This is a genomic window from Streptomyces sp. NPDC058246, from assembly GCF_042881985.1.
Taxonomy (GTDB): Bacteria; Actinomycetota; Actinomycetes; order Streptomycetales; family Streptomycetaceae; genus Streptomyces.
This window is the reverse complement of sequence record NZ_JBHVWZ010000009.1, coordinates 41,262-94,155: the sequence shown is the minus strand read 5'-3', so window position 1 is coordinate 94,155 and position 52,894 is coordinate 41,262. Positions and strand designations below refer to the sequence as shown.

General features: G+C 68.1%; 43 protein-coding genes and 2 tRNA genes. 26 read left to right on the top strand and 19 right to left on the bottom strand.

What is annotated here, in order from left to right; genetic code table 11:
• Positions 1-127: 127 nt before the first annotated feature.
• The 4 genes from rplI to rpsF all read right to left on the bottom strand — a co-directional run bounded on the left by rplI (position 128) and on the right by rpsF (position 1,845).
• The gene (gene rplI / locus ACFVXA_RS15930) at positions 128-574 is read right to left on the bottom strand and encodes a 50S ribosomal protein L9 (protein ID WP_383737890.1); all 447 of its coding nucleotides are present in this window, start codon (positions 572-574) and stop codon (positions 128-130) included.
• An 18-nt stretch (positions 575-592) separates the two neighbouring features.
• A complete protein-coding gene (rpsR, locus tag ACFVXA_RS15925) occupies positions 593-829 on the bottom strand; it encodes a 30S ribosomal protein S18 (protein ID WP_003949403.1) in 237 nt (78 codons plus the stop codon).
• A 57-nt stretch (positions 830-886) separates the two neighbouring features.
• A complete protein-coding gene (locus ACFVXA_RS15920; RefSeq protein ID WP_362023511.1) occupies positions 887-1,483 on the bottom strand; it encodes a single-stranded DNA-binding protein in 597 nt (198 codons plus the stop codon).
• Between the two features lie 71 nt (positions 1,484-1,554).
• Complete coding sequence (gene rpsF, locus ACFVXA_RS15915) at positions 1,555-1,845, bottom strand: 30S ribosomal protein S6 (RefSeq protein WP_028804085.1); 291 nt, start codon at positions 1,843-1,845, stop codon at positions 1,555-1,557.
• 310 nt (positions 1,846-2,155) lie between these two features.
• Here rpsF and ACFVXA_RS15910 point away from each other — a divergent pair, with 310 nt between their 5' ends.
• The 3 genes from ACFVXA_RS15910 to ACFVXA_RS15900 all read left to right on the top strand — a co-directional run bounded on the left by ACFVXA_RS15910 (position 2,156) and on the right by ACFVXA_RS15900 (position 4,912).
• The gene (locus ACFVXA_RS15910; RefSeq protein WP_389936179.1) at positions 2,156-2,467 is read left to right on the top strand and encodes a hypothetical protein; all 312 of its coding nucleotides are present in this window, start codon (positions 2,156-2,158) and stop codon (positions 2,465-2,467) included.
• Positions 2,468-2,630: 163 nt separating this feature from the next.
• Positions 2,631-3,752, top strand: a complete 1,122-nt coding sequence (femX, locus tag ACFVXA_RS15905) for a peptidoglycan bridge formation glycyltransferase FemX (protein WP_362023517.1) — start codon at positions 2,631-2,633, stop codon at positions 3,750-3,752.
• 128 nt (positions 3,753-3,880) lie between these two features.
• Positions 3,881-4,912, top strand: coding sequence for an alanine racemase (locus ACFVXA_RS15900; RefSeq protein WP_362023520.1), 1,032 nt, complete (start codon positions 3,881-3,883; stop codon positions 4,910-4,912).
• A gap of 89 nt (positions 4,913-5,001) precedes the next feature.
• Here ACFVXA_RS15900 and ACFVXA_RS15895 read toward each other — a convergent pair whose 3' ends face one another.
• Entirely contained in the window at positions 5,002-6,507 is a 1,506-nt protein-coding gene (locus ACFVXA_RS15895; RefSeq protein WP_362023523.1) for a glycosyltransferase 87 family protein, read from the bottom strand.
• 118 nt (positions 6,508-6,625) lie between these two features.
• Complete coding sequence (locus tag ACFVXA_RS15890) at positions 6,626-9,334, bottom strand: transglycosylase domain-containing protein (protein ID WP_362023526.1); 2,709 nt, start codon at positions 9,332-9,334, stop codon at positions 6,626-6,628.
• A gap of 374 nt (positions 9,335-9,708) precedes the next feature.
• Here ACFVXA_RS15890 and ACFVXA_RS15885 point away from each other — a divergent pair, with 374 nt between their 5' ends.
• The 4 genes from ACFVXA_RS15885 to ACFVXA_RS15870 all read left to right on the top strand — a co-directional run bounded on the left by ACFVXA_RS15885 (position 9,709) and on the right by ACFVXA_RS15870 (position 13,498).
• Positions 9,709-10,392, top strand: a complete 684-nt coding sequence (locus ACFVXA_RS15885; RefSeq protein ID WP_362023528.1) for a helix-turn-helix transcriptional regulator — start codon at positions 9,709-9,711, stop codon at positions 10,390-10,392.
• Between the two features lie 43 nt (positions 10,393-10,435).
• Positions 10,436-11,518 carry an inositol-3-phosphate synthase gene (locus tag ACFVXA_RS15880; RefSeq protein WP_362023530.1) on the top strand — a complete coding sequence of 361 codons (1,083 nt, stop codon included), beginning with the start codon at positions 10,436-10,438 and terminating at the stop codon, positions 11,516-11,518.
• An 86-nt stretch (positions 11,519-11,604) separates the two neighbouring features.
• Positions 11,605-12,867 (top strand): MFS transporter, encoded by a 1,263-nt coding sequence (locus ACFVXA_RS15875; protein WP_389465913.1) that lies wholly within the window; start codon positions 11,605-11,607, stop codon positions 12,865-12,867.
• 112 nt (positions 12,868-12,979) lie between these two features.
• Positions 12,980-13,498 (top strand): hypothetical protein, encoded by a 519-nt coding sequence (locus ACFVXA_RS15870; RefSeq protein WP_383737875.1) that lies wholly within the window; start codon positions 12,980-12,982, stop codon positions 13,496-13,498.
• A gap of 107 nt (positions 13,499-13,605) precedes the next feature.
• Here the strand turns inward: ACFVXA_RS15870 and ACFVXA_RS15865 are convergent, their stop codons facing one another.
• The gene (locus ACFVXA_RS15865; RefSeq protein WP_389465911.1) at positions 13,606-15,072 is read right to left on the bottom strand and encodes a CCA tRNA nucleotidyltransferase; all 1,467 of its coding nucleotides are present in this window, start codon (positions 15,070-15,072) and stop codon (positions 13,606-13,608) included.
• 222 nt (positions 15,073-15,294) lie between these two features.
• Here ACFVXA_RS15865 and ACFVXA_RS15860 point away from each other — a divergent pair, with 222 nt between their 5' ends.
• From ACFVXA_RS15860 to trxA, 7 genes are all read left to right on the top strand, one after another.
• The gene (locus tag ACFVXA_RS15860; protein WP_390025284.1) at positions 15,295-17,817 is read left to right on the top strand and encodes a DUF6049 family protein; all 2,523 of its coding nucleotides are present in this window, start codon (positions 15,295-15,297) and stop codon (positions 17,815-17,817) included.
• A gap of 46 nt (positions 17,818-17,863) precedes the next feature.
• The gene (murJ, locus tag ACFVXA_RS15855) at positions 17,864-20,164 is read left to right on the top strand and encodes a murein biosynthesis integral membrane protein MurJ (protein ID WP_383737867.1); all 2,301 of its coding nucleotides are present in this window, start codon (positions 17,864-17,866) and stop codon (positions 20,162-20,164) included.
• A 118-nt stretch (positions 20,165-20,282) separates the two neighbouring features.
• Positions 20,283-22,001, top strand: coding sequence for a protein kinase family protein (locus tag ACFVXA_RS15850; RefSeq protein WP_362023546.1), 1,719 nt, complete (start codon positions 20,283-20,285; stop codon positions 21,999-22,001).
• Positions 22,002-22,030: 29 nt separating this feature from the next.
• On the top strand, positions 22,031-22,762 hold the full coding sequence (sigM, locus tag ACFVXA_RS15845) for an RNA polymerase sigma factor SigM (protein WP_362023549.1): 732 nt from the start codon (positions 22,031-22,033) through the stop codon (positions 22,760-22,762).
• A complete protein-coding gene (locus ACFVXA_RS15840; RefSeq protein WP_389936161.1) occupies positions 22,759-23,778 on the top strand; it encodes a hypothetical protein in 1,020 nt (339 codons plus the stop codon). Before sigM ends, ACFVXA_RS15840 begins: the two co-directional genes overlap by 4 nt.
• Positions 23,779-23,959: 181 nt before the next feature.
• Positions 23,960-24,925, top strand: coding sequence for a thioredoxin-disulfide reductase (gene trxB, locus ACFVXA_RS15835; protein WP_384023305.1), 966 nt, complete (start codon positions 23,960-23,962; stop codon positions 24,923-24,925).
• Between the two features lie 42 nt (positions 24,926-24,967).
• On the top strand, positions 24,968-25,300 hold the full coding sequence (trxA, locus tag ACFVXA_RS15830; RefSeq protein ID WP_327430080.1) for a thioredoxin: 333 nt from the start codon (positions 24,968-24,970) through the stop codon (positions 25,298-25,300).
• A 155-nt stretch (positions 25,301-25,455) separates the two neighbouring features.
• Here trxA and ACFVXA_RS15825 read toward each other — a convergent pair whose 3' ends face one another.
• The 9 genes from ACFVXA_RS15825 to rpmH all read right to left on the bottom strand — a co-directional run bounded on the left by ACFVXA_RS15825 (position 25,456) and on the right by rpmH (position 32,514).
• A complete protein-coding gene (locus ACFVXA_RS15825) occupies positions 25,456-26,073 on the bottom strand; it encodes a GNAT family N-acetyltransferase (protein WP_383737857.1) in 618 nt (205 codons plus the stop codon).
• A 325-nt stretch (positions 26,074-26,398) separates the two neighbouring features.
• A complete protein-coding gene (locus tag ACFVXA_RS15820) occupies positions 26,399-27,493 on the bottom strand; it encodes a ParB/RepB/Spo0J family partition protein (RefSeq protein WP_362023561.1) in 1,095 nt (364 codons plus the stop codon).
• Positions 27,490-28,563 carry a ParA family protein gene (locus tag ACFVXA_RS15815; protein WP_389512401.1) on the bottom strand — a complete coding sequence of 358 codons (1,074 nt, stop codon included), beginning with the start codon at positions 28,561-28,563 and terminating at the stop codon, positions 27,490-27,492. The genes ACFVXA_RS15820 and ACFVXA_RS15815 overlap by 4 nt, the downstream gene beginning before the upstream one ends.
• Before the next feature lie 344 nt (positions 28,564-28,907).
• Positions 28,908-29,624, bottom strand: a complete 717-nt coding sequence (gene rsmG, locus ACFVXA_RS15810) for a 16S rRNA (guanine(527)-N(7))-methyltransferase RsmG (RefSeq protein WP_362023564.1) — start codon at positions 29,622-29,624, stop codon at positions 28,908-28,910.
• Positions 29,625-29,806: 182 nt separating this feature from the next.
• On the bottom strand, positions 29,807-30,316 hold the full coding sequence (locus tag ACFVXA_RS15805) for a R3H domain-containing nucleic acid-binding protein (RefSeq protein ID WP_362023567.1): 510 nt from the start codon (positions 30,314-30,316) through the stop codon (positions 29,807-29,809).
• A 15-nt stretch (positions 30,317-30,331) separates the two neighbouring features.
• Complete coding sequence (gene yidC / locus ACFVXA_RS15800) at positions 30,332-31,618, bottom strand: membrane protein insertase YidC (RefSeq protein ID WP_362023570.1); 1,287 nt, start codon at positions 31,616-31,618, stop codon at positions 30,332-30,334.
• Positions 31,619-31,621: 3 nt separating this feature from the next.
• Entirely contained in the window at positions 31,622-31,987 is a 366-nt protein-coding gene (yidD, locus tag ACFVXA_RS15795) for a membrane protein insertion efficiency factor YidD (protein WP_383902963.1), read from the bottom strand.
• The gene (rnpA, locus tag ACFVXA_RS15790; protein ID WP_362023575.1) at positions 31,984-32,355 is read right to left on the bottom strand and encodes a ribonuclease P protein component; all 372 of its coding nucleotides are present in this window, start codon (positions 32,353-32,355) and stop codon (positions 31,984-31,986) included. Before rnpA ends, yidD begins: the two co-directional genes overlap by 4 nt.
• A gap of 21 nt (positions 32,356-32,376) precedes the next feature.
• Positions 32,377-32,514, bottom strand: a complete 138-nt coding sequence (gene rpmH, locus ACFVXA_RS15785) for a 50S ribosomal protein L34 (RefSeq protein ID WP_006381191.1) — start codon at positions 32,512-32,514, stop codon at positions 32,377-32,379.
• Positions 32,515-32,911: 397 nt separating this feature from the next.
• Here rpmH and dnaA point away from each other — a divergent pair, with 397 nt between their 5' ends.
• The 9 genes from dnaA to ACFVXA_RS15740 all read left to right on the top strand — a co-directional run bounded on the left by dnaA (position 32,912) and on the right by ACFVXA_RS15740 (position 46,285).
• Positions 32,912-34,939 (top strand): chromosomal replication initiator protein DnaA, encoded by a 2,028-nt coding sequence (gene dnaA / locus ACFVXA_RS15780; RefSeq protein WP_383737848.1) that lies wholly within the window; start codon positions 32,912-32,914, stop codon positions 34,937-34,939.
• A 1,158-nt stretch (positions 34,940-36,097) separates the two neighbouring features.
• Positions 36,098-37,228, top strand: a complete 1,131-nt coding sequence (dnaN, locus tag ACFVXA_RS15775; protein WP_362023583.1) for a DNA polymerase III subunit beta — start codon at positions 36,098-36,100, stop codon at positions 37,226-37,228.
• Positions 37,229-37,389: 161 nt separating this feature from the next.
• Positions 37,390-38,265, top strand: a complete 876-nt coding sequence (gene gnd / locus ACFVXA_RS15770) for a phosphogluconate dehydrogenase (NAD(+)-dependent, decarboxylating) (protein ID WP_362023586.1) — start codon at positions 37,390-37,392, stop codon at positions 38,263-38,265.
• Between the two features lie 129 nt (positions 38,266-38,394).
• On the top strand, positions 38,395-39,516 hold the full coding sequence (recF, locus tag ACFVXA_RS15765; RefSeq protein WP_362023589.1) for a DNA replication/repair protein RecF: 1,122 nt from the start codon (positions 38,395-38,397) through the stop codon (positions 39,514-39,516).
• On the top strand, positions 39,513-40,094 hold the full coding sequence (locus ACFVXA_RS15760) for a DciA family protein (protein ID WP_362023592.1): 582 nt from the start codon (positions 39,513-39,515) through the stop codon (positions 40,092-40,094). Before recF ends, ACFVXA_RS15760 begins: the two co-directional genes overlap by 4 nt.
• 564 nt (positions 40,095-40,658) lie before the next feature.
• Entirely contained in the window at positions 40,659-42,722 is a 2,064-nt protein-coding gene (gene gyrB, locus ACFVXA_RS15755) for a DNA topoisomerase (ATP-hydrolyzing) subunit B (RefSeq protein ID WP_362023595.1), read from the top strand.
• Between the two features lie 42 nt (positions 42,723-42,764).
• Positions 42,765-45,359 carry a DNA gyrase subunit A gene (gene gyrA, locus ACFVXA_RS15750; protein ID WP_362023599.1) on the top strand — a complete coding sequence of 865 codons (2,595 nt, stop codon included), beginning with the start codon at positions 42,765-42,767 and terminating at the stop codon, positions 45,357-45,359.
• Positions 45,360-45,377: 18 nt separating this feature from the next.
• Complete coding sequence (locus ACFVXA_RS15745; protein ID WP_362023602.1) at positions 45,378-46,097, top strand: DUF3566 domain-containing protein; 720 nt, start codon at positions 45,378-45,380, stop codon at positions 46,095-46,097.
• Between the two features lie 111 nt (positions 46,098-46,208).
• A tRNA-Ile gene (locus ACFVXA_RS15740) sits at positions 46,209-46,285 on the top strand.
• Between the two features lie 522 nt (positions 46,286-46,807).
• On the opposite strand, the gene ACFVXA_RS15735 is transcribed toward ACFVXA_RS15740, so the two are convergent.
• Complete coding sequence (locus ACFVXA_RS15735) at positions 46,808-47,215, bottom strand: DUF6344 domain-containing protein (RefSeq protein WP_362023605.1); 408 nt, start codon at positions 47,213-47,215, stop codon at positions 46,808-46,810.
• 326 nt (positions 47,216-47,541) lie between these two features.
• Between ACFVXA_RS15735 and ACFVXA_RS15730 the strand changes: the two genes are divergently transcribed.
• Together ACFVXA_RS15730 and ACFVXA_RS15725 are read left to right on the top strand one after the other, a co-directional pair.
• The gene (locus ACFVXA_RS15730; RefSeq protein WP_003999697.1) at positions 47,542-47,670 is read left to right on the top strand and encodes a DLW-39 family protein; all 129 of its coding nucleotides are present in this window, start codon (positions 47,542-47,544) and stop codon (positions 47,668-47,670) included.
• Between the two features lie 306 nt (positions 47,671-47,976).
• Positions 47,977-49,323, top strand: a complete 1,347-nt coding sequence (locus ACFVXA_RS15725; RefSeq protein WP_390025281.1) for a hypothetical protein — start codon at positions 47,977-47,979, stop codon at positions 49,321-49,323.
• Positions 49,324-49,334: 11 nt separating this feature from the next.
• Here ACFVXA_RS15725 and ACFVXA_RS15720 read toward each other — a convergent pair whose 3' ends face one another.
• On the bottom strand, positions 49,335-51,497 hold the full coding sequence (locus tag ACFVXA_RS15720) for a protein kinase (protein ID WP_390025278.1): 2,163 nt from the start codon (positions 51,495-51,497) through the stop codon (positions 49,335-49,337).
• A 155-nt stretch (positions 51,498-51,652) separates the two neighbouring features.
• A complete protein-coding gene (locus tag ACFVXA_RS15715) occupies positions 51,653-52,201 on the bottom strand; it encodes a DNA-binding protein (RefSeq protein WP_362023614.1) in 549 nt (182 codons plus the stop codon).
• A 182-nt stretch (positions 52,202-52,383) separates the two neighbouring features.
• On the opposite strand from ACFVXA_RS15715, the gene ACFVXA_RS15710 reads away from it, so the two are divergent.
• Positions 52,384-52,456: transfer RNA gene (locus tag ACFVXA_RS15710), tRNA-Ala, on the top strand.
• Positions 52,457-52,894: the final 438 nt, after the last annotated feature.

The following is a 52,894-nucleotide window of genomic DNA, read 5'->3' as shown; positions in this document are numbered from 1 at the left end:
CGTGCTTTGGAGGTTTAACCCCCGCCCCTCTCGGACCTTTGCCGGTGTACCCCATTTTTCTCTTTAAACGCTGCGGGGCGCCACCTGGGGGTTGGGGCCCTTCTCTCAGCTATGCCGAGCGCTGCACTCAGGCAGCGACAACCTCGATGTTGACCTTGGCGGCAACCTCGGGGTGCAGACGCACGGACGTCTCGTGGGCGCCCAGGGTCTTGATCGGCGCGCCCAGCTCGATGCGGCGCTTGTCGACCTCGGGGCCACCGGAAGCCTTGATCGCCGAGGCGATGTCGGCCGGAGTGACGGAACCGAAGAGACGACCGGCGTCGCCGGAGCGAACGGCCAGACGGACCCTGACGCCCTCGAGGCGGGCCTTGATCTCGTTGGCCTGCTCGATGGTCGCGATCTCGTGGATCTTGCGAGCACGACGGATCTGCTCGACGTCCTTCTCGCCACCCTTGGTCCAGCGGATCGCAAAGTTCCGCGGGATCAGGTAGTTGCGAGCGTAACCGTCCTTGACGTCGACGACGTCGCCCGCGGCACCGAGGCCAGAGACCTCGTGGGTGAGGATGATCTTCATGTTTCGGTCACCCTTCCCTTATCGCGCGGTGGAGGTGTAGGGCAGCAGCGCCATCTCACGGCTGTTCTTCACAGCCGTGGCGACGTCACGCTGGTGCTGCGTGCAGTTGCCGGTCACGCGGCGGGCACGGATCTTGCCGCGGTCGGAAATGAACTTCCGCAGCATGTTCGTGTCCTTGTAGTCCACGTACGTGACCTTGTCCTTGCAGAAAGCGCAGACCTTCTTCTTCGGCTTGCGCACAGGCGGCTTCGCCATGGTGTATCTCCTGTGTGATCAAGAAGTGGGGGTACGACCCACCCTCGGCCCGGGGGCCTAGAAGGGGGGTTCGTCCGAGTAGCCGCCGCCGGAGCCGCCGGAGCCGCCGGAGCTTCCGCCCCAGCCGCCGCCACCGCCGCCCTGGTTGCCACCGGCAGGAGCGCTGGTCGCCCAGGGGTCTTCGGCGGGAGCGCCGCCACCCTGCTGCTGACCGCCGCCGGAGCCTCCGCCCCAGCCGCCGCCCTGCTGGCCGCCGCCACCGCCGCTGTAACCGCCCTGGCCGCCTCGACCCGTGGTCTTGGTGACCTTGGCCGTGGCGTTCTTCAGGCTGGCGCCGACTTCCTCGACGTCCAGCTCGTAGACCGTGCGCTTGACGCCCTCACGGTCCTCGTAGGACCGCTGCTTCAGCCGGCCCTGCACGATGACGCGCATGCCTCGCTGGAGCGATTCGGCAACGTTCTCCGCCGCCTGACGCCAGACCGAGCAGGTGAGGAACAGGCTCTCGCCGTCCTTCCACTCATTGGTCTGACGGTCGAAGGTGCGGGGGGTGGACGCGACACGGAACTTCGCGACCGCCGCACCGGAAGGGGTGAAGCGCAGCTCGGGGTCGTCGACAAGATTGCCGACGACCGTGATGACGGTCTCGCCTGCCATGGGGGAACCTCTCGGCGGGTTTGCTGCTGGCTGCTTGTGCTACTCGATGCCCGAGATCAGCTGAGCGGAGCTCAGTGGGTCTCGGGACGGAGGACCTTGGTCCGGAGGACCGACTCGTTCAGGTTCATCTGGCGGTCGAGCTCCTTGACGACCGCAGGCTCGGCCTGCAGGTCGATGACCGAGTAGATGCCCTCGGGCTTCTTCTTGATCTCGTACGCGAGACGACGACGGCCCCAGGTGTCGACCTTCTCGACCTTTCCGTTGGCCTCACGGACCACGGAAAGGAAGTTCTCGATCAGCGGGGAGACAGCGCGCTCCTCGAGATCGGGGTCGAGGATGACCATCACTTCGTAGTGACGCATGTGGAACCCACCTCCTTTGGACTCAACGGCCACGGTCGTTCCGTGGCAGGAGGGTTGTGATGCGTTCGCAACGGTATCGGCCGCCACTGACAATCGGGCTCCCCGTTCGGTGGACCGAGCGGGAATCCTGTCGTGATCAGGGCCGTGACCTGGGTCGTGACCCGGCCGCAGCCTGGGCAGACACCGGTGCAGAGGGTACAGAGTACCTGCACACCGGCTTCCGGTTGAAATCCGACCGGGTTGACCGTCAATCTGTACACATCGGGTGTGTATGGCGCTACGATGCGCCGCCTTCCGCAGGAGGTGCCCTATGGCACAGGTATTGCGACCCAACACCACCGGCTCTCTCTTCGCCACGGATGGCAAGGCCCATCCGCTCCAGGACACCTTGCTCGCGGTGACCCTGGTGCTCGGAATCACGGCCTTCGTCACGGCGATGTTCCACAACCTCCATCTGCTCAGCTCATGGGCCGGCCTGGTGGGAATCCTCACCGGTGCGTACGGGCAGTTCATCTCTGTGACGACCCGCGAGCGCTTCGGGCTGATTCTGGGGCTCGGCGCCTCGGCCGTCGGCTTCTTCCTGGGCATGGCCCACGGAGGCCTTTTCGGCGGCCTCTTCTGACCCGAACGCCCGTTTTCCCCTGACCCCGGGACGGTTCTCGATCCGTCGCCGGGGCACAGGTTCCATACAGCCATTCGAGGCGCTCCCAGGGCGCAGTAGGCTTCGGCGCGAGAGCCGGAGCCCCTGTACCCATGGGGACACACCAGCCCGAGGAGCGCCCCGAATGAGTCTGACCCTGAGGACCATCAGCCGAGAGCAGCATCTGGCATACATCCAGAGCCTGCCCGCGGCGAGCCACATGCAGGTCCCGGCCTGGGCAGACGTCAAGGCGGAGTGGCGCTCCGAGAGCCTCGGCTGGTTCGACGACAGGACCGGCGAGATGGTCGGCGCGGGACTGGTGCTGTACCGCCAGCTGCCCAAGATCAAGCGCTATCTCGCCTATCTGCCCGAGGGCCCGGTCATCAACTGGTTCGCGCCGAACCTCGACGACTGGCTGCAGCCGATGCTCGCGCACCTCAAGCAGCAGGGCGCCTTCTCCGTGAAGATGGGCCCGCCGGTGATCATCCGGCGCTGGGAGGCGGCGTCCATCAAGGGCGGCATCCAGAACCCGGACGTCAAGCGTCTGCGCGACATCGAGGCGGACTTCATCGAACCGCGCGCCTTCGAGGTCGCCGACAAGCTCCGCCGCATGGGCTGGCAGCAGGGCGAGGACGGCGGCGCCGGCTTCGGCGACGTACAGCCCCGCTACGTCTTCCAGGTGCCGCTGGCCAACCGCTCCCTGGAAGAGGTCCACAAGAACTTCAACCAGCTGTGGCGCCGCAACATCAAGAAGGCCGAGAAGGCGGGCGTCGAGGTCGTCCAGGGTGGCTACCAGGACCTGGAGGAGTGGCAGCGGCTGTACGAGATCACGGCCGTCCGCGACCACTTCCGGCCCCGCCCGCTGTCGTACTTCCAGCGCATGTGGACGGCCCTCAACACCGAGGACCCCAACCGCATGCGGTTGTACTTCGCACGCCACAACGGCGTGAACCTGTCGGCCGCGACGATGCTGGTCGTCGGCGGCCACGTCTGGTACTCCTACGGCGCCTCGGACAACATCGGCCGCGAGGTCCGGCCCTCGAACGCGATGCAGTGGCGGATGCTGCGCGACTCGTACGCCCTCGGGGCGACCGTCTATGACCTGCGTGGCATCTCCGACTCGCTGGACGAGACCGATCACCTCTTCGGTCTGATCCAGTTCAAGGTGGGCACGGGCGGGCAGGCCGCCGAGTACCTCGGCGAGTGGGACTTCCCGCTCAACAAGCTGCTCCACAAGGCCCTCGACATCTACATGTCGCGCCGCTGAGCCGACCCGAACCGCATGCCGAGCCGCTGAACCGGCCCGGCGTCGCCCCGTCGGTCCGGCGAATCCGCCACAATTTCCTTTCATACCTCTGATACACCGCAGCCACGAGAAAGGTTCCGGGACCGGCCATGGCGCTCACGCTCTACGTCGACTCCGCGCGCTGGCGGGCACACCACAAGCAGGTGTCCGAGCAGTTTCCGGGGCTGGTCCCCGTCTGCAAGGGCAACGGCTACGGCTTCGGCCACGAGCGGCTCGCGGACGAGGCCACCCGTCTGGGCTCCGACGTCCTCGCCGTCGGCACCACGTACGAGGCCGCCCGGATCAAGGACTGGTTCGGCGGCGACCTGCTGGTCCTGACGCCGTTCAGGCGGGGCGAGGAGCCCGTGCCGCTGCCCGACCGCGTCATCCGCTCCGTGTCGTCCATCGACGGGGTCTACGGCCTCGTGGGGGCCCGTGTCGTCATCGAGGTCATGTCCTCGATGAAGCGGCACGGCGTGAGCGAGCAGGACCTGCCGCATCTGCACTCCGCCATAGAGAACGTCCGCCTCGAAGGCTTCGCGATCCACCTCCCGCTGGACCGCACCGACGGCTCGGACGCCGTCGAGGAGGTCATCGGCTGGATGGACCGTCTGCGCGCGGCGCGGCTGCCGCTGCACACGATGTTCGTCAGCCACCTCAAGGCCGAGGAACTCGCGCGGCTGCAGCAGCAGTTCCCGCAGACCCGCTTCCGCGCCCGCATCGGCACGCGTCTGTGGCTGGGGGACCACGAGGCGACCGAGTACCGCGGGGCGGTCCTGGACGTCACCCGCGTCGCCAAGGGCGACCGCTTCGGCTACCGGCAGCAGAAGGCGGCCTCCGACGGCTGGCTTGTCGTCGTGGCAGGCGGTACGTCGCACGGGGTGGGCCTGGAGGCCCCGAAGGCGCTGCACGGCGTCATGCCGCGCGCCAAGGGCGTCGCCCGAGCCGGCCTCGCGACGGTCAACCGGAACCTTTCGCCGTTCGTGTGGGCCGGCAAGCAGCGCTGGTTCGCGGAGCCCCCGCACATGCAGGTCTCGATCCTCTTCGTGCCCTCGGACGCCACAGAGCCGAAGGTCGGCGACGAACTGGTGGCCCATCTGCGGCACACCACGACGCAGTTCGACCGCATCGTCGAGCGCTGACCCCTGATTCGACCCGCTCGGACACGCCGAAAGGCCGTACACGGACACCGTGTACGGCCTTTTGCGTGGCTCTCCTATGCCGTGTTCGCTCAGGGCGAACTGTCTCCCGCGGTCGCGCTCCGACTGCCCCACTCGACCTGTGGCCCGTCGAAGTGTGCGGCGTGCCGTGGCGGATGGGCCGCCGCTCCGAGTACGAAGACGTCCTCCGCGTCATCCAGCACCCCGCCCGACGGGTCGTCGTCACCGGCTCGGCGCACCATGTCGCGCTCCGGCATGAAGATGTCGCGGACGACCACGGCGCACAGGTACAGCGTCCCCACCAGGTGCACTGCGATGGCCATTTGGTAGCCGTCGGTCGGCAGACCCTTGTGGGCGTCCCCACTGGTCGTGTACGCGAGGTACAGCCAGATCCCGAGGAAGTACGCGACCTCGCACGCCTGCCAGATGAGGAAGTCCCGCCAGCGCGGCCGGGCCAGCGCGGCAAGGGGGACCAGCCACAGCACGTACTGGGGCGAGTAGACCTTGTTGGTGAGGATGAAGGCCGCGACGATCAGGAAGGCGAGCTGGGCGAAGCGCGGCCGCCGCGGGGCGGTGAGCGTGATCGCGGTCAGGCCCGCGCAGACGAGCAGCATCATGATCAGTGCCCACGTGTTCGCCGAGTCGGCGGTGATCGTGATCTTCAGCCACTGCGAGATGAACAGGAAGACGGACCCGAAGTCGACCCCTCGGTCATGGCTGAAGCTGTAGAACTTCGCCCACCCCTCCGGTGCCAAGTACATCACCGGAAGGTTCACGACGAGCCAGGCCCCGACGGCTCCCAGCAGCGCCGTCCCGAACTCACGCCACTTGCCGGCCCGCCAGCACAGCAGGAAGAGCGGTCCGATCACCAGGAACGGATAGAACTTGGCGGCCGTGGCGAGCCCGATCAGCACGCCGAAGGCGAGGGCCCGGCCCCGCGACCACATCAGCATCGCGGCGGCCAGGAGGGCCACAGCGAGGAGATCCCAGTTGATGGTGGCGGTGAGGGCGAAGGCGGGCGCCAGAGCGACCAGGAGGCCGTCCCAGGGGCGTCGACGGTGGGTGCGCGCGGTGCAGACGGCGATGACCGCCGCGCACACCATCAGCATCCCCGCGTTGACCATCCAGTAGATCTGCTCCTGGTCCTGGATGCTCCCGCTCCCCGGGGTGAGCCAGGCAGCTACCTCCATGAACACGCCGGTCAGCACCGGGTACTCGAGGTAGTCCATGTCGCCGGGGATCTTGTCGAAGTACGGCACAAGACCGTCGGCGAAGCCGCGCCCCTGGTAGAGGTGCGGAATGTCCGAGTAGCACGCGTGCGTGTACTGGGAGCTGGCACCGAAGAACCAGGCGCCGTCGTAGCAGGGCAGCTTCTGCACCATGCCGAGGGCGAACATGCCGATGGCGACGAGTGCGACGACCCGCACGGGCGTCCACCAGGACGTCCCGAGCAGGGCACGCCGCCCGATGGGGCCGCCAATCAGCTCACTGCCGCTCGCGGCGACCTCGTCCTCCTTGGTCGGCCGTACCAGCTCCGGCTCGTGCACGCTCGCTCGCGTCGTCTCTGCACTGGGCATGCCGCACATCCTGCCGTACGCGGCTAGGAATACGCCGAGGGCCGCCGCACCTGGTTGGTGCGACGGCCCTTGTTTCACGTGAAACGGCGTGTTTCACGTGAAACACACACGGAGTCGGCTATCCGGTCTGCCCTCCGAAGATCCCTCCGTTGCCGTTACCTCTGGAGGTTCCGGTGCTGGTGGTCTCCGTCGGTGTGGCGGTCACTCCGCCGTCCGTACCGCCGTTACCGGTACCGCCTGTGCTTGTTCCCCCACCGTTGCTGCAGTTCCAGTCGAAGTTGCCGCAGGTCTCGCTCGTCGAGGGCGAGGGAGACGTGAGGCTCTCGCTGGGCGAGGGAGTCGGCGTCGGGCTTTCCGTCACGCTCTGGGTGGGCGAGGGAGTCACGCTCGGGCTCGGGGTGTCATTGAGGACCTGGCCGATCGGCTCGGGGGTCGGGAAGGGCACCGCCTTCTCACCCTTGAGCGCCTGCTCCATGTAGTCACGCCAGATCTGGGACGGGAACGACGCACCGTGGATCGTCTTCTCGCCGCCCGTGCCGTACATCTGGAGGAACTCGCGGTTCTTGTTGGTCTCGTTGTCATCCATGCGATACATGCCGATCGCGGTCGACAACTGCGGGGTGTACCCGACGAACCAGGCGGACTTGTTGCCGTCGGTGGTACCGGTCTTACCGGCCACTTCACGACCGGTCAGCTGGGCGTTGGTACCGGTTCCCTTCTCGACCACGGTCTTCAGGACGTCAGTGACGTTGTCGGCGACCTGCTCGGTGAAGGCCTGCCGGGTCTTCGCGATGTCGCTGTGCCGGAAGACCGTGCCGTCCTTGTTGGTGATCTGGTCGACCGAGTACGGATCGCGCTGCTTGCCGCTGGCCGCGAAGGTCGCGTACGAACCGGCCATGCGGATCGCACTCGGGGAGGACGTCCCCAGAGAGAAGGACGGATAGTTGGCGTCGGCAAGGCTCGACTTCAGAATGCCCGCGTCCAGGACGGACGCCTTGACCTTGTCGAGGCCGACATCCATACCCAGCTGGACATATGCGGAGTTGACGGACTCACGCATCGCCTCGCGCAGGTCGATCTTGTAGCTGGGCGGGTTGTACGACTGCCCGCCGTCGTTCTTCTGCAGCCACTCCCTGCCTTTGTCATCCTTCCAGTCGCTGCCGTTGTAGTCCTTGATCTTCTGCTTGTTCTTGCCGCTGTACAGGCTCTTCGGAGAGACCTTCGTGCGCTCGTCCTGCGCCTGATCGGGGGCTCCGTTGGGATCCCGGGCACCCCACGACATGGCGGCCGCCAGGACGAAGGGCTTGAACGTCGAACCCACCTGGGCACCGGTCTGGTCGGCATTGTTGGTGAAGTGCTTGGTCGCGTCCTCACCGCCGTATATGGCCTCGATCGCACCGGTGTCCGGGTTGACTGAAGCCCCGCCGAACTGGACATAGGTGTCCGTCTTCGGGCGCTCCTTGGGCTTGATGTTGGCCTTGCGGACCTTGTCCACGGCGTTCTTGAGCTCATCGACCTTCTTCTTGTCGAAGGTCGTGTGGATCGAGTAGCCGCCCTGCTGAAGCTGGTTCGCGGTGATCTTGGTGTTGTTGATGATGTAGCCCTTGGCGAGGTCGACGAGATAGCCGATCTGGCCGCTGAGCCGGGTGTTCGACCGCGGGTTCTGCCAGTGGGGGAGATCTTTGTACTTGTTCCGCACCGCGGCGCTCAGGTGGCCGTACTGGACCTCCTTGTCCAAGGTGTCCGCCCACTGGGCCTTGGCCCGCTTCCTGTTAGCGTCGGCTGTGGCGGCCGGGTCGAACGCCGTCGCACCCGCCGGGTCGTAGTACGTGGCGCCCTTGAGCATCGCCGCCAGGAAGGCGCACTCACTGGGGTCCAGCTTGACGGCGTCCTTGTTGAAGTAAGCGCGCGCGGCCGCCTGGATCCCGTAGGCCCCGCGACCGTAGTACGCGGAGTTCAGGTAGCCGGCCATGATGTCTTCCTTCTTGACCGTGGCGCCGACCTTTATCGCTACGAAGATCTCCTTGAACTTCCTGGAGATCGTCTGCGACTGATCGTCCAGCATCGCGTTCTTCACGTACTGCTGGGTGATGGTCGAGCCACCCTGTGTCTGGCCGCCTTTGGCCATGTTGAGGAAGGCGCGGGCGATGCCCTTCGGGTCGATGCCGCTGTCGGTCTCGAAGGTCTTGTTCTCCTGCGAGATGACGGCGTACCGCATCGCCTCTGGAATCTGCGCGTAGTTGACGATCTGGCGGTTGGTCTCACCGCCGGTGGCGACCATCTCACTGCCGTCGGCCCAGTAGTAGACGTTGTTCTGCGCCGTGGCGGTGTCGGCGACCTTCGGGACGGACACCATCGCGTACGCGATACCCGCCACCGCGACGATGCTGCCGAAGAAACCGATGAACAACCCCGTCACGAGCTTCCAGGACGGGACCCAGCGCGCGGCTCCGTACTTGCCGGCGCGCGGGTAGTCGATGAAACGCCTCTTGGCAGGCTCGGAAGCGCGGCCTCTGCCCCGCCCCGGTCCGTTCGGTCCGGCGGGGCCACCGCGTCGGCCGCCACCGCCTCCGGGGCCACCTCGTCCGGCGCCGTCGGCCGCTCTGCGTCGACCTCCGCCACTACTTCTCTGTGCCGCCCGCCGAGCCTCGGCACGGCCACCGTACGGGCGCTCCTCCTCACCCCCCGACCCGTAGGAGTCGGAAGGAGACCCGGTGGCGCCTCGCGGTGCCGCGCGGCGACCGGAGGACGACCCGGACTGGCCGCGTCGGGCCGCGGCACGTCCGCCTTCCTGCGGCTGCGGCAGTTTGCGACGGTGCTCGCTCATCGAACGATTACTCCTCGGGCAGGCGCACCCGTGCGCGCCTGGAAACGGCGGCTGGTTTCCGGTCCCCCCGAAGTACGGATGCGGTCGTTTGCGCATTCACCCGTACTGCACCAAAGACGATGACGCCCTCAGGCGTCACTTGGTTCCCGGTGGTGTGCATGGCGCACAGACTACGCACCGTCAAAACCCACCTAGGGCCGAAGTTCACCCCAAATCAGGCAACTCGCTTCGTATGAATCGGTGATGTGACGCCGTTCACCGTGGCCCCTCTTGTCGCATCCGGATGACCGTTCTATCGTGCTGATGTATCGAGTCGATACATCAGCGCGGCATAAAGACCGTGGCGACGAGGCAGCGACAGGGAGGAGGCGACGATGAGCCGGCGTTCCGGGATCCTCGAGTTCGCCGTACTCGGCCTGCTCCGCGAGTCCCCGATGCACGGCTATGAGCTGCGCAAACGACTCAACACGTCACTGGGTGTGTTCCGTGCCTTCAGCTACGGGACGCTCTATCCCTGCCTCAAGACGCTGGTCGCCAACGGCTGGTTGATCGAGGAACCGGGGTCGACACCCGAGGACGCCCTCGCAGCTCCACTCGCAGGGCGTCGCGCCAAGATCGTCTACAGGTTGACGGCAGAAGGTAAGGAACACTTCGAGGAGCTGCTCTCGCAGACGGGTCCCGACGCGTACGAGGACGAGCACTTCGCCGCCCGCTTCGCGTTCTTCGGGCAGACGTCACGCGACGTACGCATGCGCGTACTGGAGGGCCGCCGCAGCCGTCTGGAGGAGCGCCTCGAGAAGATGCGCGCCTCACTGGCGCGCACCCGAGAGCGCCTCGACGACTACACGCTTGAGCTCCAGCGCCACGGAATGGAGTCCGTGGAGCGCGAAGTGCGCTGGCTGAACGAGCTCATCGAGAGCGAGCGGGCGGGGCGGGACGTCAAGGGTCCCGTCTCCGAAGGCTCCGCTCAGCAGGACAACACATCTGGAGAGACGGGCGGCCTGCCCCGGCACCGGGACAGCACCCGGCCGGATCCGTCCGACGACACCGCCACGTGAGGCCCATTCGGGGTTTCACCGATACACACAGGGAGCAACCGGAATGGGTTCGGTTCGCGTAGCCATCGTCGGCGTGGGCAACTGCGCCGCCTCGCTGGTACAGGGCGTCGAGTACTACAAGGACGCCGACCCGGCGTCCAAGGTGCCGGGCCTCATGCACGTCCAGTTCGGCGAGTACCACGTGCGTGACGTCGAGTTCGTCGCCGCCTTCGACGTCGACGCCAAGAAGGTCGGCCTCGACCTCTCCGACGCCATCGGCGCCAGCGAGAACAACACCATCAAGATCTGCGACGTCCCGAACAAGGGCGTCACGGTCCAGCGCGGTCACACCCTGGACGGTCTCGGCAAGTACTACCGCCAGACCATCGAGGAGTCCGCCGAGGCCCCGGTCGACATCGTCCAGATCCTCAAGGACAAGCAGGTCGACGTCCTCGTCTGCTACCTGCCGGTCGGTTCCGAGGACGCGGCGAAGTTCTACGCCCAGTGCGCCATCGACGCCAAGGTCGCCTTCGTCAACGCTCTCCCGGTCTTCATCGCCGGTACCAAGGAGTGGGCGGACAAGTTCACCGAGGCCGGCGTGCCGATCGTCGGCGACGACATCAAGTCGCAGGTCGGTGCCACCATCACGCACCGTGTGATGGCGAAGCTGTTCGAGGACCGCGGTGTCCGTCTTGAGCGCACCATGCAGCTCAACGTCGGCGGCAACATGGACTTCAAGAACATGCTGGAGCGCGACCGCCTCGAGTCCAAGAAGATCTCGAAGACGCAGGCCGTCACCTCGCAGATCCCCGACCGCGACCTGGGCGAGAAGAACGTCCACATCGGTCCCTCGGACTACGTGGCCTGGCTCGACGACCGCAAGTGGGCCTACGTCCGCCTCGAAGGCCGTGCCTTCGGTGACGTTCCGCTGAACCTGGAGTACAAGCTCGAGGTCTGGGACTCCCCGAACTCCGCGGGTGTCATCATCGACGCCCTGCGCGCCGCGAAGATCGCCAAGGACCGCGGCATCGGCGGCCCGATCCTCTCCGCGTCGAGCTACTTCATGAAGTCCCCGCCGGTCCAGTACTTCGACGACGAGGCCTACGCCAACGTCGAGAAGTTCATCAAGGGCGAGGTCGAGCGCTAGCAGCCACAAGGGTTTACGCCCCTGTCTGTTGAGGGTCCCCGGGCATTTCGGCCCGGGGACCCTCCTCGTATGTGAGGCTGTGACGCATGTCTGTCGCGCGTGACCTGCGCATACTGCTGCGCTTCCAGGGCTTCAGACGCCTGCTCGGCGTACGGCTGCTGTCCCAGGGCGCCGACGGGGTCTACCAGGTCGCGCTCGCCACGTACGTCGTCTTTTCCCCGGAGAAGCAGACATCGGCTGCCTCGATCGCCTCCGCGATGGCGGTCCTGCTGCTCCCGTACTCCCTCATCGGCCCCTTCGCCGGCGTCCTGCTGGACCGCTGGCGACGCCGCCAGGTTTTCCTGTACGGCAACCTGCTGCGGACGGCACTGGCCTGCGTGACGGCCGTCCTCATGCTGAGCCATGTCCCCGACTGGCTTTTCTACGCTTCCGCGCTGTGTGTCACCGCGGTCAATCGCTTCGTCCTGGCCGGCCTCTCGGCCGCGCTGCCCCGGGTCGTCGACTCGGACCGTCTGGTGATGGCCAACTCGCTTTCTCCGACAGCCGGGACGCTCGCCGCGACCCTGGGCGGAGGACTCGCGTTCGCCGTACGGCTGCTCGCCTCGGACTCCGACGCGGCGGTCGTCCTCGTAGGGGCGACCCTGTATCTGTGCGCGGCGCTCGCCTCCCTGCGCATCGCGCCGGAACTGCTCGGTCCCGACCAGGAGTTGGTCCAGCCGTGCCTGGGCGCCGCCCTCACCGGCACCGCGCGCGGCCTCGCGGCGGGCGTACGCCATCTGGCAGCGCCCGCACGGCGGGAGGCGGCCTGGGCGCTCCTGGCGATGACGCTGATGCGCTTCTGCTACGGCGCACTGACCGTCATGCTGCTGATGCTCTGCCGGTACGCCTGGGCACCCGGTTCAGACGACGGTCTCGCCCTGCTGGGGCTGGCCGTGGGCATCTCCGGGGCGGGCTTCTTCGTGGCGGCCGTGGTGACGCCCTGGGCAGTGGGGAAGCTGGGTCCCGGCGGCTGGATCGTCGTGTGTGCGGGCGCCGCCGCGGTCCTGGAACCCGCGCTCTGCCTCCCGTTCGCCCCCGCGCCCATGCTGGTCGCCGCCTTCTTCCTGGGCGTGACCACACAGGGCGCGAAGATCGCCACGGACACGATCGTGCAGTCCTCGGTCGCCGACGGCTTCCGCGGCCGGATCTTCTCCGTCTACGACGTCCTGTTCAACGTCGCTTTCGTCGGCGCTGCCGCAGTAGCCGCTCTGATACTGCCTTCTGACGGACGCTCGGCTTCCCTCGTGGTGACTGTGGCAGCGCTCTACGCAGCAATTGCTGCCACTATGGCCCGCTTTGAATTGCAGTAAGTGTCACATCAGTGCCACAGAGCCCCTCCGGGCTACTGAGTTGTCACAGGGTCCCGATAGCTTACGTGCGTCTTATTCGCTTCACGCGCCTACGTTCTAGGGGGACCCCCAAGTGACCACTCCGCCGCCCCAGGGCCAGAACCCGTTCGCCCAGGGCCAGCAGCCCTACGGCCAGCCGCCCCAGGGTCAGGCCCCCTATGGCCAGCAGCCCCCGCAGGGTTACCCGCAGCAGCCCGGCCAGCCCGGCCAGCCCGGCTTCCCGCAGCAGGGGGCTCCGTACGCCCCTGTTCCGCCGCAGCGGCCGAAGCGCGGCATCAAGCAGTACCTGCGCATAATCGTGCCCATCGCGGGCCTCAGCATCATCGTGGGCGGCTGGCTGCTCAACGACAACGGCGGGGACGCCAAGAAGCTGGCTGTGGGCGACTGCCTGTACAACAAGGGCAGCGAGAGCAAGCCGGACGTCGTCCAGGTCGACTGCACCGATTCCAAGGCCACGCACAAGGTCCTCAAGAAGGCGGACGGCGCCTCACTTCCTTCGCTGACCTGCGGGAGCGTGACGGGCACGACGGCGACGCTGACGTGGGAAGAGACCGGCGAGTCCTTCACCCTCTGCCTGGGCGACAACAAGTAGCCCGCGACGCTGGATGTGCCAAAGGGGCGGTGTTTCACGTGAAACACCGCCCCTTCGTGTTGCCCCGGGGTCATGTTTCACGTGAAACATGACGCGCTGTGCGGGCTTCAGCTCTGCTCGGCCCACCACTCCTTGAGCGCCGCCACCGCCGCGTCATGCTCCATCGGACCGTTCTCCAGACGCAGCTCCAGCAGGAACTTGTACGCCTGACCGATGGCCGGGCCGGGGCCGATGCCCAGGATCTCCATGATCTGGTTGCCGTCGAGATCCGGGCGGATCGCGTCGAGCTCCTCCTGCTCCTTGAGCTGCGCGATGCGCTCCTCCAGGCCGTCGTACGCACGGGAGAGCGCGGTCGCCTTCCGCTTGTTCCGCGTGGTGCAGTCGGAGCGGGTCAGCTTGTGGAGGCGCTCGAGGAGCGGGCCCCCGTCTCGTACGTAGCGACGGACCGCGGAGTCCGTCCACTCGCCGGTTCCGTATCCGTGGAAGCGCAGGTGCAGCTCGACCAGACGCGAGACGTCCTTCACGAGATCGTTGGAGTACTTGAGCGCCGTCATCCGCTTCTTGGTCATCTTGGCGCCCACCACCTCGTGGTGATGGAAGGAGACCCGGCCGTCCTTCTCGAAGCGGCGTGTCCGCGGCTTGCCGATGTCGTGCAGCAGCGCGGCCAGCCGGAGGGTCAGGTCGGGACCGTTCTCCTCCAGCGCCATCGCCTGCTCCAGGACGATCAGCGTGTGCTCGTAGACATCCTTGTGCCGGTGGTGCTCGTCACGCTCCAGCCGCAGGGCGGGAAGCTCCGGCAGCATGTGATCGGCGAGACCCGTGTCGACGAGCAGCGTCAGGCCCTTACGGGGGTGCGCGGACAGGATCAGCTTGTTCAGCTCGTCCCGCACCCGCTCCGCCGAGACGATCTCGATGCGGCCGGCCATGTCCCTCATCGCGGTGACGACCTCGGGCGCCACCTCGAAGTCCAGCTGTGCGGCGAACCGCGCGGCCCGCATCATCCGCAGCGGATCGTCGGAGAAGGACTGCTCCGGGGTGCCCGGGGTGCGCAGAACGCGAGCGGCGAGGTCGTTCCGGCCACCGTACGGGTCGATGAACTCCTTCTCCGGCAGAGCCACCGCCATGGCGTTCACCGTGAAGTCACGGCGCACCAGGTCTTCCTCGATGGAGTCACCGTAGGACACCTCGGGTTTGCGCGAGGTCCGGTCGTACGCCTCGGAGCGGTACGTCGTGATCTCGATCTGGAACGACTGCTGTACGTCGCCCACGCGGGCGTCCTTCTGCGCGCCCACCGTACCGAAGGCGATCCCGACCTCCCACACGGCGTCCGCCCAGGGCCGCACGATCTTCAGTACGTCCTCGGGGCGGGCGTCGGTCGTGAAGTCCAGGTCATTGCCGAGCCGGCCAAGGAGCGCGTCCCGGACCGAGCCGCCGACCAGGGCGAGGGAGAACCCGGCCTCCTGGAAGCGGCGGGCGAGGTCGTCGGCGACAGGGGACACCCGCAGCAGTTCACTCACCGCGCGGCGCTGCACCTGACTCAGGGCACTGGGGTTGTCTTCGTTGGCGTTCGGCACAACAGAAAAGGGTACGTGGCCGGGGCACCGGCGGGCGCCTCCATAAAACGTGCACAGGCACCCCGTCATTTCACAGGCATCAATACGCGCACATACAGGACAGCCGGCCCGGTTCCCCGATCTTGTGGCGCACTCCGCGGCACTTACCCTCAGCGCGCATCGTTACCATGCGTGGACGCACATTCCAACGACCACTGACGACGACGAGGGACGGGCGAGCGCGTGGCCGAGGCGGCAGACTTCCTGGGGATGAGTCCCTCACCTGCCCGCCGGTGGCTCCGGCGCAGCGGAACACTGCTGGCCGGGCTGCCTTTGCTGGCCGGGCTGCTCCAGCTGCCCATGAGTACATCCGCATCCGCCGCCGAGAAGACCACCGTGGCCGAGGCCACTGGGTCCAGCACGGTCGACGTCTCCCTCGACTCGCTCAGCCCCAGTGCCCCCACGGACGGCGACACGCTCACCGTGTCCGGCTCGGTCACCAACAACGGCAAGCAGACGATCACAGGCGCCCACGTGGGCCTGCGGGTGGGCCCTTCGCTGAGCAGCCGCTCCGCGATCGACAGCGCCGCACAGCGCACCGGTTTCCAGCTGGGCCCCGACCCCTTGGAGGTCGGCGGCAAGTACGTCGCGAAATTCTCCAAGATCCCCTCGGGCGTCTCGCAGCACTTCAGCATCTCGGTGCCCGTCAAGGATCTGGACCTCGGTTCCGACGGGGTCTACCAGCTCGGTGTCTCGCTTACGGGCCGCACCGCCGCCCAGCCATGGGACCAGGTGCTCGGCATCGAGCGGACGTTCCTGCCCTGGCAGCCCAACGCGGCCGACACGAAGACGAAGACGACGTACCTCTGGCCTCTGATCTCCCCGGTCCACCTCACGGCGGAGACCGGCTCGGACGAGCAGCAGACCCGCGTCTTCAAGAATGACGACCTGGCCAAGGAGATCTCCCCCGGCGGCCGTCTGGACGAGCTCCTGTCCTTGGGCAGCGATCTCGACGTCACCTGGGTGCTCGACCCGGATCTGCTGGCCTCCGTCGACGCGATGAGGGCCGGCTACCGGATCCAGGGCGAGAACGGCACCACCACGGCAGGGAAGAACCAGGCGGTCGCCAAGGCCTGGCTCGACAAGCTGGAGAAGACGGTCCAGGACAAGAAGGTCGTCGCTCTCCCCTTCGCCGACCCCGATCTGGCGTCGCTGGCCCACAACGGCAAGGACGTCACCGGTTCCCTGAGCCACCTCAAGGACGCCACCGATGTGGCCGCCAAGACGGTGGACACAATCGTTCACGTGAAGCCGAGCACCGACTTCGCCTGGCCCGCCGACGGTGCCATCGACCCGTCGATCGTCAAGGTCGCCACCTCGGCCGGCGCCGACAAGGTGATCGCCCGCAGCGACAGCCTGCGCGAGACGGGTGTACTGCCGTACACGCCGAGTGCGCCCCGCCCCATCGGCGGCGGGACGACCGCGGTGGTCGCGGACGCCAGGCTGTCGACCGCGTTCCAGGGCGACATGACGAAGGCCGACAGCTCCACGCTCGCCGTGCAGGAGTTCCTCGCCCAGAGCCTGATGATCAACCTGCAGGAGTCGAACGACCAGCGCAGCATCGTGGTCGCCCCGCAGCGCATGCCCTCCGCGAGCCAGGCCCAGACGATGGCGCAGGCGCTGAAGGCTCTGCAGGACGGGAACTGGTCGGAGTCCCAGGGCCTGTCCGCGGCCGCCAAGGCCAAGCCGGACCCGGGCGCCAACACGAGGGTGCCCTCCGCGTCCTCCTACCCGTCCTCGCTGCGCAAGCAGGAGATGCCCCGGTCGGCCTTCGAGGAGATCCAGGCCACGCAGAGCAAGCTCGACAACTTCCAGGTGATTCTCACCGACAAGACCCGCGTGGTCACCCCGTTCGGCCGGGCCATAAACCGGGGGATGTCGACGTCCTGGCGGGGCCGTGCCACCGAGGCGGAGACCTTCCGCGAGGGCGTGCAGTCGTACCTCAGCGGCCTCACCGGACTGGTCCGGCTGATCGACAAGTCTGACGCGAAGCTCTCCGGACGCAGCGCCACGATCCCCGTGACCGTGCAGAACAACCTCGTGCAGGGCGTCAACCACTTGGTGTTGCGCCTCACGTCTCAGCAGCCCACTCGCCTCAAGATCGGCAACGGTCCCTACGCCGAACAGCAGATCCAGGTGGCGGGCGAGCACAGTCAGTCGGTGAAGTTCACCACCTCGACCCAGGCCAACGGTCCGGTGAAGGTGGTCGCCCAGCTGTACACCGAGGACGGTCAGGCGTACGGCCGCGCGGTCACCTTCGATGTAAAGGTCACCGAGATCACTTCCACGGTGATGCTCGTCATCGGTGGCGGCGTCCTGCTGCTGGTACTCGCCGGCTTCCGGATGTACACCCAGCGCAAGCGGGCAGCCGCCCAGCCGGTCGAGGAGAGCCCGGAAACCAGTCCCGCGGCCGAGGGAACGAACGCCGAGAACGAGAACGGCGTGAACAAGGACACGGACGGCACCGTAGACACTAAGGACACGGACGGCACCGTAGACACTAAGGACACGGACGGCACCGTAGACACTAAGGACACGGACGGCACCGTGGACACTGGGGGCACCGAAGACTCCGCGAACGGTCCCGACGGGGAGTCCGGCGCGGAGCCCGGGGCAGACGACCCGGAGCACCCGAGTGACCCGACACCGGACACCGCACCGGAAAGCACCGACCCGTCCGGGACGGGTGAGAGAGTGGACCGTTGAGCGATGTCGTGGCCGGTGGGCCCGGGGACGATGAGGTGGGGTAACCATGAACGCGCCGTATGACGGTGACCGCGGCCAGGGCGCGGGCGGCTCGGGGTACCCCGAGGGCTACCCGGACCAGAGCGCGGGAGACCCCGGCTACGCCGAGGGCTACCCGGACCAGGGCACGGGCCACTCCGGCTACCCCGAGGGCCCGCCGCCCGAGCACGGCCAGATGCCGCCGGGGCCCGCCGCGGACATGTACCTCCAGGACGCCTACGACCAGGATCCTTACCGGGCGCAGGACCTCTCCGCCCAGGACCCGGTGGCCGAGGCGCTCTACGACCGTGCCTCCCACCCCCCGCCGCCTCCCGGCGCGTATTACCCGCAGCAGCCGCTCTACGCCCAGCCGCCCACGCCCCAGTACGCTCCCGACCCGCGTGTGTGGGCCCAGACGCCCCCTCCGGAACCGGGCGGCCCGACGCGTCACCTGCCGTACGGCGAGGACGCACGCACCACCCAGTTCGTGGGCGTCGACGACCTGGTCACCCAGGCCGGCGACGAGCACCACGAGCCCGACGCCTTCGCCCACCTCTTCCGCGACCAGCAGCAGGGCAGCAGCCGTCCGCCTTACACCCCGCCCGGCGTTCCCTCACCGGCTCCTGAACCGGCTCCGGCCGTCCTGCAGTCCCCGGCGCCCGCATCCGCGCCCGCGCCCGCTGCGAAGAAGTCCGGGGGGCGCGCCGCTGGTCTGCTGAAGTCGAGCGCCGTGATGGCGGCGGGCACGCTGGTTTCCCGGCTCACCGGCTTCATCCGGTCCGCGCTGATCGTCTCGGCGCTGGGCATCGGCTTCCTGGGCGACTCCTTCCAGGTCGCTTACCAGCTGCCGACCATGATCTACATCCTGACCGTCGGCGGAGGCCTCAACTCCGTCTTCGTGCCGCAGCTCGTGCGCTCCATGAAGGAGGACGAGGACGGCGGCGAGGCGTACGCCAACCGGCTGCTGACCGTCGTCATGGTGGCGCTCGGCATCCTGACCGCGCTGGCGGTCTTCGCCGCCCCGCTCCTGGTCCGCCTGCTGTCGGTGAAGATCGCAGACGATCCGGCGGCCAACGAAGTGGCCGTCACCTTCACGCGTTACTTCCTGCCCTCGATCTTCTTCATGGGCGTCCACGTGGTGATGGGGCAGATCCTCAACGCCCGCGGGAAGTTCGGCGCGATGATGTGGACTCCGGTCCTCAACAACATCGTCATCATCGTGACGCTCGGGATGTTCCTCTGGGTGTACGGCACCTCGGCGGACTCCCACATGACCGTCACGAACATCCCTCCGGACGGCCAGCGGCTCCTTGGCGTCGGCATCCTTCTCGGCCTGGTCGTACAGGCCCTCGCGATGATCCCGTATCTGCGCGAGACCGGATTCCGGCTGCGCCTGCGCTTCGACTGGAAGGGCCACGGCCTCGGCAAGTCCGCGATGCTCGCCAAGTGGACCGTGCTCTTCGTCCTGGCCAACCAGGCGGGTGCCCTCGTCGTCACCCAGCTGGCGACCGCCGCCGCGGGCAACGACGCCAAGGTCCAGGGCACCGGCTTCGCCGCCTACGCAAACGCCCAGCTCGTCTGGGGCCTCCCGCAGGCCATCATCACGGTCTCCCTGATGGCGGCGCTGCTTCCGCGGCTCTCCCGCTCGGCCCACGAGGGCGACGGCGGAGCGGTCCGCGACGACATCTCCCAGGGCCTGCGGACCACGGCCGTGGCGATCGTGCCGATCGCTTTCGGATTCGTCGCGCTCGGCATCCCGATGTGCACGCTGATCTTCGGCTCCTCGGGCACCAGCGAAGCCACGAACATGGGCTACATGCTCATGGCGTTCGGCCTCGGTCTGATCCCGTATTCCGTCCAGTACGTCGTGCTGCGCGCCTTCTATGCGTACGAGGACACCCGGACGCCCTTCTACAACACGGTCATCGTCGCCACCGTCAACGCGGCGGCCTCGGCCCTCTGCTACTTCGTACTGCCGGCCCGCTGGGCCGTGGTCGGTATGGCCGCCTCGTACGGCCTCGCCTACGCGATCGGCGTCGGCGTCGCCTGGAGCCGACTGCGCAAGCGGCTCGGCGGCGACCTGGATGGAGCCCGCGTGCTGCGGACGTACGCCCGCCTCGGCATCGCCGCGGTGCCCGCGGCCCTGCTGAGCGGCGCGGCCTGCTACGGCATCGGCCACACCCTCGGCCAGGGCGCCGCAGGCTCCCTGGCGGCCCTCTTCGCCGGCGGCCTGGCCCTGCTCGGCGTCTTCTACATCGCCGCACGGAAAATGCGCATCGAAGAACTCAATTCAATGGTCGGGATGGTCCGCGGGCGCCTGGGGCGCTGAGGCGGGGGTACGCGCACAACCATCGTCCGTCGCCGCGTGTCGTGCATAGCGCCGGACTGTGGGCACAATTGGTTTCTGCGTCGGACAGCGCGCAATGGATGGGGAGGCGGGAACGACGGTGGCGGAACGGAGCACGGCTGCCGTCGACGTGGCAGACAACAGCGGTGACGAGCCGCTGACCGCCAAGGCGGACCAGTCCACGTCCGACGGGGTGGCCCAGAACCGGGAGCGGGAGACGGACAGCGAAGAGGCACAGGGGAGCGGCGGGACCGAGAGTCCCGGAAAGGCCTCACCGCCCGAACTGCACAGCGGTCACAAGCTCGCCAGACGCTATCGCCTCGAGGAGTGCGTCACCCGTCTGGACGGTTTCAGCAGTTGGCGTGCGGTCGACGAGAAGTTGCGCCGCGCAGTGGGTGTGCACCTGCTGCCGGCCGACCATCCGCGGGCCCGCTCGGTACTGGCGGCGGCCCGTTCCTCCGCCCTGCTGGGCGATCCACGATTCGTCCAGGTCCTGGACGCGGTCGAGGAGAACGACCTCGTCTATGTGGTGCACGAGTGGCTGCCCGACGCCACAGAGCTGACGGCGCTCCTAGCCTCGGGCCCGCTGGAGGTGCACGACGCGTACCAGATGGTCAGCCAGGTCGCCCAGGCCATGGCCGCCGCCCACCGTGAGGGCCTCGCGCATCTGCGGCTGACCCCGGGTGCGGTGCTGCGCACCTCGTCCGGTCAGTGGCGCATCCGCGGGCTCGCCGTGAACGCCGCGCTGCGCGGCATCAGCTCCGACACCCCGCTGCGCACGGACACGGAGGCGATCGGCGCGCTCCTGTACGCCGCGCTGACCCAGCGCTGGCCGTACGAGAACGATGCGTACGGTCTGTCCGGGCTGCCCAAGGGGGTCGGTCTCATCGCCCCCGACCAGGTGCGGGCCGGCGTCCACCGCGGCCTGTCGGAGCTCGCCATGCGCGCGCTCGCCAACGACGGCGCGACCGCCTCCCGTCACGAATCCCCGTGCACCACGCCGGAGGAGCTGGTGAAGGCGATCAGCGAGATGCCCCGCATCCGCCCGCCGGAGCCGGCGTTCACCGCCCCGCCCGAGTACCAGCGCACGACGTACCAGCAGGGCACGTACGGCCGCCCGGCGCCGCGCCCCGGTGTCACCCAGCCCGTGCAGACTCCGCCGCCCCCGCTGCAGAGCCGTACCGGCAAGGCCCTCAAGTGGGCCGTGTCGGCTCTCCTCATCGCCGCGCTGGGCCTCGGCAGCTGGCAGCTCGCGGACGCCCTCATGGACCAGGGCAACCAGTCCGACAACACGAACCAGACGCACACGACGGACGGCAACGACAACAACGGCGACCAGACCAGGCCGGTCAATCAGATCAAGATCCAGAACGCACAGGAGTACGTGGCGAGCGGCGAGGCCCAGGCACCCGGGGACGTCGGCAAGACGTATGACGGCGACAGCACCACGTACTGGCGCACCAAGAAGTACAACGACGGTCCGAAGCTGGCGCCGTACAAGCCTGGCGTGGGGATCGTCTACGACCTCGGGTCGGCCCAGGAGATCTCGGCCGCCTCGATAGGGCTTCGTTACGCCGGGGACCACACGACGATCCACCTCTACGCGACGGACTCGTTGTCCCCCTCGACGTCCGTCGACGGCATGAAGGAAATCGGTTCGGTCACCTCGAGCGGTACGACGGCGAAGGTGAAGGCCCCGAAGTCCGTGAAGACGCGGTACGTGCTGTTGTGGATCACCGATGTGCCACAGGCGCCCGCCGACGGCTACAGCAGCGCCGGCTACAAGCAAGCCATCACGGACGTGAAGTTCGCCGGCTGACGCTCGTCGAACGAAGGGGAGGGGGTCCGATGGCCGATGAAGCCGCATACGGCGATGCAAGCGATCAGGACCTCCTCTCCCGCCATGTAGAAGGCGATCCGGACGCCTTCGGTGAGCTTGTGCGGCGTCATCGCGATCGACTGTGGGCGGTGGCCCTACGGACGCTGGGAGACCGTGAGGAGGCCGCTGACGCCGTCCAGGACGCACTCGTCTCCGCCTACCGGGCCGCCCACACCTTCCGCGGCCAGTCGGCCGTCACGACCTGGCTGCACCGCATCACGGTGAACGCCTGCCTGGACCGCGCCCGCAAGGCCGCCTCCAGGAAGACCTCTCCTGTCGACGACACCGAACGCCTGGAACAACTCCTCGAGCCGCACGAGTCCGCCTCAGCCCCGGCCGAGCGCAACGATCTGCACCGCGAGCTCCTGGAAGCACTGGGCACGCTTCCGGCCGACCAGCGCGCCGCTCTCGTCCTGGTGGACATGCAGGGCTACCCCGTGGCGGAGGCGGCCCGCATCCTCGATGTGCCGACCGGCACGGTGAAGAGCCGCTGCGCACGCGGCAGAGCCAGACTGCTCCCGCTGCTCACCCATCTCCGGACGGAGAACGGAAGCAGCGAGGACGGCAAGAAGTCGGGTGGCGGAAGGAACCGGACGCAGGGGGCATCCGTCCCACCGGCAGCGGGACCGCACGATGCAGGTCCACACGGTGCAGGGCCAAGCGATTCAGCTGCTGTGAAGGGCGGAGGTGGGCGAGCGTGACATCCACGACGGATACGGCCGGGCACCCGGATGTCGCGGAGATCTCCGACCTCACCGAAGGTCTGCTCCCGCCCTCCCGTACTGCGGACGTCCGGCGGCATCTGGACGGCTGCGTGCACTGCTCCGACGTGTACGACTCACTAGAGGAGATCCGGGGTCTGCTCGGCACGCTGCCCGGCCCGACACGCATGCCCGACGATGTGGCCGGACGCATCGACGCCGCCTTGGCCGCGGAAGCTCTGCTGAGCGCTACGACTCCTGACCACGCAATCGGCGCCGAGGACGAACTCGCGAGTGTTTCACGTGAAACATCGACCACAGACATCTCCGTACCTGACGACATCTCCGTACCCGACGGCTTCTCGGCCCCTGACGACATCTCTGTGAGCGCCGACATCGCCGCCGCATCGGCCGACGCGGGCTCCGCCTCGCCCGTAGGCCGTCCCTCGGGACATGCGCGCGCGGCTACCGGCCCTGGACGCGCCCACCGGGTACGCCGCGGGCGACGCAGGGCGGTCGTGCTGGGCACGGTCTTCTCGGCTGCCGCGCTGGGACTGGGCGCGATCCTCGTGCAGACAGTGGGCGGCGACAGCAAGACCCCGCACAGGGCGACACAGCAGGAATCGGGTTCGAAGGCCACGTTCTCCGAGGGGCAGCTGGAGCGGCAGGTCGCGGATCTCCTCGAGAAGAACAAGAACACGAGCACCCGCTCAGGCAGTGCGAAGCCCTGGGGCGTCGAGTCCCACGGTGCAAAGACCGACTCCGGTGGGGTCGGCACCTTCACCACGCCTACCGTGCCCGTCCCTGACTGCGTCCAACAGGGGACCGGAAACAACGGAGCGGTGCTCGCCGCCGAGGAGGGCACCTACGAGGGCACGCATGTCTATCTCGTCGTGCTGCCCGAAGCCAGCGACCCTACGAGGGTCACGGCCTACATCGTCGACGCAGCCTGCGAGAAGCAGGACTCCGCCTCCCCCGGCAAGCTGCTGCTGAAGCAGTCGTACGCCCGGTCCTGAGCACGTCGACACCCAACGGTCTAGTCCCCGGATACCGCTTGGCATCTCTGTGCGGCAGCTCGTCTCCGTGTGCCCGGACACAACGGGAATTGAAGCCCCTTAGGATCCGTTGGGTGGGGTGAGAGTACTGAGAGAGGCTCCCACCGGTCCGAAGCAGTCTCCAGAGACGAGGAATCAAGCCGTGAGCGACGTCCGTAACGTGATCATCATCGGCTCCGGGCCCGCCGGCTACACGGCGGCGCTCTACACCGCGCGCGCGTCGCTGAAGCCGCTGGTGTTCGAGGGCGCCGTGACCGCGGGTGGTGCGCTGATGAACACCACCGAGGTGGAGAACTTCCCCGGCTTCCAGGACGGCATCATGGGCCCCGAGCTCATGGACAACATGCGCGCCCAGGCGGAGCGCTTCGGTGCCGAGCTGCTCCCGGACGACGTCGTCGCCGTCGACCTGTCGGGCGAGATCAAGACCGTCACGGACACCGCGGGCACCGTGCACCGTGCCAAGGCGGTCATCGTCACGACGGGTTCGCAGCACCGCAAGCTCGGCCTGCCCAACGAGGATGCCCTCTCCGGACGCGGTGTCTCGTGGTGCGCGACCTGTGACGGCTTCTTCTTCAAGGACCAGGACATCGCCGTGATCGGTGGCGGCGACACCGCGATGGAGGAGGCCACCTTCCTCTCGCGCTTCGCCAAGTCCGTGACGATCGTCCACCGCCGGGACAGCCTGCGCGCCTCGAAGGCGATGCAGGAGCGTGCGTTCGCCGACCCGAAGATCAAGTTCGTCTGGGACAGCGAGGTCGCCGAGATCAAGGGCAGCCCCAAGCTGGAGGGCCTGACGCTGCGCAACCTGAAGACCGGCGAGCTCTCCGAGCTTCCGGTGACCGGTCTGTTCATCGCGATCGGTCACGACCCGCGCACCGAGCTCTTCAAGGGCCAGCTCGACCTGGACGACGAGGGCTACCTGCAGGTCGAGGCACCTTCGACCCGGACGAACCTCACCGGTGTCTTCGGCGCGGGCGACGTGGTCGACCACACGTACCGCCAGGCGATCACCGCGGCCGGCACCGGTTGCTCCGCCGCCCTCGACGCCGAGCGCTACCTCGCCGCTCTCGCGGACAGCGAGGCCGCTGCTCCGGCTGCCACCGTCTGACCCCCATCCGTCCCACCGCATCAACGAGTTAAGGAGCCCGCAGTGGCCGGCACCCTGAAGAACGTGACTGACGACTCTTTCGAGACTGACGTCCTCAAGAGCGACAAGCCTGTCCTGGTGGACTTCTGGGCCGCCTGGTGCGGACCGTGCCGCCAGATCGCGCCGTCCCTCGAGGCGATCGCCGCCGAGTACGGCGACAAGATCGAGGTCGTCAAGCTCAACATCGACGAGAACCCGGGTACGGCCGCCAAGTACGGCGTCATGTCGATCCCGACCCTGAACGTCTACCAGGGTGGCGAGGTCGCCAAGACCATCGTCGGTGCGAAGCCGAAGGCCGCGATCGTGCGCGACCTCGAGGACTTCATCGCCGAGTAGTCGGTGACGGCCGCATCAGCGGCGTGTGTTTCACGTGAAACACGAATGGGCCAGCCCTTCCGGGTTGGCCCATTCGCTTTATGGAGCGGAGACCGGCTCATAGAGCGGAGACCGGCTATGGACGAGCAGAGCCCTCCCCCAGGAGGGTGCCCGTCCTAAAGGGGGCGGAGTGCCGGTTCCTTCTGTACCGCTCCGAGGAGACGGTCCAGGGCCAGCTCGACGTCTTCCTTCCAGGAGAGCGTCGTCCGCAGCTCCAGCCTCAGCCGCGGAGAGGTGGGGTGGGGGCGGACCGTCTTGAAGCCGACGGCGAGCAGATGGTCGGCGGGCAGCACACAGGCCGGTTCCTTCCACCGCGCGTCGCCGAACGCTTCGATCGCTTTGAAGCCCCGGCGCAGTAGATCCTTGGCCACCGTCTGGACCATGACCCGGCCGAGTCCCTGTCCCTGATAGCCCGGCATGATGAACGCGGTCATCAGCTGTACCGCGTCCGGTGACACAGGACTCGTGGGGAACGCGGTGGAGCGAGGCACATAGGCGGGAGGCGCGTAGAGCACGAAGCCCACCGGCACGTCGTCCACATAGACGACGCGGCCGCAGGAACCCCAGTCCAGCAGGACCGCGGAGATCCAGGCTTCCTTCTCCAGCGGGGATGTACCCGCCTTTACCGCGGCTTCTCCGCTGACGGGGTCCAGCTCCCAGAAGACGCACGCGCGACAGCGCTGGGGAAGGTCCTGAAGGTTGTCCAGCGTGAGCGGTACGAGCCGGCGCCCCATGAAGGATGTTCCTCGCTTCCTTCGCCCGCAGCGTCGCGGGCGGCTGTCAGAGCGCTTCGCTCCCTGAGCAGGCTGCCGACGAAGCCGCCGACTGCCCCCAGTCCCAGGCCCGCGGTCACCAGTCCGGTACGGCTCACGGTTTGCATGGCCCCCGCCTCCCCAATGAAGGTGCCGCCAGGTGGATGCGCCATACCCCATCGCATCGTATCCACGATGCGATTCCACCGATACCGTCAGAAAGCAAAGAGCGGGCCGTGTTCCGGTACACAATGGACACGGCCCGCTCTGCTGGTCGGACGCTGGGAGACCGTCCGACATCGTGCGACTAGGCCTCCATGTCCTCTGAATCGTCGTCCAAGAGGCTCTTCTGAAGAACCGGACCCTCGCCGGGGGCGAGCGTGCTGAGGATGCGCTCAAGGTCGTCCATCGAGGCGAACTCGACGGTGATCTTGCCCTTCTTCTGGCCCAGGTCGACCTTCACCCGCGTCTCGAAGCGGTCCGAGAGCCGGCCCGCGAGATCACTCAGCGCAGGGGAGAGTCGGGCACCGGCCCGCGGCCCCTTGGAGCGCGGGGCGCTCTGCGGGCGCGACCCCATGAGGGTGACGATCTCCTCGACGGCCCGTACCGAAAGCCCCTCGGCCACGATGCGGTGAGCGAGCCGGTCCTGCTCCTCCGAGTCCTCGACGGACAGCAGCGCTCGCGCGTGCCCCGCGGAGAGAACACCCGCGGCCACACGGCGTTGGACCGACGGCGAGAGCTTCAGCAGACGCAGGGTGTTGGACACCTGCGGGCGCGACCGGCCGATACGATCCGCCAGCTGGTCGTGCGTGCAGTTGAAGTCCTTGAGCAGCTGGTCGTAGGCGGCTGCCTCTTCCAGCGGGTTCAGCTGAGCGCGGTGCAGGTTCTCCAGAAGTGCGTCCAGGAGAAGCTTTTCGTCCTCCGTCGCCCGCACGATCGCCGGGATGGCCTCGAGCCCCGCCTCACGGCAGGCCCGGAAGCGCCGCTCACCCATGATGAGCTCGTAGCGCGCGGGGCCGACCTGACGTACGACGACGGGCTGGAGGAGCCCAACCTCCTTGATGGAGGTGACGAGCTCGGACAGAGCGTCCTCGTCGAAGACCTCACGGGGCTGACGCGGGTTCGGGGTGATGAAGTCGAGCGGCAGCTCGGCGAAGTGAGCACCGACGGGGGCCGGAGGCACCTCGAGGGCTCCGTTCGACGGCGGCTCCTCCGTTTCATGTGAAACAGACGGCAGCGCGGCTACCTTCGCCGCCGCCACTCCGCGCTCCGCGGTGAGCACCGGTACGGCCGTCGGCGAGGCGGACGCACCACTCGCCGGCGAGGAGACCGACTTCTCCGTCGGAGCTGCGGGGATCAGTGCGCCGAGGCCCCGCCCCAGCCCTCGTCGTCGCTCACTCACTGGATCCCCTCCACCATGCTCTGATCACTCTGTGCGCCCACGTGGGCATGTTGCGCTTCGTACGCCACTCCGACTCCTCGGAGGGCGATTTCTCGTGCGGCCTCAAGATACGAGAGGGCACCGCTTGAACCCGGATCGTAGGTCAGCACCGTCTGCCCATAGCTCGGGGCCTCGGAGATACGGACGGAGCGAGGAATGCTCGTGCGCAGCACCTCGTCGCCGAAGTGGCTGCGCACCTCGTCCGCGACCTGGGACGCGAGACGTGTCCGGCCGTCGTACATGGTGAGCAGGATGGTCGACACATGCAGGTTCGGATTCAGGTGCCCCCGGACCAGGTCGACGTTACGCAGAAGCTGCCCCAGACCCTCCAGCGCGTAGTACTCGCACTGGATGGGGATGAGGACCTCCGCGCCGGCGACCAATGCGTTGACCGTCAGAAGGCCGAGCGACGGCGGGCAGTCGATGAGGATGTAATCCAGCGGCTGCTCATACGCCTGAATCGCCCGCTCCAGCCGGCTCTCTCGCGCCACCAGCGACACCAGCTCGATCTCCGCACCGGCGAGATCGATCGTGGCGGGCGCACAGAAGAGACCCTCGACATCAGGGACCGCCTGGACGACTTCGGAGAGCGGCTTGCTGTCGATCAGCACGTCATAGATGGATGGGACTTCGGCGTGATGGTCGATGCCCAGCGCGGTGGAGGCATTGCCCTGAGGGTCGAGGTCGACCACCAGGACACGGCCACCGTGCAGGGCAAGCGAGGCAGCAAGATTGACCGTGGTCGTGGTCTTACCCACCCCGCCCTTCTGGTTCGCGACCACCATGACGCGGGTCTGCTCGGGCCGTGGCAGGCCTTCGCCCGCGCGCCCTAGCGCTTCGACCGCCAGTTGGGCAGCACGACCGATGGGAGTGTCGTCCATCGGGGGCGGTGTTTCACGTGAAACATCCTCCCCCATCGACTCGGTACGGGGACCGGGGACCGGATCGGTCATCGGTCCCGCGATGTTGGCGTCGGACCGCAAGGATTCACTCTCCTCGACTTCAGGCTCGCAATGAACAGAGCCTCCCATGTCTTCGGGGTCGTGAACCAGCGAGGCCCGTTCTTCTGTGGAGAAATCCACCTCTGTGGACAACTCCGCACCCTCCGCGAGTGAACCAAGAGGTCTCCGGTCGCGGGGTTCGGCCGCGGCGCGGCCGCGACTGATGATGCCGTGCAGCAGTGAGCGACGTTTCACGTGAAACACGATGCATAGCCGCCGCGGCCATCACCGCGCGACACTCCGAGATGCATAGGTTTGGCAGCTTGTGTGGAGTACGGCTGGTCGTCAGGACGGATCAGCGAACGTGACAAAAAACTCTCGGCTCCACCGCAGCGAAGCCGAGAGTTCAAGGTGTCTTGCGGAGTCTCTTAGGCTCAGCGCCGCCGGCGCGTCCGCCCCGTCCGGGCCGCCTTGGCCCGCTTCGCCGCGAAGCGCACTCCACCGGGGCTCTCCCCGACCTCGACCCGCACCACGGTCGAGAGCGGGTCCACGACGCCCTCGCCGACATGCAGGATGGACGTCTCCACAGCGCCGAGTTTGCTCAGAGCGGTTGCGGCTGCCTTCAGCTCCTCCTCCGCGGTGTCACCCTTGAGCGCGAGCATCTCGCCGTACGGGCGGAGCAGCGGGATGCCCCATGTCGCAAGCCGGTCCAGCGGAGCAACGGCTCGGGCAGTCACCACATGGACCGCCGGCAGCTTGCCCATGACCTCTTCGGCACGGCCGCGTACGACGGTGACGTGATCGAGGCCGAGGAGCTCGACGACCTCGGTGAGGAAGTTGGTCCGGCGCAGGAGCGGTTCCAGCAGTGTGATCTTGAGGTCCTCCCGCACGAGGGCCAGCGGGATGCCCGGCAGCCCGGCGCCGGAGCCGACGTCGCACACGGTCACACCCTCGGGCACGACCTCGGAGAGCACGGCACAGTTCAGGATGTGCCGCTCCCACAGGCGGGGTACTTCGCGGGGGCCGATCAGCCCGCGCTGCACTCCCGCCTCGGCCAGGAGTTCCGCGTAACGGACCGCGTCCGCGAAGCGATCGCCGAATACCTCGCGCGCCTTATCGGGCGCAGGGGGAAGCTCCGCTGCCTCCGTCACGGGGGACCGTCCTTCCGTACCGCATGAGCGCACTGAGCGCTGAGTTCCAGGACTATCAGGACCGCGGCCGCCAGGGACAACCGCGGCTGCCGGGGACTACCAGGCTGACAAAGTTCGGCCCCGCCTGCTCAACAGACGGGGCCGAGGAACGTACGTACCGATCAGGCGGAAGTACGTGCCGATCAGGCGGGAAGTACGACGACGAAGCGCTGCGGCTCCTCGCCCTCGGACTCGCTGCGCAGTCCGGCGGCCTTGACCGCGTCGTGGACCACCTTGCGCTCGAAGGGCGTCATCGGCTTCATCCTCACCGGCTCGCCGGAGCTCTTGACCTCGGCGGCGGCCTTGGCGCCCAGCTCGGAGAGCTCCTCGCGCTTCTTGGCGCGGTAGCCCGCGATGTCGAGCATCAGGCGGCTGCGGTCGCCGGTCTCCCGGTGCACGGCCAGGCGCGTGAGCTCCTGGAGGGCCTCCAGTACCTCGCCGTCCCGGCCGACCAGCTTCTGCAGATCGCGGCTGCCCGCGTCGCTGATGATCGAGACAGCGGCGCGGTCGGCCTCGACATCCATGTCGATGTCGCCGTCGAGATCGGCGATGTCCAGCAGACCCTCGAGGTAGTCCGCCGCGATCTCGCCTTCCTGCTCAAGGCGGGTCAGGGTGTCGCCCTCAGCGGCGGCGGAGGTGGTGCCTTCCGTCACGGGATGGACTCCTTCTTACTTCTTGGACGGGGACTTGGGCCGCTGCGGGCCCTTGCGCTGTCCGGACTGGGCCTTGCTGCGGGTGCCGGCGCCGGGCTTGTTGCCCCCGCCGGCAGGCTTGGCGGCGGAGGGCTTGGCGTCTTCCGGCTCGTCGGACTTGGTGAGCGAGGTCTTCGGCTCCGGCTCGCCCGCCTTGACCACGCCCGACTGGCGCTGGGACTTGGACTGCCGCTTCGGCTGCTGACGCTTGGGAACGGCGCCACCGGTGGTGGTGGTCGAGGTGCCGTCCTCGGTCTCCACGACGGTCGTGCTGTCGCTCTTCACCACGGCGCCGTCGGCCTGGGCCGCCAGGCCCGCCTTGGTCAGACCGTTGATGAACTTGCGCTCGAACTCGTTGCGGTCGCGGCCCTTGGAGACGATCGCCTTGACGATGCCCTTCTCGCGGCGGCTGCGGGTCTTGCCATGGTGCGTGACGTGCTTCTGCAGGCGCTCCAGGTACGCGGCCTGGGCCTTGCTGCCGGGAGTCGGGTTGTTGCGGATGACGTACATCTGCTGGCCCATGGTCCACACGTTGGTGGTCAGCCAGTAGACGAGGACACCGACCGGGAAGTTGATGCCGAAGACGGCGAACATGACCGGGAAGACGTACATCAGCATCTTCTGCTGCTGCATGAAGGGCGTCTTCACCGTGGTGTCGACGTTCTTCGTCATCAGCTGACGCTGCGTGTAGAACTGCGATCCCGACATCAGCACGATCATGATCGCGGTGACGACGCGGACATCGGTCAGCGTGGCACCGAGCTGAGCGACCTTGTCGGCGCTGTCGGTGAACTTCGCCGCGAGCGGGGCGCCGAAGATGTGCGCCTGACGGGCGCTGGCGAGCAGCTGATCGTCGATGACGCCGATCGTCTTGCCCGTCGCGATGCCGTTGAGCACGTGGTACAGGGCGAAGAAGAACGGCGACTGCGCCAGGATGGGAAGGCACGAGGAGAGCGGGTTGGTACCCGACTCCTTGTACAGCTTCATCATCTCTTCGGACTGGCGCTGCTTGTCGTTCTTGTAGCGCTCCTGGATCTTCTTCATCTCGGGCTGCAGAGTCTGCATGGCCCGAGTGGCCTTGATCTGCTTCACGAAGAGCGGGATCAGGCAGATACGGATCAGGATCACCAGGGACACGATGGACAGGCCCCAGGCCCAGCCCGTATCGGCACCGAAGATCTTGCCGTACACGGAGTGGAACTGGACGATGACCCAGGAAACGGGTGTCGTGATGAAGCTGAAAAGACTGGCAATCGTGTCCACTAATCAGGCTCCTTGAGCATGGGACGGGGTCTCGGCGGCCGGGCTCGAGGGGTGGTCGGACATACCGTGTCCCTCGATGGCCGGTTCGGCGGCGGAGTTCCCGCCCTTGCGTGCACGCCAGGCGTTACGCAGCATTTCGTGCCACCGCGGACGCTTGCGCGGCGGAACATGGTCCACACCGCCCAGCGACCATGGATTGCACCGGAGGATGCGCCAGGCGGTGAGTGCCGTTCCCTTGATCGCACCGTGCCGGTCGATGGCCGTGTAGCCGTAGTGGGAGCACGACGGGTAGTACTTGCAGACCGGCCCGAGCAACGGGCTGATCGTCCACTGGTACAGCTTGATCAGTGCCAGCAGCGGGTACTTCATCGCGCGCCCCCTCCCAGCAGCCGCTGAAGGGCGGCGTCCAGGTCTCGGGCCAGCTGTTCATGGTCGGCGTCGCCCGCACCGGGCAGCGCTCGTACGACTACCAGGCTACCGGGGGGCAACTGGGCGACTCGGTCACGCATCAGATGACGAAGCCTGCGCTTCACCTTGTTGCGTATGACGGCTCCACCTACGGCCTTGCTCACGACGAAACCCGCACGCGTCGGGGGAGCGCTCTCCCCAGGCGCGTGCGGGTCCGTTGCACCGCTACGTAGATGGACGACGAGAAGCGGGCGTCCGGCCCGGCGTCCTCGGCGTACCGCGGTCGCGAAGTCCTCGCGCCGCCTCAGCCGATGCTCGGTAGGCAGCACGACATCATGACCTGTGAGTAATCAGGCGGACAGGCTGGCGCGACCCTTGCCACGGCGGTTCGCGAGAATCGCGCGGCCGGCACGGGTGCGCATCCGCAGACGGAAGCCGTGGGTCTTGGCGCGACGACGGTTGTTCGGCTGGAAGGTGCGCTTGCTCACTCGGGGGCTCCAGAAAGAATCGGTGGTGGCGGGGTGCCGTCCTGGCTGTCACCGTGCGCCCACGAGTAGCTCGTATTACGCCCGAGTGCACCGCTTCCCGATCACTTCTTCGCGATCTGTGCCCATCGGAGGCAGGCGGCAGCAGCCATCGACAACTCGACCTGGTCACGGTACGCGCGGCTACGCCATCCGGTCAAACCAGTCGACGCCAGGAGACACTATCCACAGGCTGGGGACAACAACTTGAACCGCACCGGTCGCCCTGACTACCGTGGCTGAACTCCGATTCGTTCCCTTCCCACCGCCCCAGCGGCTTTGTTCCCCCGCCCCACCCGACTGACTTCCCAACCTGTTCCCAGAACCACACGTTCGTGGGACCCGTGAGAGAGCGTGCCCTGTGGCTGACGTACCTGCCGATCTTGCCGCAGTGTGGCCACGAGTACTGGAACAGCTCCTCGGGGAGGGCCGCGGTCAGGGCGTCGAGGCGAAGGACGAGCACTGGATCAAGCGCTGCCAGCCGCTGGCGCTGGTCGCGGACACCGCCCTGCTCGCGGTCCCGAACGAGTTCGCGAAGGGAGTGCTGGAGGGGCGCCTCGCGCCGATCGTCAGCGAGACCCTGAGCCGCGAGTGCGGCCGGCCGATCCGCATCGCGATCACCGTCGACGACTCCGCGGGGGAGCCCCCGGCCTCACCCGCCCCGTCCCGGTACGAGGAGCCCGAGCTCCCCTCCGGCCAGGCCCAGGGCCGCGACACGTACGAAAACCAGGGGCGCGACGACCGGAACGGCTACGACAGCCAGGGCCGGGACGACCGGAACGGCTATGACGCCCCGGGCCGCGACGACCGTAATGGCTACGACGCCCCGGCTCGCGACCGCGACGACCGCATCGCGTACGACGCCCAGCGCCGTGACGGACGTGACGGGCGCGACGGACGTGACGGATACGAGGGGTACGGCCGCCACCGCGCCGACGACCACCGGAACGGCCGCTCCGACCAGCTCCCTGGCGCCCCCGGCGACCAGCTGCCGTCCGGCCGCCCGGACCAGCTGCCGACGGCCCGACCCGCCTACCCGAACTACCAGCGCCCCGAGCCGGGTGCCTGGCCACGGCACTCCCAGGACGACTACGGCTGGCAGCAACAGCGCCTCGGCTTCCCCGACCGTGACCCCTACGCCTCGCCGTCGCAGGACTACCGGCCGCAGTCCATGGACCGGCCGCCGTACGAGCAGCAGCGCCCGGACTACGACCAGCGCCCCGACCGGCGCGATCTCCAGGAGCCGCCTCCGGGCAGCGGCCAGGTGCACCGTGGTGGCCCCGCGCTGCCCTCCTCCAGTGGCGCCCCCGGCCCGCTGGCCGCGCAGCCCGCACCGGCGAGCGGTCCGGGCGAGCCCACGGCGCGCCTGAACCCGAAGTACCTCTTCGACACCTTCGTCATCGGTGCCTCAAACCGCTTCGCGCACGCCGCCGCGGTCGCCGTCGCCGAGGCACCGGCGAAGGCGTACAACCCCCTCTTCATCTATGGGGAGTCGGGCCTCGGCAAGACGCACCTGCTGCACGCGATCGGGCACTACGCGCGCAGCCTCTACCCGGGCACGCGCGTGCGGTACGTAAGCTCGGAGGAGTTCACGAACGAGTTCATCAACTCCATCCGCGACGGCAAGGGCGACAGCTTCCGCAAGCGGTACCGGGAGATGGACATCCTGCTGGTCGACGACATCCAGTTCCTCGCGGACAAGGAGTCGACGCAGGAGGAGTTCTTCCACACCTTCAACACACTCCACAACGCGAACAAGCAGATCGTGCTGTCCTCCGACCGGCCGCCCAAGCAGCTGGTCACGCTGGAGGACCGGCTGCGGAACCGTTTCGAGTGGGGTCTGATCACCGACGTCCAGCCGCCCGAGCTGGAGACCCGTATCGCGATCCTTCGTAAGAAGGCGGTGCAGGAACAGCTCAACGCCCCGCCGGAGGTGCTGGAGTTCATCGCGTCCCGGATCTCGCGGAACATCCGCGAGCTGGAAGGCGCGCTGATCCGGGTGACGGCGTTCGCGTCGCTCAACCGGCAGCCGGTGGATCTCGGTCTGACCGAGATCGTCCTCAAGGACCTGATCCCCGGCGGTGAGGACTCGGCCCCCGAGATCACCGCGACCGCCATCATGGCGGCCACCGCCGACTACTTCGGTCTCACGGTGGACGACCTGTGCGGATCCTCGCGCAGCCGCGTCCTGGTGACGGCGCGGCAGATCGCCATGTATCTGTGCCGCGAACTCACCGACCTGTCGCTGCCGAAGATCGGCGCGCAGTTCGGCGGCCGCGACCATACGACCGTGATGCACGCCGACCGCAAGATCCGCGCCCTGATGGCCGAGCGCCGCTCCATCTACAACCAGGTCACCGAGCTCACGAACCGCATCAAGAACGGCTGACAGGCACGGCGAAACACGGCGGAACACGGCGGTACGTCGTCGTGTGAGCGCGGCGAGAGACAGCCGTACGTCGCCGAGGGCGCCCCCGGGACACGCTCCCGAGGGCGCCCTCGTCGTTCTCGCACCCGCCCCGAAGGCGCCTCACACCGCCTCCCGTCCGCCGAGCGGGCGCGCCTCGCACACCGCCTCCCGTCAGCCGGCCAGCGGCGCCTCGCCCTCCCCTCCGTCCGCCGGCGGACGGCGCCTCGCACCGTTCTCGCACGCGCCCAAAGGAGCCCCGAAGGCGTCCCGTGCCGTTCTCCCACGCGTCCCGAGGGCGCCCCGCCCCGCTCCCGGACGCCTTCCGCCCTCCCGTCGCCGCTACCGAGCCGACACCTGATGTTCGAATACGAGCCCGGTTACGGCCACTCTCCACAGATTCGGTGACTTTCTGGCGTCCACATCCTGGGGACTGGGAAGTTGTCCCGATCGTGTCCACAGGGGGCACTGTTGAAAGTCCATCAGGCCAGGTCAGTCCCCTGTGGATTCGTGGACGAAGACTCTCCACAGACTGTGGACGAAGAAAAGATCCACAGGGTGTGCACGGAGTTGTCCACCGTCGACCCACAGACCTGGCTCGGTTGTCCCCAGTGATCCCCAGCTTCTCCACACCCCTGTCCACTGTTCGGCAACGTGACGCGCCCCCTCACCGTGTCGAGTGAAAGGCGTCACACAAAGGTGTCCGGTTGGCCTGTGGGGAACGTGGGTAAAACTGGGGACGGTGCTGGGGAGAAGTGGCCCGAGGCTGTGCATCGAGTGTGCAGAACTTTTCGTCGTCCACAGAGACCCCGGGTTTTCCACCGCCTCCACCCACAGGGTCAGTGGACAAAAAATCGCCTCTGAGCTGCGAAAACACGGTTATCCACGGTTTCCACAGGGCCTACTACTAAGACCAACTAGAGAGAGCCTGGGAATCGTTTCGAAGACGGGGCTGTGCACAACTCGCTCTCGGAGGCTCAGGTGCCGCTCGGCACGACTTGACCCCGAGGGGCACCGACTGTCAGCGCGGTGCGTCAGACTGGTCCCCGGTGTCCTTCCCCTCACAGGGCCGAGCGACACCGAGTCAGACGACGAAGGCCAGCAGGGCGAGAGCGCCGGCAACAGACGGAGGCGGCAACGGTGAAGATCCGGGTGGAACGCGACGTACTCGCGGAGGCAGTGGCCTGGGCGGCACGCAGTCTCCCGGCCCGTCCGCCGGCGCCTGTGCTCGCCGGCCTCCTTCTGAAGGCCGAGGACGGCTCCCTGAGCCTGTCCAGCTTCGACTACGAGGTCTCGGCGCGGGTCTCCGTGGACGCGGAGGTCGACGAGGAGGGCACGGTCCTGGTCTCCGGCCGCCTCCTCGCGGACATCTGCCGCGCCCTCCCCAACCGGCCGGTGGAGATTTCCACAGACGGTGTACGGGCGACCGTGGTCTGCGGCTCCTCGCGCTTCACCCTCCACACCCTGCCTGTGGAGGAGTACCCGTCGCTGCCGCAGATGCCGTCGGCCACGGGCACCGTCCCCGGTGAGGTCTTCGCCTCGGCCGCCGCCCAGGTGGCCATCGCGGCGGGCCGTGACGACACGCTGCCCGTTCTCACCGGTGTGCGCATCGAGATCGAGGGCGACACGGTCACGCTGGCCTCCACCGACCGCTACCGCTTCGCGGTCCGTGAGTTCCTGTGGAAGCCGGAGAACCCCGAGGCGTCCGCGGTCGCCCTGGTGCCCGCCAAGACGCTCCTGGACACCGCCAAGGCCCTTACGAGCGGCGACAGCGTGATCCTGGCGCTGTCCGGCTCGGGCGCGGGCGAGGGCCTGATCGGTTTCGAGGGCGCCGGGCGACGCACGACCACCCGTCTGCTCGAAGGCGACCTCCCGAAGTACCGCACGCTGTTCCCGACGGAGTTCAACTCCGTGGCCGTGATCGAGACCGCCCCCTTCGTGGAGGCCGTCAAGCGTGTGGCCCTGGTCGCCGAGCGGAACACCCCGGTGCGGCTCAGCTTCGAGCAGGGCGTGCTCATCCTGGAGGCGGGCTCCAGCGACGACGCACAGGCTGTGGAAAGGGTCGACGCCCACCTGGAGGGCGACGACATCTCGATCGCCTTCAACCCGACGTTCCTGCTCGACGGTCTGAGCGCCATCGACTCGCCGGTGGCCCAGCTGTCCTTCACGACGTCCACGAAGCCCGCGCTGCTGAGCGGCAAGCCTGCTGTGGACGCCGAGGCGGACGAGGCCTACAAGTACCTGATCATGCCGGTGCGCCTGAGCGGCTGAGCCCCCGCGCCCGCCGGGCCGCACGGCCCGGCGGGCTGATCCGCAGGTGGGGCGTTCGCCTGAGCGGCTATGCCCACAGGTGTGCGTGAGCGTCCGGGTTTAGGCTCGGACCCGGGTACGAGAGTGCCCTCACGCCACGTCGCAACCCCTAAGGAACAGTGATGCAGCTCGGTCTCGTCGGCCTCGGCAAGATGGGCGGCAACATGCGCGAGCGGATCCGCCGCGCAGGCCACACCGTCATCGGATACGACCGCAATCCCGATCTCGCCGATGTCCACAGCCTGGACGAGCTTGTGGGCAAGCTCAAGGGCCCGCGCGTGGTGTGGGTGATGGTGCCGGCCGGTGCCGCGACCCAGGCCACCATCGACGAACTGGCCGGCCTGCTGGAGCCGGGCGACGTGGTCGTGGACGGCGGGAACTCCCGCTGGACGGACGACGAGAAGCACGCCGTCGAGCTGGGCATCAAGGGCATCGGCTTCGTCGACTGCGGCGTCTCCGGTGGCGTCTGGGGCCTGGAGAACGGCTACGCGCTGATGTACGGCGGCACCGACGAGAACGTCGCCAAGGTGCAGCCGGTCTTCGACGCGCTCAAGCCCGAGGGCGACTTCGGCTCGGTGCACGCCGGCAAGGTCGGCGCGGGCCACTTCGCGAAGATGGTCCACAACGGCATCGAGTACGCCATGATGCAGGCCTACGCCGAGGGCTGGGAGCTCCTGGAGAAGGTCGACTCCGTCACCGACGTGCGCGAGGTCTTCCGCTCCTGGCAGGAGGGCACGGTCATCCGTTCCTGGCTGCTCGACCTCGCCGTCAACGCGCTGGACGAGGACGAGCACCTGGAGAAGCTCAAGGGCTACGCGGAGGACTCGGGCGAGGGCCGCTGGACCGTGGAGGCGGCCATCAACCACGCGGTGCCGCTGCCCGCGATCACCGCGTCGCTCTTCGCACGCTTCGCCTCGCGGCAGGACGACTCGCCGCAGATGAAGATGATCGCGGCGCTGCGCAACCAGTTCGGCGGCCACGCCGTCGAGAAGGCCTGATCCGCGCCCCGGGTTCGTCATACCCGGGGTGACCCGGTTGTCCACAGCCGGGGGAAAACCCGAAGGCCGGGGCAGTCCCGGCCGTCGGGAGAACCGAAACACCACGCTGGGGGAGGTCGGCGAACGACCATGCACGTCACGCATCTGTCGCTGGCCGACTTCCGCTCGTACGCCCGGGTCGAGGTCCCGCTGGACCCGGGCGTCACCGCGTTCGTGGGCCCCAACGGACAGGGCAAGACGAACCTCGTCGAGGCGGTCGGCTATCTCGCCACCCTCGGCAGTCACCGCGTCTCCTCCGACGCGCCCCTGGTGCGCATGGGCGCCGACCGGGCGATCATCCGGGCCAATGTCCGCCAGGGCGAGCGTCAGCAGCTCGTCGAGCTGGAGCTCAACCCCGGCAAGGCCAACCGCGCCCGCATCAACAGGTCCTCGCAGGTCAGACCCCGCGACGTACTCGGCATCGTACGAACTGTGCTGTTCGCTCCGGAGGACCTCGCCCTGGTCAAGGGCGACCCCGGCGAGCGGCGCCGCTTCCTCGACGAGCTGATCACCGCCCGCTCCCCGCGCATGGCGGGCGTCCGCTCCGACTACGAGCGGGTCCTCAAGCAGCGCAACACCCTCCTGAAGTCGGCCGCGCTGGCCCGGCGGCACGGTGGCCGCACCATGGACCTGTCCACGCTCGACGTGTGGGACCAGCACCTCGCGCGCGTGGGCGGCGAACTGCTCGCCCAGCGGCTCGACCTGATCTCCGCGATCCAGCCACTGGCCGACAAGGCGTACGAACAGCTGGCACCCGGCGGTGGCCCGATCGCCCTGGAGTACAAGCCGTCCGCACCCGGCGAGGCACACACGCGCGAGGATCTCTACGAGCAGCTGATGGCGGCGCTCGCCGAGGTCCGCAAGCAGGAGATCGAGCGGGGCGTGACCCTGGTAGGACCCCATCGAGACGATGTCCTTCTCAAACTCGGTCCGCTGCCCGCCCGGGGATACGCCTCCCACGGAGAGTCCTGGTCCTACGCGTTGGCGCTGCGCCTGGCCTCGTACGACCTGCTCCGGGCCGAGGGCAACGAGCCGGTGCTGGTCCTTGACGACGTGTTCGCCGAGCTGGACACACGCCGGAGGGAACGCCTCGCGGAACTCGTGGCGACGGGTGAGCAGGTGCTGGTGACCGCGGCGGTCGACGACGACGTACCGGACGTACTGGCGGGGACGCGGTACGCCGTCTCCGAGGGGACCGTGGAGCGGGTATGACGGAGAACACACCGAGAAAAAACGTCCCCGGCAGTCCCGAAGGCGCAACCGGCGAAGCACCCACGAAGAAGACCCCCGAACCGTCGGGCGTCGATCTCGCTCGCGTGGCCCTGCGGGCAGCGAAGGAACAGGCACGCGCGCGTGGGGACGCGGCGCAGCAGAAGAAGCAGGCGCGGCGCGGTGGGGGCCTGCGTTCCGGCGCGCGGGCCGACGGGCGCGACCCCATGGCGCTCGGCGCCGCCATCAACCGCCTCCTCACCGAGCGAGGCTGGGAGACCCCGGCCGCGGTGGGCGGCGTGATGGGGCGCTGGCCGCAGATCGTCGGCGACGACCTGGCCAAGCACTGTGTGCCGCAGCACTACGACGAGGACGAGCGGGTGCTGACCGTGCAGTGCGACTCGACCGCGTGGGCAACGCAGCTGCGTCTGCTCGCCCCGCAACTGGTCGCACGGCTGAACCAGGACCTCGGGCACGGCACGGTGCGGCTGATCAAGGTGCAGGGTCCCGGGGGCCCCGCACGCCGTTTCGGGCCCCTGCGCGCCCCTGGGAGCACGGGGCCCGGGGACACCTACGGGTGACCGTGGGCTTCGGGGGCCGCGGGCACAGCTGCCGGCACCCCGCGGAACCATCGGTTCCGGCCCACCGTGACCGGCAACAGTCCTACGAACCTGGCCCACGGTGATTGGCCGCAGTCCTACGAATCTGGCCGACCGTGACCGGCCGCGGTCCTACGAATCTGGCCGACCGTGACCGGCCGCGGTCCCACGAACCTGGCCCACCGTGACCGGCCTCACCCGCCGGTCGCAGCCGATCATGGCCCCCCTCGGCAGTCGGCCGCGGGCAACCGCATGCGGTTGCGAACACCGACCTGACTCCGCAGTAGCCAAGGGTTGACACCCGGAAGCGCTGAGTGCCGCTGTGAGCCTCTTTGGGCCCGGGTCCGCATATGGGGAGTCGGGCGAGACCGGTTCAGGGCGGCACATGCGGACTCAGGTACCGGCAAACCCCCATCACTGTCGGCGCTACCGGTAGACTGGAAGCTAATCCCGCCCCACTTGTGGGACACACCGAGCAACGCTGATCAAGGCTTACCAACGCAACATGCCGCAGCCGCTCCGGCAACCCGCCGACGAGCCTGGTTTGTGCTGTGCCAGAAAGGGCGCTTCGTGGCCGATTCCGGCAACCCCAACGAGAACATCCCGTCCACCGACGCCGGTGACAACGGCGAGGTCACAGCCTCGTACGACGCCAGCGCCATCACCGTCCTCGAGGGTCTGGACGCGGTCCGCAAGCGACCCGGCATGTACATCGGCTCGACCGGTGAGCGTGGACTCCACCACCTCGTGTACGAGGTCGTCGACAACTCCGTCGACGAGGCGCTGGCCGGCCACGCGGACACGATCGACATCACCATCCTCGCCGACGGCGGCGTGCGTGTCGTGGACAACGGCCGAGGCATCCCGGTGGGCATCGTCCCCTCCGAGGGGAAGCCGGCCCTCGAGGTCGTGCTGACGGTCCTGCACGCGGGCGGCAAGTTCGGCGGCGGCGGCTACGCGGTCTCCGGCGGTCTGCACGGCGTCGGCGTGTCCGTGGTGAACGCCCTGTCGAGCAAGGTCTCCGTCGAGGTCAAGACCGACGGTCAGCGCTGGACGCAGGAATACAAGATGGGCGTCCCGACGGCCCCGCTCGCCCAGCACGAGGCCACGGACGAGACCGGCACCTCGGTCACCTTCTGGGCCGACGCGGACATCTTCGAGACCACCGAGTACTCCTTCGAGACGCTCTCGCGGCGCTTCCAGGAGATGGCGTTCCTCAACAAGGGTTTGACGATCAAACTCACTGATGAGCGCGAGTCGGCGAAGGCGACCGCCGGGGCGGACGAGGCGGGTGCGGACGAGAAGGACGAGGTCAAGACCGTCACGTACCACTACGAAGGCGGCATCGTCGACTTCGTGAAGTACCTCAACTCCCGCAAGGGAGACGTGGTGCACCCCACCGTCATCGACCTGGAGGCGGAGGACAAGGACAAGAGCCTGTCCCTCGAGGTCGCGATGCAGTGGAACAGCGGCTACAGCGAGGGCGTGTACTCCTTCGCCAACATCATCCACACCCACGAGGGCGGTACGCACGAAGAGGGCTTCCGTGCGGCGCTGACCTCGCTGATCAACAAGTACGCGCGCGACAAGAAGCTGCTCCGCGAGAAGGACGACAACCTCACCGGTGACGACATCCGCGAGGGTCTGACCGCGATCATCTCGCTGAAGCTCAGCGAGCCGCAGTTCGAGGGCCAGACCAAGACCAAGCTGGGCAACACGGAGGCGAAGACCTTCGTGCAGCGGGCGGTCTACGAGCACCTCAACGACTGGCTGGACCGCAATCCGAACGAGGCCGCGGACATCATCCGCAAGTCGATCCAGGCGGCCACCGCGCGCGTGGCGGCCCGCAAGGCGCGTGACCTCACCCGCCGCAAGGGCCTGCTGGAGTCGGCGTCGCTGCCGGGCAAGCTGTCCGACTGCCAGTCGAACGACCCCACCAAGTGCGAGATCTTCATCGTCGAGGGTGACTCCGCCGGCGGCTCGGCCAAGTCCGGCCGAAACCCGCAGTACCAGGCGATCCTCCCGATCCGAGGAAAGATCCTCAACGTCGAGAAGGCGCGGATCGACAAGATCCTGCAGAACCAGGAGATCCAGGCGCTGATCTCCGCCTTCGGCACCGGAGTCCACGAGGACTTCGACATCGAGAAGCTCCGCTATCACAAGATCATCCTGATGGCGGACGCCGACGTCGACGGCCAGCACATCAACACCCTGCTGCTGACCTTCCTGTTCCGCTTCATGCGGCCGCTGGTCGAGGCCGGACACGTGTTCCTGTCGCGTCCTCCGCTGTACAAGATCAAGTGGGGCCGGGACGACTTCGAGTACGCGTACTCGGACCGCGAGCGTGACGCGCTGATCGAGCTGGGCCGCCAGAACGGCAAGCGCGTCAGGGACGACTCGGTCCAGCGCTTCAAGGGTCTCGGTGAGATGAACGCCGAGGAGCTGCGCATCACGACCATGGACCAGGAGCACCGCGTCCTCGGCCAGGTCACGCTCGACGACGCCGCCCAGGCCGACGACCTCTTCTCGGTCCTGATGGGCGAGGACGTCGAGGCGCGCCGCGCGTTCATCCAGCGCAATGCCAAGGACGTCCGCTTCCTCGACATCTGAGTCGGTCTCAGCTGACCGCGTCAGAAAGGATCTGCACCAGCAATGACCGACGAGAACACTCCGATCACGCCTGAAGAAGACGGCGCGTTCACTCTGCGCGTCGAGCCCGTCGGGCTCGAGACCGAGATGCAGCGCTCGTACCTCGACTACGCGATGTCCGTCATCGTCTCGCGTGCGCTGCCGGACGTGCGGGACGGGCTCAAGCCCGTCCACCGCCGCGTCCTGTACGCCATGTACGACGGCGGTTACCGGCCCGAGAAGGGCTTCTACAAGTGCGCCCGTGTCGTCGGCGACGTCATGGGCAACTACCACCCGCACGGCGACTCCTCGATCTACGACGCGCTGGTCCGCCTCGCGCAGCCGTGGTCGATGCGGATGCCCCTGGTGGACTCCAACGGCAACTTCGGTTCTCCGGGCAACGACCCGGCCGCCGCCATGCGGTACACCGAGTGCAAGTTGATGCCGCTGTCCATGGAGATGGTCCGCGACATCGACGAGGAGACCGTCGACTTCACGGACAACTACGACGGCCGCTCCCAGGAGCCGACCGTCCTGCCGGCCCGCTTCCCGAACCTGCTGATCAACGGCTCCGCCGGTATCGCTGTCGGCATGGCGACCAACATCCCGCCGCACAACCTGCGCGAGGTCGCGGCCGGCGCCCAGTGGTACCTGGAGAACCCGGAAGCCTCCCACGAGGAGCTCCTGGACGCGCTGATCGAGCGCATCAAGGGCCCCGATTTCCCGAGTGGTGCCCTCGTGGTGGGCCGCAAGGGCATCGAGGAGGCGTACCGCACGGGTCGTGGCTCCATCACGATGCGCGCGGTCGTCGAGGTCGAGGAGATCCAGAACCGCCAGTGCCTGGTGGTCACCGAGCTCCCGTACCAGGTCAACCCCGACAACCTCGCGCAGAAGATCGCCGACCTGGTGAAGGACGGCAAGGTCGGCGGCATCGCGGACGTACGGGACGAGACCAGCTCCCGTACCGGCCAGCGGCTCGTGATCGTGCTCAAGAGGGACGCGGTCGCCAAGGTCGTCCTGAACAACCTCTACAAGCACACCGATCTGCAGACGAACTTCGGCGCCAACATGCTGGCGCTGGTGGACGGCGTCCCGCGCACGCTGTCGCTCGACGCGTTCATCCGCCACTGGGTGACGCACCAGATCGAGGTCATCGTCCGCCGTACGAAGTTCCGGCTGCGCAAGGCCGAGGAGCGCGCGCACATCCTGCGCGGCCTCCTGAAGGCGCTGGACGCCATCGACGAGGTCATCGCGCTGATCCGGCGCAGTGACACCGTCGAGATCGCGCGCGAGGGCCTGATGGGCCTCCTGGAGATCGACGAGATCCAGGCCAACGCCATCCTCGAGATGCAGCTGCGCCGACTGGCCGCCCTGGAGCGCCAGAAGATCATCCAGGAGCACGACGAGCTCCAGGCGAAGATCACCGAGTACAACGCGATCCTGGCCTCGCCGGTGCGCCAGCGCGGCATCATCAGCGAGGAACTCGCCGCGATCGTCGAGAAGTTCGGCGACGACCGCCGCTCCAAGCTGGTGCCCTTCGACGGCGACATGTCCATGGAGGACCTGATCGCCGAAGAGGACATCGTCGTCACCATCACGCGCGGCGGCTACATCAAGCGGACCAAGACCGAGGACTACCGCTCGCAGAAGCGCGGCGGCAAGGGCGTACGCGGCACGAAGCTGAAGCAGGACGACATCGTCGACCACTTCTTCGTGTCGACGACGCACCACTGGCTGCTGTTCTTCACCAACAAGGGCCGCGTCTACCGCGCCAAGGCGTACGAGCTTCCGGACGCCGGCCGTGACGCACGCGGCCAGCACGTCGCCAACCTGCTGGCCTTCCAGCCGGACGAGGCGATCGCCGAGATCCTCGCGATCCGCGACTACGAAGCGGCGCCCTATCTGGTCCTCGCCACCAAGGGCGGCCTGGTCAAGAAGACGTCTCTCAAGGATTACGACTCCCCCCGGTCGGGCGGCGTCATCGCCATCAACCTCCGTGAGACGGAGGACGGTTCCGACGACGAACTGATCGGAGCCGAACTCGTCTCGGCCGAGGACGATCTGCTGCTGATCAGCAAGAAGGCGCAATCGATCAGGTTCACCGCTACGGACGACGCGTTGCGCCCGATGGGCCGTGCGACCTCGGGTGTCAAGGGGATGAGTTTCCGCGAGGGAGACCAGCTTCTCTCGATGAATGTTGTTCGACCCGGTACGTTCGTGTTCACTGCCACAGACGGTGGGTACGCGAAGCGGACCAACGTCGACGAGTACCGCGTCCAGGGTCGCGGCGGCCTCGGCATCAAGGCCGCCAAGATCGTCGAGGACCGCGGATCCCTCGTCGGCGCCCTGGTGGTCGAGGAGACCGACGAAATCCTCGCCATCACACTGTCCGGCGGTGTGATTCGTACGCGAGTCAACGAGGTCAGGGAGACAGGCCGTGACACCATGGGCGTCCAACTGATCAACCTGGGCAAGCGCGATGCCGTGGTCGGTATCGCACGTAACGCCGAGGCCGGTCGCGAGGCGGAGGAAGTCGATGGCGACGTCGCCGTGGACGAGACCGCCGAGGGCGTCGAGGCCGTCGGTACGGACGAGGGCGAGCCGTCCTCGGCCGAGTAGCGCGAGGAGTGAGTCATCGTGAGCGGAGCCACGGGCGCCGGACCGACCGGTACGGAAACGGACGGCGGCCGTGGCCCCGCCACGGAGACGACTGACTCCCATGACTCTCATGGATCCCAGGGGGGAACTGTGACGGACACCCGAGGTCCGCAGGCCCAGCAGTACGCGGGCGGGCAGGCGGCCCCGGCGGGGGCGCCACCGGCGCCGGGCACGCCTCAGCAGGGCTCGCCGCTGCCGGGTTCGCCGCTTCCGGGGGAGCGGCAGCCGCAGCCCGCGCAGCCGTATCACCCGCCGCAGGCGTACCCGGCTCAGCAGCCGCAGGCGGGCGCGGTCCGCCGGCCGCGCACCGGGGCGCGTACGACACCGCGCACGCGCAAGGCGCGACTGCGGGTCGCCAAGGCCGACCCGTGGTCGGTGATGAAGGTCAGCTTCCTGCTCTCCATCGCGCTCGGCATCTGCACGATCGTGGCGTCCGCGGTGCTGTGGATGGTCATGGACGCGATGGGCGTCTTCTCGACCGTCGGCGGCACGATCTCGGAGGCGACGGGCTCGAACGAATCCAACGGATTCGACCTCCAGTCCTTCCTCTCCCTCCCGCACGTCCTGATGTTCACGTCGATCATCGCGGTCATCGACGTCGTCCTCGCCACCGCGCTCGCCACCCTCGGCGCGTTCATCTACAACCTCTCCGCCGGCTTCGTCGGCGGCATCGAGCTGACGCTCGCCGAGGACGAGTAAGCCCCGGCAGACGCCCTCTCAAACGTCCGCCGACTATCGATTTTGGGACTGGCCACGTCGTGCGCTAATCTTCAGAGGTCAGCGCGCGGGACACACACCGCAAAGCGCGGCGGGGCTATAGCTCAGTTGGTTAGAGCGCATCCCTGATAAGGATGAGGCCACAGGTTCAAATCCTGTTAGCCCCACCAGCACGAAGACCCTCAGGTGATCCACCTGGGGGTCTTTGGCATCTACGGCTGACATTAGCAGTGGTGCCCGTTCTGGCCGTGGCCGCTCCGTGTGGTGCTCGACTCATGGCCTCATGGCCTCGTGGTCCTGCCCACATGGGCCCCTCGTGGGCCCCTCGTGGGCCCCTCATGGTTTCCCTCATGGCCTCGTGGTGCTCGACTCATAGCCGCTGGCCGCTGGCTGATGCCCGCTGCCTGCTGCGGGCGGCCGCTGTGAGAGGGCGAGAAGGGTTCCCGTCGTGTGCGACGCACGCGATCATGCGACCCCTCGTCCGCTGGGAGGGCGTGCCACCTGGCCTCTCTCGGATCCCGCGGGGTCTCGTGATCCAGTCGCCGCCCTCGTCGTCGACGACGGTCACAGCAAAACGCCGAAGGCCCGGCAGCTCATACGAGTTGCCGGGCCTTCGCCCTGGGTGGCTTTGTACGCAAGTTCGCCGCTACGTCAGGGGGTCGGTGAGGGGGCTGGTGACGGCGCCGTGCCGCTCAGCGCTGGAGGGGCGTGACGGGATCCAGGACGGGCTCAGCCGCGGGATGCGTGAGGGGTGTCAGGGCGGTCTCGCTGGCGGCGGCGGTGTCGGGGGCGCGGAGGGCGGCGGATCCCGCCGTGGCGTCGTCCTCGGCGGGCGGACGATGGCGGCAGCTCGGCGAGGAACCGTGGGCCTCGGCGCAGATGCGTTGTTTCATCGTGGGGGGCAGGGCCCGACTGAAGGACAAGGCCCAGTAGGACATCGCCGGCACCGGCACCGTCACGGAGACCGCGATGTTGCGGGGCGTTTCGTCCTGCGGTACGGCCGCGGCCGCGGTGGTCGTGATCAGTCCGAGCGTCGTGCACAGTGCCAGGAAGGCGGTGACGATGGCGGTCCACAGCTTCATGACCTTGTTCTGGGTCATGGCCCCTCACTTTCGGGTCAGGCGATTTGCGTACTTTCCTCATGATGTGTATGTGGGCCGCGAAGTGGTGGACCGACGCCCGTGGCGCGTCGATGTTCAGATGAACACCACCCGGATGGCCGCAAGAGCCCCGAAAAGTGCGGAATAGCGGCGAAAGTCACTGTCTGTGAGGTGTGATCACCCTGCGATCGGAGCGGCCGGATCCGGTTCTATCGCTGCGCGCCGGACGGGAGTTGAGGGCCGATCCAGGTCACCGATCGATATCGCTCGGTGTGTATAGTCGGGCGCCAGAGGTCCCCTACGTCAAGGAAAGACGAGGTCGCGCGGTGAAGAAGCTTCTCCTGGTCGCACTGGCCGCCATCGGCGGGCTCCTCGTGTACCGCCAGATCCAGGCGGATCGCGCCGAGCAGGATCTGTGGACGGAGGCGACTGACTCCGTGCCCACGGGTTCGTGAGTATCGACAACAGTCTCTGAGCAGACCCCGGCCGCCTCGCGGTCGGGGTTTTGTGTTGTCAGGGGCCAGCAGCCGGCACTGGGGTTTCGCTTTAGTGAACAGATCGGTTGCGCTGGCAAAAATGTGCCTCTGAAGGGCCTCGCGGACGCCCCCTTTCGGCCGCTTGTACACATAACACGGGTGCGGCAGTGGCCCGCGGGGCAGGATGGGCCACGGTCCGGGGCCGGCGCAGGACGAGGGGCGAGGGGGCGCGTGATGGGGCGGCGCACGGTAAGGCGGTGCAGCCGGGCGCTTGTGGCTGCCGCAGTGGCACTGTCTGCGTTGTGTGCGGCGGCGGGCCAGGCAGCCGCGGACGGAATCCCCGCGCCGTACGCCTTCGCGCGGGACGCCACGACCGTCAAGGGCGCCGCCGGCTCCACCGACTCCGTACGACTTGAGCCGGGCAAGACCTACAAGAGCTCGATAGGCAGGGACGGCAAGCTCTACTACCGCGTCGAACTCGACGCCACGTCCAACGCGTACGTCTCCGCCACCGCCATCCCCAGGCCGGGGACGACGGTCTCCTACTCCGACGGCATCAAGGTGTCCGTCCAGGACGGCAACAGCCGCAACTGCTCCTTCTCCGGAACCGTCCACTTCGGCGCCACCCAGAGCCCCCACCCCATCGCCGCCTGGGCGTCGCGCGAAACCGGGGACAATCAGTACGCCTGCCAGTCGGCGGGGACGTACTACGTGGTCGTCGAACGCAGCGGTACGACGGGCTCCTCCACCGGCGGCTGGGACCTGGAGCTGAGCTATGTGTCGGAGCCCGGACTGAAGAAGGCCGGTCCGACGAGCGCGCCCGAGGCCTGGAACTCAGCCTCGCCCGACGCCCTCTCGGGAGATGCTGAGCGCCGCGAGGGCGGCGCGGGGTTCAGCACGGCGAGTCCGCTGCGGCAGGGGATCTGGAAGGACAGCATCAGCCCCGGTCAGACGCTCTTCTACGAGGTGCCCGTGGACTGGGGACAGCAGCTCTACGTCACCGCGGACCTGGGCAGTTCTAGCGAGGGCGGCGCCGACGGCTCCGTGGGCACCGCCCTGGTCCTCTCCCTCTACAACCCCGTGCGCGGCTTCGTCGACGACGTCGGCTCCGGATACGACGGCAGCCAGCACTCGGCCGCCCTCGACCCGCTGCCTCCCGTCGCGTTCGAGAACCGCTACGCCTTCAGCGACCGTGTGAGCGGCATGCGGTTCGCGGGCTCGTACTACCTCGTGGTCCATCTCGCCGAGCAGGTCGCCGACGAGATCGGCGAGGGCCCGTTCGGGCTGACCCTGCACGTACGCGTGGCAGGGGCAGGGCGGGCGGCTCCGGCCTATGCGGGACGGCCCGAACCCCGTGACGCGTTCGACGTTCCCGCGGCCGGCGCCGACGAAGCGAACGACGGCCCGGTGGGCGGCGCGATCGGTTCCGGGGGCGGTGGCCGTGGCGCCGGCCGCGGCACCATGAAGCTGGTCGCCGCGGGCGGGATCGGTACGGGGAGCGCGCTGGTCCTGGCACTCGGTGTGTGGACGCTGGCCGCGCGACGGCGGGCGGGTGCGGCGCCCGTGGACGCGAACACCGTTTCGGCCGCGGTGCCCGCGCCCTGGGAACGCGGAACTCCACGCGGCTGGTAGGGCGCGCCCGCTCAGATCCGGCTCAGCGCCCAGAAACCCACCGCGAAGCAGGCCAGCGCGAGCAGCAGCACCGGAACAGCCACCTTCGCGGGCGGCCCCGGCCGCGGCCGCACCCGTCCTGCGACCCGTCCCTGAACTGCCCCCGTCCGAAGTGGAACCTGCGCGGACCGAGCGGTGTATGAAGCAGTAGGGGCGTACGCGTGCTGCTGCATCGCGGCGGACGGAGCCACGGGCCGATGGGGGGAGGGCACTTGCGTGGGCGTAGGCGTGGGGGTCGGGGTCGGTTCGAAAGGCGGTGCATAGAGGGGAGTCGGAGTCGGCGCCGGGAGCGCGACCGCGGTGGGGGGAGTGGGCGGTTGCTCGGGCTGCTGCTGCCGATGGTGAGGCGTGGGGTACTGCTGCGTCTCGTGCCATGCCTGCTGTGGCTGTGGCTGTGGGTTTGGCTGCGATTGCTGCTGGGGCTGGGGCTGGGGCTGCGTGGCGGGAACAGCCGACTGCGGTGGCGGCAGATGAAAGCTGCCGGTGTCCGACATCGTGGACGGCTGCGGGGGGATGGCGCCGGGCGCGCGGTGCGGCGGCACGTCGTCGAGCGCGGGTTGCGGTGGGCTGGCGCCGGGCGCGGGTTGCGGTGGGACGGCGTCAGGTGCCGGCGTAGGTCGTACGTTGCTGGTGGCGGACTCCGGTGGTACGCCACTGTCGTCGGACTCGCCTCGAGCATGACCGGTGCCGGACTCCGCTGGTACGCGACCGGTACCGGCCCTTTGCCAGACGCCCCCGGAACCGGTCTCCGGGGAAAGCGTGCCCGCGCCGTGCTGCCGTGGGTCGGAGCCGGAGCCGGAGCCGGAGCCGGAGCGGGAGTCAAAGGTGGAGTCGGGTCCCGAGCGGGAGCCGGAGTCAAAGGTGGAGTCGGGCCCCGAGCGGGAGCCGGAGGCAAGGGCGGCGTCGGGCCCCGAGCCAGAGCTCAAGTCCGAGCCCGCCTCGAAGCCGAAGCCCTCACCGGTACGGGGCCAAGACGCTGTGCCCTCACCGTCGAACCGCCCCGCTGCGGAAACCGGACGCGCCCCGGACGGCCAGCCCCCGGAGCCGCCAGAGCCGCCGGGGCCCCCAGAGCCGCCGGGGCCCCCGGAGCCGCCGGGGTGGCCGCCGGAGTCCCCGCCGCGCTCTGCGTCCCCAGCACCTTGCGCGCGCCCGGCGCTCTCCGCGCCCTCAGTCCTCCACACACGCCCGGCGCTCTCCACGCCCCCCGAGTCCCCCGCGCCCGCTACGCCCGCCACATCCACACCCGGCGAGCCACGAAGCGGTCCCGTTGGGCCGAAACCCTCCGGGAGCGGGCCGACTTGGTCGAAGACCTCGACCAGTTCGTCGTCGGGGCCGGGCTCGGGCAGCAGCTCGGCGGCCGAGGCGAGCGCCTTGCGCGCCCCCGTGGCGGTGCGGAACCGGGCGTGCGGGTCGGGCTGCAGCAGCGTGGCCACGACCTGCCACAGCGGCTCGGGTATGCCTCGTGGAGCGGACGGAGTGCCGTGCTCGGCGAAGTACTCGATGAGCGCCTTGGCGTCGGGCTTGGCGCCTTCCAGCAGATACAGGGCGACCAGCCCGACGGCGAACAGGTCGGCGGGGAAGTCCGGTTCGGCGCCCATCATCTGCTCGGGAGCGAAGTAACCGGGGGTGCCCACCACGTAGTTGGTCTCGGTCAGTCGCGGCTCGCCCAGCCGCATCGCGATGCCGAAGTCGGACAGCCGCAGCCGTGGCCGAGCCGTGCCGGTCGCTTCGAGCAGCACGTTGGCGGGTTTGATGTCGCGGTGCACGACCCCCTCGGCGTGCACGGCGGCAAGGCCTGCCAGGAGCTGGTCGATCAGGGTGCAGACGAAGGGAGGGGGCAGCGGGCCGTAGTCATTGACCAGGTGGACAAGGGAGCCCCCGGCGACCAGATCCATGGTGAAGAGGACCTTGTCGTCGTCGGCGGCCCAGCTGGCGGGAGCCAGCACATGCGGATGGTCGATCCGCAACGCCTGCTCCCGCACGAAGCGCAGCAGCGCGTGCGCATCGCTCTGCTGCAGCACCTTCGCGGCCACATACCGGCGCCGCCGGTGGTCCCAGGCGCGCCAGACCGCACCGACTCCCCCGCGTCCGATCGGGTCGACCAGTTCGTACCGGCCGGCGAAGACCTCACCCATGGTCGTACGTCGCTCCCCTTCGGCGGTCGGTCCGGCGCCCTCCTGCGAGGTGCCCGGCAGCGTGGACCTCGATGAGGTGCCCGCTGCCTGGCGTGCGGCGGCTGAAGGTGTAACGGGCCTCCAGTGTCCGGGTGTTCGGCTGCCGGGTTCCTGGCTCAGCTCTGGTGCGACTGGTAGTGCGCCACCGCGTCGGAGGTACGGCCGGCGCCGTACACCCGGAGGAACTCTGCCAGTTCCGGGTGGGTCGGGGCGAGGGTGTCCGCCGCCTCGATGATGTCCCCGGCGGCCGCCACCGAGCGCAGCAGCGACTGGATCTCACGGACCACCCGCTTGACCGTGGGCGCTCCCGAACTGGTCGTCGACTGCGTGGTGTTGCTGAGCACCGAGCCCCCCTGCGACTTCTTGATCTCGTCCATGCGCTCGGTCGCCTCGGCGGCGCTGACGCTGCCGTCCGCGACCTGCCCCGCCAGGTCCTGCAGCAGTTGCACCCGCTGGACCACCGCGGGATTTCCGATCTTGGCGCGCTGACCACTCATCAGCTGCGACAGCATGGGCGCGGACAGGCCCAGCACCCCGGCAAGACGGGCCTGGTTGAGACCCAGGTCGTCTATGAGCCTACGGAAGAGCGCCCCCAACGGCTCCCCGTACCAGTTCCGCTGCAGCTCCCGGGCTCTTGCGGTTGCTTCCTGCTGTGCGGCGTCCATTGCGTCTCCCCATCGCTTCCCCTAATACCGCGGTTCGCTGTAGCGAACCACGTCGAGCATCTTACGGAGAGTGGTCGTCCACGGGGACCCCCAATCTTTTTGCGAGATCCCGGGGGTGACCCGGTACTCTGGTCTGCGGCGCCCGTCAGTAGGTGGTTCCTGCGGCCGGACGCTCCTCTTCCGGGGCCTTAGCTCAGTTGGTAGAGCGCTGTCTTTGCATGGCAGATGTCAGGGGTTCGACTCCCCTAGGCTCCACACCTCGGACCGGTCAGGTGCCCCTCGCGGGGGCCTGGCCGGTTTTTGTATGTCCCAATTTTTCCGCGTCGCAGGTGACCTGCGTCACGATGAACTCTTTGCAGGCGTTGCAGTTCTTTGCGCAAATAGCTGCGGGGAGTGACGCCTGTGGACCCCCTCCGGGGAGGTCGACGCTGCGGGCGCCAGGGCGGATGTCGGCGCGGGAGGCGTGCGTGAGCTGGCGCGGGCGCGCGCAAGTAGTCGGATCAGCACATTCCGTCAACAGGATCTGCACGGACACTGCACACCAAGGCCGTTGCAAACGTCATCGCGGGCCGTACGCGTAAATCGGGCTCCCTCGTGGCCGTGGGGCCATCTGCCCTTCCGCGGTCGTGCGTCGACCTGTCGCCGCCGGTTCCACGTGAAACATCGCCGTGGGGCAGGAGACTCTCAAGTCTC

Excerpts from the sequence above, each read along its gene's own strand:
- ACFVXA_RS15885 (WP_362023528.1), top strand. The coding sequence starts at position 9,709 with ATGAGCCGGCGTTCCGGGATCCTCGAGTTCGCCGTACTCGGCCTGCTC.
- yidD (WP_383902963.1), bottom strand. The coding sequence starts at position 31,987 with ATGAAGTACCCGCTGCTGGCACTGATCAAGCTGTACCAGTGGACGATC.
- femX (WP_362023517.1), top strand. The coding sequence starts at position 2,631 with ATGAGTCTGACCCTGAGGACCATCAGCCGAGAGCAGCATCTGGCATAC.
- ACFVXA_RS15715 (WP_362023614.1), bottom strand. The coding sequence starts at position 52,201 with ATGGACGCCGCACAGCAGGAAGCAACCGCAAGAGCCCGGGAGCTGCAG.
- ACFVXA_RS15720 (WP_390025278.1), bottom strand. The coding sequence starts at position 51,497 with ATGGGTGAGGTCTTCGCCGGCCGGTACGAACTGGTCGACCCGATCGGA.
- rpsF (WP_028804085.1), bottom strand. The coding sequence starts at position 1,845 with ATGCGTCACTACGAAGTGATGGTCATCCTCGACCCCGATCTCGAGGAG.
- ACFVXA_RS15920 (WP_362023511.1), bottom strand. The coding sequence starts at position 1,483 with ATGGCAGGCGAGACCGTCATCACGGTCGTCGGCAATCTTGTCGACGAC.
- rplI (WP_383737890.1), bottom strand. The coding sequence starts at position 574 with ATGAAGATCATCCTCACCCACGAGGTCTCTGGCCTCGGTGCCGCGGGC.
- gyrA (WP_362023599.1), top strand. The coding sequence starts at position 42,765 with ATGACCGACGAGAACACTCCGATCACGCCTGAAGAAGACGGCGCGTTC.
- ACFVXA_RS15760 (WP_362023592.1), top strand. The coding sequence starts at position 39,513 with ATGACGGAGAACACACCGAGAAAAAACGTCCCCGGCAGTCCCGAAGGC.
- ACFVXA_RS15900 (WP_362023520.1), top strand. The coding sequence starts at position 3,881 with ATGGCGCTCACGCTCTACGTCGACTCCGCGCGCTGGCGGGCACACCAC.
- ACFVXA_RS15880 (WP_362023530.1), top strand. The coding sequence starts at position 10,436 with ATGGGTTCGGTTCGCGTAGCCATCGTCGGCGTGGGCAACTGCGCCGCC.
- ACFVXA_RS15910 (WP_389936179.1), top strand. The coding sequence starts at position 2,156 with ATGGCACAGGTATTGCGACCCAACACCACCGGCTCTCTCTTCGCCACG.
- murJ (WP_383737867.1), top strand. The coding sequence starts at position 17,864 with ATGAACGCGCCGTATGACGGTGACCGCGGCCAGGGCGCGGGCGGCTCG.
- gnd (WP_362023586.1), top strand. The coding sequence starts at position 37,390 with ATGCAGCTCGGTCTCGTCGGCCTCGGCAAGATGGGCGGCAACATGCGC.
- ACFVXA_RS15895 (WP_362023523.1), bottom strand. The coding sequence starts at position 6,507 with ATGCCCAGTGCAGAGACGACGCGAGCGAGCGTGCACGAGCCGGAGCTG.
- ACFVXA_RS15825 (WP_383737857.1), bottom strand. The coding sequence starts at position 26,073 with ATGGGGCGCCGGCTCGTACCGCTCACGCTGGACAACCTTCAGGACCTT.
- rpsR (WP_003949403.1), bottom strand. The coding sequence starts at position 829 with ATGGCGAAGCCGCCTGTGCGCAAGCCGAAGAAGAAGGTCTGCGCTTTC.
- ACFVXA_RS15890 (WP_362023526.1), bottom strand. The coding sequence starts at position 9,334 with ATGAGCGAGCACCGTCGCAAACTGCCGCAGCCGCAGGAAGGCGGACGT.
- ACFVXA_RS15815 (WP_389512401.1), bottom strand. The coding sequence starts at position 28,563 with ATGGGAGGCTCTGTTCATTGCGAGCCTGAAGTCGAGGAGAGTGAATCC.
- recF (WP_362023589.1), top strand. The coding sequence starts at position 38,395 with ATGCACGTCACGCATCTGTCGCTGGCCGACTTCCGCTCGTACGCCCGG.
- ACFVXA_RS15875 (WP_389465913.1), top strand. The coding sequence starts at position 11,605 with ATGTCTGTCGCGCGTGACCTGCGCATACTGCTGCGCTTCCAGGGCTTC.
- sigM (WP_362023549.1), top strand. The coding sequence starts at position 22,031 with ATGGCCGATGAAGCCGCATACGGCGATGCAAGCGATCAGGACCTCCTC.
- ACFVXA_RS15735 (WP_362023605.1), bottom strand. The coding sequence starts at position 47,215 with ATGACCCAGAACAAGGTCATGAAGCTGTGGACCGCCATCGTCACCGCC.